Origin of the sequence: Exiguobacterium sp. s149 (assembly GCF_018618395.1) — a bacterium.
GTDB lineage: Bacteria > Bacillota > Bacilli > Exiguobacteriales > Exiguobacteriaceae > Exiguobacterium > Exiguobacterium chiriqhucha.
Genome location: NZ_JACSLZ010000004.1, coordinates 1 through 57,671, shown reverse-complemented (window position 1 = coordinate 57,671; position 57,671 = coordinate 1). Strand labels below are relative to the sequence as shown.

The following is a 57,671-nucleotide window of genomic DNA, read 5'->3' as shown; positions in this document are numbered from 1 at the left end:
GTCTCATCGGTCGGCACGGCCATCAAGCTCATCTTGAGCCTGGTCGTCGTCATCGGTGGGTTCCTCGTCCTCGTGCGATGGTTGAACGCACGGACACAAGGCGTGAAGTCGGCTCAGCATTTGACCCATCTCGGTGGTGTCCCGCTCGGCAAAGACCGTTCGGTGCAACTCGTCAAGCTCGGTGAACAAGTGTACGTGCTCGGTGTCGGCGACTCAATTCAATTGCTTGACCGGATTGATGCCGAAGCGATGGACGAGGCGGCGCTCGATGCCCCGACCTTGAACCAGTCGAACTCGTCGGCTTTCCTCGACACGTTTAAACAACAGTTGGCCCAGATTGAAGAAGTGAGGAAGAAACGATGACGACGATTGAACAATTAATCAACTTGGAGACGCCAGACAGTACATCGACCTCGATCAAATTGTTGGTCGTGCTCACCTTGCTCACGCTCGCGCCATCGTTTTTAATCTTGATGACTTGTTTCACACGGGTCGTCGTCGTGCTTTCGTTCATCCGCCCGGCACTCGGGACGCAGCAGACGCCACCGAACCAGCTGATTATCGGGCTCGCCCTGTTCATCACGTTGTTCGTCATGTCGCCTGTGCTATCGGAGTTGAATGATCAGGCGTTGTCGCCATATATGGGCGACGAAATCAGCCAAGACGAGGCGTTCGAAGAGGCGGGGAATACGATGAAGCGGTTCATGGCCCAATATACGCGCCAAGAGGATTTGCAATTATTTATTAAATATGGGAACTATGAGCAACCTGAGTCGGTCGAAGATGTCCCGCTGCTCGCGATGGTCCCGGCCTATGCGATTAGCGAGTTAAAAACGGCGTTCCAAATCGGATTCATGATCTTCTTACCATTTTTGATTATCGATATGGTCGTGGCGAGTGTCCTCATGTCAATGGGGATGATGATGCTTCCGCCGGTCATGATCGCATTGCCGTTCAAATTGTTACTGTTTGTATTGGTGGATGGATGGCACTTGATTGTGGAGTCCTTGCTTAGAAGTATGTAGGAGGAACGAATATGACGCAGGAAATGGTCATTTATTTGGCGACGGAGAGTGTGTGGACGTTATTGAAAATCTCGATGCCGCTCTTATTGATCTCGCTCGTCGTCGGTCTCGTCATTTCGATTTTACAGGCGACGACACAAATTCAAGAGCAGACGCTATCGTTCGTCCCAAAGATCGTCTCGGTCTTTATCGGGCTCGTCGTCTTTGGGCCTTGGATGCTGCAACAGATTGAAGGGTTCACCCGTTTGATTTTTGAACTGATGGTCGAGGTCGCCTCGAAATGAACGCGGTCGATTTCATCAGTCTCTATGGATTGACGTTTGCCCGTCTTTCCGGCTTCTTCGTGAGCGTCCCGTTATTTTCATCCCGGCAACTGCCGGTCATGCACCGCGTCGCGTTCAGTGCCTTTTTAGCGTACTATGCGATGTTCACAGTGACAGAGCCGCTCGATCTCGGTCAAGCCTATATTTTACAGGTGTTGTACGAGGTGTTGATCGGGTTAGTGCTCGGTATTTTGATTAACATTTTATTCTTTGCGCCTCAGATTGCGGGTGGCGTCATCGATTTACAGCTCGGACTCGCGATGGCATCGGCCTATGACCCGATGTTCGGAGGCCAGTCGCCGCTGATCGGTCGATTCTATTATATTTTTACGTTGTTTATCATGCTGTCGAGCAACTTACATCTGTTGCTGATTGATGGCATCTATTATAGCTTTCAAATTTATCCGCCAGGTCAGCCGATTATCGACTTTAGCGAAGCGTCACTCATGATGGCCGTCAAGGTCGTCACGATGACGATGATGGTCGCCTTGCAGCTTGCCTTTCCGCTCATGGCGTCGCTCTTGCTCGTCGACATGGCGCTCGGGTTCTTGGCGAAATCGGCGCCGCAGTTCAATATTTTTGCAATCGGATTTTCATTCAAGCTGATTGCGGGATTTTCGGTCATGGTCGTCATGATGGGCTTGACCTTGAACGGCATCAGCCAATTCATCCCGATTCTACAAGAAGTGTTACGTGATTTTATGACTGTGCTAGGAGACGCCTCATGAAGCCTCTATATACCTTATCGGTCGATCTTCAATTTTTTGCAGGAGAAAAAACCGAAAAAGCAACACCACGTAAACGAGAGGATTCGCGCAAGAAAGGCCAAGTGGCCAAGTCAGCCGATTTGACCGGTGCCTTCGCCTTGTTCGCGATGTTTCTCATGTTATCGTTCTTAGGACCGTATCTCGGCAAACAGTTGTTCAGTGTGACGAAAGAGTTGCTCGGTCCGAACTACTTGCTGTTCGATCTGTCCAACGGATTGTCCGGCATGCTCACCGACTTGTTGCTTCGGGTCGGACTGATTGTAGGCCCGTTCTTCGCGGTCGCCGTCGTGTTCGGGATTTTAATCAACTACCTTCAAATCGGGACGTTGTTCTCGGCGGAAGCGATTCAACCGAAACTCGAACGAATCGATCCGATTAAAGGGGTCAAACGGATTATCAGTATGAAAGCGGTCGTCGAATTTTTAAAGTCCTTATTCAAATTATTGATTATCCTGACGATTGCCGTCGCCGTGCTTTGGCAGAATCAAAAAGAGCTGTCCCGCATGGCGGTCGAACATATCCGTGAATCGGTCATCGCGCTCGCCCATATCACGATCGAACTCGGACTATGGGTGAGTGTGGCCTTGCTCGCACTCGCGTTGCTCGACTTCTTCTATCAACGATTCGACTTTGAGAAATCGATTCGTATGTCGAAGCAAGATATTAAAGACGAGTATAAGAACAGTGAGGGTGATCCGCTCATCAAATCGAAAATCAAACAACAACAGCGGGAGATGGCGATGCGCCGCATGATGCAAGAAATTCCGAACGCGGATGTCGTCATCACCAACCCGACCCATTATGCCGTCGTCATCCGGTACGACGACACGAAAGACTTCGCGCCGCTCGTCGTCGCCAAAGGGGTCGATCGCGTCGCCTTCAATATCCGTGACGTGGCCAAAGAACATGACATCCCGATTGTCGAAAACAAACCGTTGGCCCGTGCGCTGTACGCCCAAATGGATATCGGGGAAGTCGTTGACGAGTCGTTTTATCAGGCGATCGCCGAAGTGCTCGCATTCGTCTATCAATTGAAACAACCGTCTTGAGGAGGAGTATGTATTGGCTGTAAAAGCTAAAGATTTTGCGGTATTGATCGGCGTTCTGTTAATCGTCGTCATGCTCGTCATCCCGTTACCGGGGTTCATGTTAGATTTCTTAATCATTGTCAATATACTGGTTGCGTTGCTGATTTTACTCGTCGCGATGAATGCACGTGAAGCACTCGACTTCTCGGTCTTTCCTTCGCTCTTGCTGATCGTGACGTTGTTCCGGCTCGGATTGAACGTGTCGACGACACGTTCGATTTTATCGACCGGATACGGTGGAGAAGTCATCGAGACATTCGGTAACTTCGTCGTCGGCGGGAACGTGCTCGTCGGGTTCGTCGTCTTCCTCATCCTCGTCATCATCCAATTCGTCGTCATCACGAAAGGGGCCGAACGTGTATCCGAAGTGTCGGCGCGTTTCACCCTCGATGCGATGCCAGGGAAACAGATGGCCATCGATGCCGATTTGAATTCGGGCTTGATTGATGACAAAGACGCGCAAATCCGTCGGAAAAAGATTCAAAGTGAAGCCGACTTCTATGGGTCGATGGATGGGGCCTCGAAGTTCGTCAAAGGGGACGCCATCGCTGGGATTATCATCGTCGCCATCAACTTGATTTTCGGAATCATCATCGGTACCGTCCAAATGGGTCTTCCGGTCGGTGAGGCGTTCCAGACGTTCTCGCTCATGACGATCGGGGACGGACTCGTCGGTCAAATCCCGGCGCTCCTCATCTCGACGGCAACCGGGATTATCGTCACGCGTGCCGTCTCGGACGGGAATCTCGGAGAGGACGTCGTCGATCAGCTCGGTCAAAACCCGACGCTGCTCTATATCGCCGGCTCCATCGTCATCATGCTCGGCTTTATTTCGCCGAGTCTGCTCCCCGTGACGCTCATCATTGCCGGCGCCACGTTCTATGGCGCCTATACGATGCGTCGCAATTTGAAACGGGTCATCGATACGCCGTTACCGGAAGAAGAACCGTCGGCACCGACCGAGACTGTCGTTTCGCTTTTACAGATTGATGCTATCGAGTTCGAGTTCGGTTACGGACTCATTCCGCTCGCCGATGAATCGCAAGGCGGCGACTTGCTCGACCGAGTCGTTATGATCCGTCGTCAGCTCGCGCTCGAACTCGGGTTCATCTTGCCGACGGTACGGATTCGTGATCATCTGCAACTGTCACCGAACGCATATCGCATCAAAGTGAAAGGCAACGTCGTCGCTGAAGGCGAACTCTTGCTCGATCATTACTTGGCGATGAGTCCTGGGATTGAAGATCCAGAAGTATATGGGATTGAAACGACGGAGCCGGCGTTCGGTCTCCCGGCGCTATGGATTGATGAAGAGACGCGCACCCGCGCCGAAATGAGCGGGTATACCGTCGTCGATCCGCCGTCCGTCGTGGCGACACATTTGACGGAGACGCTCAAGAAACACGCTGCCGACCTGCTCGGCCGTGAAGAGACGAAACAGCTCGTCGAGCATTTGAAAGAGACACATCCGGTGCTCGTCGAAGACGTGACACCATCCGTCTTGTCGATTGGAGACATTCAAAAAGTGCTCCGTCATCTGTTGAAAGAACACGTCTCGATTCGCAATTTACCGCTCTTGTTCGAGACGATGGCCGACTATGGCAAAGTGACGAAAGACGCGGACATCCTCGGCGAATACTGCCGGCAAGGTCTGTCACGTCAATTGACGGATCAAGTCAGTCCGCCCGACGGACCACTCTACGTGGTCACCCTAGGCGGTCAGACCGAACAGCTGATTCAAGACGCCGTTCAAAAGACGGAGTTCGGCAACTATTTGGCGCTCGACCCGGAACAAGCGCGCGAGATTATCGAACGCTCGGGCGAGCAGCTGTCGATGTTCGAACGCTACGGGGCATCGGCCGTCATTCTTTGTTCGCCGACGATCCGCCTGTTCGTGAGACAATTGCTCGAACGGTATTATCCGGATGTGCCTGTCCTCGCCTACAACGAACTGCTCAGCTCGATTGAAGTGAAAAGTATTGGGGTGATTTAAGTGCAAATCAAAAAATATACAGGCAAGACGATGGCGGAAGCGATGGCGAAAGTCAAACAAGAGTTTGGCGACGACGCCGTCATCTTGAATTCGCGCCAAGTGAAGAAAGGATGGCTCGGCTTGTTCGCCTCACAACACGTCGAGGTCATCGCCGCGCTCGAGAAGGCGCCGCTCGCCGTCAAACCACGTACGGTTGCGAAGCCGGTCGCGGCAACGAAACCTGAGGCGACGCAAAAACGTCAACCGCAACCACGTAACGTCGCGTATGCTGCGCCTGAAATCTCGGGAGCGAGACGTTTGCCGGCACCATTGGCACACGTCGAAGCGCTGCTCGCGTCCGAATCGTTTCAAGGTGAAGCGTGGGACGAAGCGATTCAGGAACTGTATTACACGACAAAATCGGTCGACGCCGTCGAACGTTACGTCCGCGATCAAATCCAAAATTCTTTCTTGCCTGTACCGGAACCGAAACGGTACATGATGCTCGTCGGTCCGACCGGTGTCGGCAAGACGACGACGCTCGCGAAACTAGCCGCCCACTATAAGCTCGAGCATGGACTCTCGGTCGGCCTCATCACGACGGATACGTATCGAATCGCTGCCATCGAGCAGTTGAAGACGTACGCCGAGATTCTAGACATCCCGGTCGAGGTCGCCTACGATTTTGATGATTTCAAACGGGCGAAGCAGCTGTTCGCTCGAAAAGACATCATTTTGATTGATACGGCTGGCCGCAACTTCCGCGACGAGGCGTATGTTGAGCAGTTCGAGCGGCATCATGACTTTTCGGAGACGAGTCTCTCGCTCGTCCTCAGCTTGACGTCAAAGATGCGGGACATGGAAATGATATATCGCCAGTTCGAGCCGTTGCCGCTCGGGTCGCTGATCTTCACGAAAGCGGACGAGACGAGCGACATCCATGCGATGTATCGGATGGTTCGCGAAAGTGGGCTGCCGGTCGCTTGGCTGACGGATGGACAAGAAGTGCCGGACGACCTCGTCAACGGGGACCCTTCCCGGCTGACGAATCGGTTGCTTGAGAAAGAAGGGTGGACCCAATGGACCAAGCAAGACGTCTAAGGGCGAAAACAGAGACCCCACCGACGACGATCGCTTTCGCGAGCGGGAAAGGCGGGGTCGGCAAGACGAACGTCTGTGTCAATACGGCCATCGGCCTCGTCGAGCTTGGGAAGCGCGTGTTAATCGTCGATCTCGACATCGGGATGGCGAACGTGCATATCTTGTTGAACGCCTCGAGATCACGGACGATGATGGATTCGGTCAAAGCCCGAATTCCGCTGGCCGCCTCGGTTCAGAAAGGTGTGCATGGTGTCGATATATTACATGGGGGGAGTGGACTTGATGAACTAGTCCAATTCTCACATGCCGATATGCAATTTTTTATGCGTGAACTCGAAGTGCTCACTGAATACGATTATGTCCTGTTCGACATGGGGGCCGGGGCGACCGACACATCACTTCAATTCATTGAAGGATGCGATGAGATGTTTCTCATCTTGACTCCTGAACCGACCTCGCTCATGGATGGGTACGCCTATACGAAGCTGGTGAATCGACAAAGCCCAGATTTACCGCTCGGCATCATCGTCAATCGGGCCCAATCGGGTGAGGAAGCGCTGCAATGTTTTGAACGAATGGAAGTTGCGTGTGAGCAGTTTTTAAAGAAATCGATTCGATTCCTCGGGTATTTACCAGATGACGCCACGGTCAGACGAGCGGTCATCGCCCAAGTCCCGTTTTACCATTTGGACCGAAAAAGTGATATCAGTTGGCGGTTAGAGCGGATTTTAACGACATTGACCGGGACACCGCCGAAACCGCGTCATTTTATGGATCGCTTGATGGGGAACTTGAAACGTCAGTGGAACCGAGTCTAACGACAGGGAGGCATTATAGATGGACGTGAACGAATACTTAGGATTGTTTTTAGATGAGTCGCAAGAACATATTCAATCGGTGAACACCCAACTGTTAAAACTTGAACAGACGGGTAGCCAAGAAGCGATTCAAGAGATTTTCCGCTCCGCGCATACGCTCAAAGGAATGTCGGCGACGATGGGTTATGAGAGTGTGGCCAACTTGACACATGAGATGGAGAGCGCGCTCGACTTGGTTCGGGCCGGTAAGAAAGAGAGCAACCAGCTGTTGCTTGATACGATGTTCTCAGCGATGGAACAAATCGAAGAGATGATCGCCAATATCGAGACCGGCGGCCGAGGTGCGAACGTCGATGTCGCTGCGACGGTGTCTGCGTTCCAGTCGTTCATCGGCAGCACGCCAAAGGCGGCTCCGACGGTCGAAGCCAACGTCTTCACGGCCGACCTTTATACGGATTCAGTCATCACCCAAGCGAAGGAGACGGGCTTCGAGGCGTTCCAATTGCACGTGAAACTATCCGATGCCGTCGTATTGAAAGCGGCGCGTGCCTATATGGTATTCGATCGCCTGCAAGAACTCGGCGAGGTCGTCCGGACATTACCGGAAACCGAGGCCATCGAACAAGAGCAGTTCGACCTCTCGTTTGACGTCTTGTTCGTGTCACAAGAGACGGCAGATGTGATTGAACACGCCGTGTCCCAAGTGTCAGAAGTCGAGCACGTCCTCGTGACGGTGTATACGAGTGCATCGAGTGAACCGGAAGTCGCCGTCAGTGCCGAGACCGTCGTCGTCGCTGAAGCGAAACCGAAAGTCGAGGCGGAAGAGCCGAAAGAACAGGCTGTCGCCCAGGCGAAGACGATTCGCGTCAACTTGGAACGGATTGATCGTTTAATGAACTTATTCGAAGAGTTCATTATCGACCGCGGTCGTCTCGAGCGGCTCGCCGACGAAGTCGGACAGCCTGAATTGAACGAGACGGTCGAGAAAATCAAACGCGGGACGAACGAACTCCAATCACTCGTCCTGACGCTCCGGATGATGCCGATCGAGCAAGTGTTCAACCGCTTCCCACGCATGGTACGTTCGGTCGCGAAAGACATTCATAAAAAAGTCCAGCTTGAGATCACAGGCGCGGAAACGGAACTCGATCGGACGGTCATCGATGAGATTGGCGACCCGCTTGTTCACTTGATTCGCAATGCCATCGATCACGGCATCGAACTACCAGAAGTCCGTGTCGCCGCCGGGAAACCGGAGCAAGGGAGTCTTGCACTCCGGGCTTACCATGGCGGCAACCGTGTCTTCATTGAAATCGAGGACGACGGGGCAGGGATCCATGTCGATAAAGTCCGGTCGAAAGCGCTCGAGCGCGGCGTCATCACGCCGGAAGAAGCGACAGCGATGACCGATAACGAAGTCGCTATGCTCATCTTCGCCCCAGGCTTCTCGACGGCAGATGTCGTCACTGATTTGTCTGGTCGCGGTGTCGGTCTTGACGTCGTGAAAAACAAAATCGAATCACTCGGTGGGGTCGTCACGCTCGAGACGGTCGTCGGACAAGGGACAAAATTCCAAGTCAGCCTTCCGCTCACGCTGTCCATCATCTCGGCGATGCTCGTTCAAGCCGGTGAGGAGACGTACGCCATCCCGTTGTCATCGATTCTTGAGACGACACTTCTTGACGAGGCCGACATTTTGACGGCCCATCGCGAACGTGTCTTCGATTTCCGAGGTCAGCTCGTCCCGCTCGTCTATTTAAAAGAAATGTTTGCGATTGAGACGGAAACGAAGACGCAATTCCCGGTCGTCGTCGTCCGTAAAGGAAATAAACTCGTCGGCGTGGTCGTCAACGATTTGATTGGCCAACAAGAGATTGTCATGAAGCCGCTCGGTACGTATCTCGAGGGCATTCCGGCCATCTCTGGTGCGACGATACTCGGAGACGGGCGTGTCGCCTTGATTGTCGACAGCAACGATCTGTTCTAAGGAGGAAGAAGGATGGAACAAAAATGGGTAGTCTTTTCACTGGGAACGAACACATACGGGATCGATGTCCAGTCGGTCCGCTCGATTGAACGAGTACAACCGGTCACACGCGTCCCGAATGCACCGGCTCACGTCAAGGGCGTCATCAATTTGCGCGGTGTCGTCACGCCGGTCATCGACCTTCGTCTCCGCCTCGGGTATGAGGCAATTGAACCGACCGACGAGACACGGATTTTAATCGCCTCGCTCAATCAAGGCGATGCCGGTTTTATCGTCGATCGCGCCAACGAGGTCGTGGAAAGCGAGGACGTTCGTCTCGAGCCGATTCCTGAATCGAGTCGAGACATGTTGTCGGCTCATTTGACGGCGATTGCGAAAGGGGAGGACAAACTGTTCTCGCTTCTCGACGCCAACGCGTTGTTCGAGGAACAACATGCTGAGTGAGTTCGAGCAAGATTTATTGAAAGAACTTGGCAATATCGGATCAGGCCACGCAGCGACGGCATTGTCGACGCTCTTGGCCAAGCCGGTCAACATTACCGTCTCCTCGGCCGAGATGGAACCGATCACGTATCTTCCGGAACGGGTCGGCGGTCCTGAGCGTCACGTGGCATCCGTGCTATTAGAGCTCGGAGGCGACATCAGCGGCATGATCCTCATCTTATTCCCGGTCGACGACGCCGAGATGATGGTCTCATCACTTATCGGGAGCGGGTTCACGTTCCAAGCGGCCGATGAACTCGGTCAGTCGGCATGGGAAGAGATTGGGAATATCATGAGCGGGGCCTATGCCCGGGCGCTCGGCGATTGGTTGAATACACCGATCCCGATTCACGTCCCGGCGACAGCGGTCGACATGGCCGGTTCGATCGTCGAATTCGTCGTCACATCGGTCCAGCCCGAAGAAGATGCGGCGCTCTATATCGATACGACGTTCCGCATCGACGGAAAAGTAAGTGCCGGACATGTGTTGTTCCTACCGACGCATGGCTCGCTCGAACGGATTAAGCAGCGGTTGATGGGCCATGGCTGAAGTACTCAAAATTGGGATTGCAGAATGGAAGCAGACGACGGCGCCGAACAAGTTGCGGACGGCCGGGCTCGGTTCGTGTGTCGGGGTTATCCTGTACGACGTCCGGCTCCAAGTCGCGGCGATGGCCCACGTCATGTTGCCGGATTCGGCGATCGCCCGCAAACATCAAACGATTGAAGTAGGGAAATATGCGGATACGGCCATCGATGCTCTCGTCGCTTCATTGAAACGGGCTGGGGCCGGTCGGTTGCAAGCAAAGATGGCCGGCGGCGCCCAAATGTTTCAATTCAAATATGAGAATGAGGCGATGCGCATCGGGGAACGAAATGCCGAGGCCGTCCGCAATGCGTTAAAGGCGCACCGGATTCCGCTCATCGCCGAGGACTGTGGCGGACATAATGGGCGGACGATTGAATTTGATGTGGCGACTTGCGTCCTCTCGATTCGAACGGTCAGCGTAGGAACAAAGGAAATTTAGGGGGGATCGACATGACGACTCAACTTACCGAGTTGTGGGATCGTTGGAATACTGACCGCGATATGGATACGGCGAATGAACTATTGACGCACTATGAGTTCCTGATCCATTATCACGTGCAACGAATGATCGTGACGCTCCCGAAGAGCGTCGAACGCGACGAATTGAAAAGTTTGGGTTACATGGGATTGTACGATGCCCTCATGAAATATGATCCAGAACACAACAACAAGTTTGACACGTACGCGGCGTTTCGGATTCGGGGCGCCATCATCGATGGACTACGGAAAATCGATTGGTTGCCGCGATCGGTGCGTGAACGGGTGAAGAAGATTGACCACGTCGCCGAACAGCTTGAACAGAAGCTGCACCGGGCTCCGACGAAAGAAGAGCTGGCGCACGCGTGCGAACTGCCGGTCTCAGAAATCGAGAAAGCGATGGCGGAAGGATACTTTGCGAACATGTTGTCAATCGATGAGGCGGTGACGCTTCAAGAGGAAGGCAAGGTCATGTCCGTCACGTATTTCGACCCCGATTCCGAAAAACCGGAAGATACGCTTCTGCAGCGCGAGCTGCTCGATGTGTTGACGAACGAGATTGAGCATTTATCTGAGAAAGAACGGCTCGTCGTGTCGTTATTTTATTTCGACGAGTTGACGTTGACGGAGATCGGTGAAGTGTTGGAACTCTCGACGTCCCGCATCTCACAAATTCATTCCAAGGCGCTGAAGACGTTGAAGCTTGCGCTCGGACGTTCCTATTTAGAAGAAAAGACATCGTGAAGGAGGGACGGAGATGACCGTCGTCTATATCGGAATCGCCTGTATCGTCGCGTACGGACTGTTGATTTTGTTTCGTCAAGTCCAGGCGCTGACGGCTCGTGTCACGCTGCTCGAACAGGAGAAGCGTGAGACCGAGGCCCTCCTGTTGTCGTTCATGGAATCGATGAACGATGTCGTGAAACACCCTGCGCCATCGAGCGAGGAATCGGCTGTGGAACCTGCACTTGAGGATTCGCCGATGGAGGCACCGTCGTCCCGTGAGCGCCAACAGGCACCGCACGTCGAGGACGTTTTACTGAACCATTCGGTCCGAGAGACGGCCCGACTGCTCGGAAAAGGTGAGGGAGAAGTCGCCCTTTATGCCAAACTTCGCAAAAAGTGAGAGTTGCCGGATTGCCTGACATATGCTATAGTAATTTTCGGTGTTAAACACATCACACACGTCTCGGGATGGTATTCCTCGGTGCCGAAAGGTCGGAATACAACGATGAACGAGGCGGAGGACTTTTTTAAACCACAAGGAGGAAATTTATCATGGCAGTAATCTCAATGAAGCAATTGCTCGAAGCTGGTGTACATTTCGGTCACCAGACACGCCGTTGGAACCCAAAAATGGCGAAATACATCTTCACGGAGCGTAACGGAATCTACATCATCGACCTTCAAAAAACGGTCAAAAAAGTAGACGAAGCTTACAACTTCGTTCGTGAACTCGCGGCAGAAGGCGGAAACGTCCTCTTCGTAGGTACGAAAAAACAAGCTCAAGACACGATCAAAGAAGAAGCACTCCGTTCAGGTATGTACTTCATCAACGAGCGTTGGTTGGGTGGAACACTCACAAACTTCTCAACAATCAAAAAGCGTATCAACCGCTTGAAGCAGCTTGAGAAAATGGAAGCTGACGGTACGTTCGAAGTACTTCCTAAGAAAGAAGTCATCATCTTGAAAAAAGAAATGACACGTCTTGAGAAGTTCCTCGGCGGAATCAAGGACATGCCAGGTGTTCCTGATGCCCTCTTCATCGTTGACCCACGTAAAGAGCGTATTGCGATTGCAGAAGCTCACAAATTGAACATCCCAATCGTTGCGATTGTCGACACAAACTGTGACCCAGACGAAATCGACTACGTCATCCCAGCGAACGACGACGCGATTCGTGCGGTTAAATTGCTCACTTCTAAGATGGCAGACGCGATCATCGAAGCGAAGCAAGGCGAAGAAGAAGTAGCTGAAGAAGCAGTAGCTCCAGAAGCTGAAGCGACAGAAGCTGAGTAATCGGTCAGACAACAGGTGATAAAGGGAAAGCCTTTTATCACCTTTTTTTAGGACACGTATATGAAGCCTTAGTGCTTTTTCTTAAAAATTCGTAAGTTTTACAAGGAGGAATTTCCGATGGCAGTTACAGCAGCAATGGTAAAAGAACTTCGTGAAAAAACAGGCGCAGGTATGCTCGATTGCAAAAAAGCACTCACTGAAACAAATGGTGACATGCAAGCGGCAATCGACTTCCTTCGTGAAAAAGGGATCGCTAAAGCAGCAGCTAAAGGCGACCGCATCGCAGCAGAAGGTTTGACGGCAGTAGCGGTTGACGGCAACAAAGCTGCGCTCGTCGAAGTTAACTCAGAAACAGACTTCGTTGCGAAAAACGAGAAGTTCCAAACACTCGTTTCAGACGTGGCGAATGCAGTTCTCACTTCAGGCGCGACAACGGTTGAAGCAGCACTTGCTTCTGAGTTCGTAGCAGGTAAAACACTTGAAACGCACATCCAAGAAGAAGCTTCGACAATCGGAGAGAAAATCTCACTCCGTCGTATCGCAGTTCTTGAAAAAGCTGACGATGCAGTCTTCGGCACGTACCTTCACATGGGTGGACGTATCGGTTCGATCGTCATCATCGACGGTACAACAGACGAGACAGTTGCGAAAGACGTTGCGATGCACGTCGCAGCAGCACGCCCACTTTACGCGACACGCGACGAAGTATCGGCTGAAGAAGCAGACCGTGAGAAGAAAGTCTTGACTGAGCAAGCCCTCAACGAAGGCAAGCCTGCTAACATCGTCGAGAAGATGATCGCGGGACGTATGAACAAGTACTTCGAGGAAATCTGCCTCGTCGACCAAACATTCGTTAAAGACGCTGACTTCAAAGTTGGGAAATACGTAGAGTCTAAAGGCGGCCGTGTCAACTCATTCGTACGTTTCGAAGTTGGAGAAGGTATGGAAAAACGCGAAGAAAACTTTGCTGAAGAAGTAATGAACCAACTTAAAAAATAATCTGCATCACCCGTGATGCAATCAAAATTGGGAACACGTCTGTATAACCTTGAGTTAGTTCGTTAAGGGAGCGTGTTCCCTTTTTTCAAGCAAGAGGAGGCAAAGTATGGAACCGAAATATAAGCGAATTGTGTTAAAATTGAGTGGAGAAGCGCTCGCAGGAGATCAAGGGTACGGGATTGACCCGGCCATCGTCAACTCGATCTCTGGACAAATCAAAGAGTTGGTCGCCTTGGGCGTTGAAGTAGCCGTCGTCGTCGGAGCCGGAAACATCTGGCGCGGGAAGACGGGCAGCGAACTCGGCATGGACCGGGCGAATGCCGATTATATGGGCATGCTTGCCACGGTGTTGAACTCGCTCGCACTTCAAGATAGCCTTGAATCGAACGGTGTCCAGACGCGCGTCCAAACCTCAATCGAAATGCGCCAAGTGGCTGAACCGTACATCCGTCGTCGGGCGATGCGTCACCTTGAAAAAGGTCGAGTCGTCATCTTCGCGGCAGGGACGGGGAACCCGTACTTCTCAACAGATACGACAGCAGCACTCCGCGCAGCGGAAATTGAAGCTGATGTCATCCTGATGGGTAAAAACAACGTCGATGGTGTCTATTCGGCGGATCCGAAACTCGTTCCGGATGCGGTCAAATACGACACGCTCACGTACTTGGACGTCTTAAAAGACGGACTCCAAGTGATGGATTCGACAGCCACATCACTATGTATGGACAACCATATCCCACTGATTGTATTCTCATTGCTTGAAGAAGGAAACATCAAACGTGTCGTACTCGGGGAACATATCGGGACGGTAGTAGGAGGAATCAATTCATGAGTGTTAATGACGTATTGAAAACTGCTGAAGAAAAGATGGAGAAAGCCCATTCTGCCTTGAAACGTGATTTCGGGACACTTCGTACGGGACGCGCGAGCGCGTCAATCTTGGACCCGGTCCAAGTCGACTACTACGGCGTACCGACTCCGCTCAACCAAGTGGCGAACATCAACACTCCGGAAGCGCGTCTACTCTTGATTCAACCATGGGACAAATCGATGGTGTCAGATGTCGAGAAAGCGATTCAAAAAGCCGACCTCGGCCTCTCGCCGTCTTCTGATGGGACGGTCATTCGTCTCGCGATCCCAGCTTTGACAGAAGAGCGCCGCAAAGAGCTCGTGAAGGTGACGAAAAAATATGCGGAAGAAGCGAAAGTAGCTGTCCGTAACGTTCGTCGTGACGCGAATGAAAACTTGAAGAAGCTTGAAAAAGATGGGGACTTGACTGAGGACGACCTTCGCGGTTACGCGGATGACGTTCAATCGTTAACGGATTCGTACATCAAAAAAATTGATGAATCTGCAGCGACGAAAGAAAAAGAAATCATGGAAGTGTAATCACGGAAGTGGTATACCAAAAAGCTGTGTGGGGACCCTTTTACTGAGAGGGTCCCTCTTTCATACAATCAGGAGGATAGAGTATGTTTAAATGGGTGAATCCTAAAACAAAAACCGAGGCGGAACTGAGCATTCCCGAACACGTCGCCATCATCATGGACGGCAACGGCCGTTGGGCGAAGAAGCGTGGGCTCCCTCGCATCATGGGTCACCGGGAAGGGATGAAGTCGGTCCGGGAAGCGGTGCGCACCGCCCAAGAACTCGGCATCCGTTCATTGACGCTGTATGCGTTCTCGACGGAGAACTGGACGCGTCCTGAAGAAGAAGTCAACTTCTTGATGAAATTGCCGAAGCAATTTTTAGAGACGGATTTAAAAGAATTGGATGAACAGAACGTTCGCGTGCTCGTCGCAGGCGATGTGACAAAACTGCCACGCGGGACGCGAGAAGCGGTCGATGAGGCACGGACACGGACGGCGACGAATACGGGGCTCGATCTCGTCTTTGCGCTCAACTATGGCGGACGTGATGAACTCGTTCAAGCGATGAAACAAATCGCGAGTGATGTAGCGCACGGTACGATTCAACCGGACGAGATCGATGACGTCATGATTGGTGAGCGTCTCATGACGAACATGCAAGACGTTGATTTGATTATCCGCACGAGTGGGGAACAGCGCCTCTCGAACTTCTTGCTCTGGCAAGGGGCTTACGCTGAACTACATTTCACGGACGTGTTATGGCCTGAGTTTAAACGGGACCATTTCGTCGAGGCGATTGAAGCGTATAACGCGCGGACTCGCCGGTTTGGCGGGGTGTGACATGAAAACACGAATCATTACCGGTCTCTGGGCCGGCGCCATCTTTGTCACGTTGATTGCCCTAGGCGGTAGCCCGTTCGTCATCTTGATGGGCGTGCTCGCCTTAATCGGATTGAGCGAGTTCACGTTGATGCGCAACCATAAATTGATGGCGTTCCCGTTTCTCGTGACGTCACTTCTCGTGGCATTCCCATTCATCTTGTTGTTGCTCGAACGCCGACTCGTCCTCGAGGAACTGCCGATGTCGACGACGCAATGGATGGTGCTCGGATTGATGCTCCTCTTGTTTTGGACGGTTGTCACGAAAAACCGTTTTACGTATGAGGATGCGAGTTTTTATTTCGTCTCGGCCGTCTATCTCGTCGTCGGGTTCTCGAGTTTCGCACTCGTCCGTTTGTCAGAAGACGGGCTCGTCAAAGTGTTGCTCGTCTTGTTCATGATTTGGGCGACCGATTCCGGTGCCTATTTCACAGGGAAAGCGATTGGAAAGACGAAACTGTGGCCGTCCATCAGCCCGAATAAGACGATTGAAGGTGCCATCGGCGGCATCATATCGGCGATCGTCCTCGGTATCATCTACGTGCTCATCGAGCCGGTGTTGCCGATTCTCGAGGTGTTGGTGCTCGCGGTCGTCGTATCAGTCGTCGGTCAACTCGGGGATTTGGTACAATCAGCATACAAGCGTCAATATAATGTGAAAGATTCCGGTCATCTGTTACCGGGACACGGTGGGATTTTAGACCGGTTTGATAGTATGATCGCGGTATTCACCGTCATTTGGGTATTTAATTTGTTATAAAAGAGGAGTGTCAAGATGAAGCGAATCAGCTTAATCGGGGCGACTGGATCGATTGGCGTACAAACATGCGACGTCATCGAACAGCACCCCGACTTGTTTGAACTTGAGGCATATGCGTTCGGATCGAACGTAGACGTGGCGGAAGAATGGATCAATCGCCTGCGGCCGAAATACGTATCCGCTAAAAATATCGAGGTACTCGAACAGCTCAAGCCACGCCTTACATATGAACCACTCTTTTTCATCGGACTGGAAGGGTTGATTGCATGTGCGACCGCTGAAAGGACCGATGTCGTCGTGACGGCAGTCGTCGGCGCCGTCGGGCTTGAACCGACCCTTGCCGCCATCGAAGCGGGGAAAGACATCGCGCTTGCGAACAAAGAGACGCTCGTCACGGCAGGACACCTTGTCACCGAGGCAGTCAAAAAACACGGTGTTAGCCTGCTCCCGGTCGACAGCGAACATTCGGCCATCTATCAATGCTTGAACGGCGAACGCCGCGAGGACGTCTCGAAAATCATCTTGACGGCTTCAGGCGGAAGTTTCCGTGACAAGTCGCGGGAAGAGCTTGAAGGGGTGACCGTCGCGGAGGCGCTGGCGCACCCGAACTGGTCGATGGGGGCCAAAATCACAATCGATTCGGCTACGATGTTCAATAAAGGACTCGAAGTCATCGAAGCGCACTGGTTGTTCGATATCGATTATAATGATATTGAAGTGGTTCTCCATCGCGAGTCGATCATCCACTCGATGGTCGAATTCAAAGATGCCGCTGTCATGGCGCAGCTCGGCAATCCCGATATGCGAGGCCCGATTCTCTATGCGCTATCAGCCCCGAAACGTCTTGAAATCGAAGGGAACAAGCGGTTAAACTTGAGAGAAATCGGAACGCTGCACTTCGCGGAAGCCGATTTGACACGTTATCCGGCGTTACGCCTCGCTTATGAGGCCGGGCGCGCCGGCGGTTCGATGCCGACCGTGCTCAATGCCGCCAACGAGGCAGCCGTCGAGCTGTTCTTGAACGGAGAGATCGCGTTCCTCGATATCGAACGCATCGTTGAGCAAGCGATGGAGACACATACGGTAATTGCAGAACCGACGCTCGAGGAGATTCTTCAAATCGACCGAGCGGTTCGAGAACAAATTCAGCAAGGAAAGTGAAGGTGGGGAATAGACAATGACGACTTTTATCGCCATCGTTTTGATGTTTGGGGTACTCATTTCGGTTCATGAATGGGGACACCTCGTCATGGCGAAACGGGCAGGGATTCTCTGTCATGAATTTGCAATCGGGTTTGGACCGAAAATCCTCTCATTCCGAAAAAATGAGACGCTGTATACGATTCGACTATTGCCAATCGGCGGTTATGTCAAAATGGCCGGGGAAGATTTTGAGCCGATCGAAGTGAAGGCTGGGCAACACGTCGGATTGCGTCTGACGAGTGCTGGGACGGTCGATCGCGTCTATTTCCAACCGGACCAGGCCCAAGACGTTCATATCGTCGGGACGGTCGACAAGTTTGACTCGGTCCGCGAATTGAAAGTACAACTGCTCGTCGATGATGAGGTCCGTGTCTATTCGCTCGAGCGGGACACACTTCTCGTCGACCAAGGCATGGAGATTCAAATCGCGCCTTACGACCGCACGTTCGGAGCCCAGTCTGTCTGGAAACGGGTGCTTGCGATTGCAGCCGGTCCGGCGATGAACTTCGTCCTTGCCTTCCTCCTCCTCGTCATCGTCGGTCTCGTCCAAGGGACACCGACGGACGATGGTCAAATCGGTACGGTCCAACCGGACTCGGCCGCTGATCAAGCTGGACTCGTCGCAGGCGACGAGATCGTCTCAATCGAAGGTCAACCGATTGACAACTGGCTCGATTTGCGAACGGTATTGGCGGATCGTGCCGACACGCCGACCGAAGTGACGTATATTCGTGACGACGTCGAGCAAACGGTGACGATTACGCCGCAAGCGGTCGAACAAAATGGGGAGACGGTCGGGATTTTAGGCGTGACGAACGCGCTCGAACGTTCACCGGCCAAAGCTTTTACAACCGGGGCCGAGACGACGTGGACGATGTCGACGCTCATCTTCTCCGCGGTCGGTGATTTGGTGACGGGTCAGGTCGGTGTCGATCAGTTGGCCGGTCCGGTCGGAATCGTCCGTATGACCGACGAAGTGGCAGCGAGCGGATTCATCATGCTCCTTAACTGGACGGCACTTCTATCCGTCAACTTGGCCATCTTCAACCTATTGCCGCTCCCGGCGCTCGATGGAGGACGACTCATCTTCCTCTTGTTCGAAGCGGTACGCGGACGGCCGATTGATCCGAAAAAGGAGGGCTTCGTCCACTTTATCGGGTTCGCCTTGCTCATGCTGCTCATGTTGATTGTCACCTGGAATGATATCCAATCATTCTTTAAATAATTAGATCCAATCGAGTTACAGAAGGGAAACGTTGATACCTATGAAACAATCGAGACTGTTCATGCCTACATTAAGAGAAGTGCCGGCCGATGCGGAAGCCATTAGCCATCAGCTACTCGTCCGTGGGGGTTTCATGCGCCAAAACGCCGCTGGGATTTATTCATATCTCCCACTCGGCCATCGCGTATTACACAATATCCAAACGATTATCCGCGAAGAGATGAACCGGGCCGGAGCGCAAGAGTTGCTCATGCCTGCGATTCAACCGGCTGAACTATGGGAAGAAACGGGACGCTGGGGCATTTATGGTCCAGAATTGATGCGATTGACGGACCGTCATGACCGTCGTTTCGCACTCGGTGCGACCCATGAGGAACTCATTACGTCAATCGTGCGCGATGAACTCAATTCGTATAAAAAGCTACCGGTCAACTTGTACCAGATTCAAACGAAGTATCGCGACGAACGTCGTCCGCGTTTCGGATTGCTCCGGGGCCGTGAGTTCTTGATGAAAGACTCTTACTCGTTCCACGCGACGCAAGACGACTTGGACGAAGAGTACAAAAATATGTATCAAGCCTACTCGAACATCTTTGACCGCATCGGCTTGAAATATCGTCCAGTCGTGGCCGATTCTGGTGCCATTGGTGGGAAAGATACACACGAGTTCCAAGCGCTCGCCGAAATCGGTGAAGATACGATTGTTTATACGGATTCATCGACGTATGCGGCGAACATCGAGATGGCGGAAACGCTCGACCGCTATGACATGCAAGTGGCCGACGTGCTCGCCCTCGACAAGGTCGACACGAAAGACAATAAGACGATTGAAGATGTGGCGCGTTTCTTGAACGTCGATCCGAAGACGACGATCAAGTCGGTTCTCTTCAACGTCGATGGCGAGACGGTCATGGCCATCGTTCGAGGTGATCACGAGGCGAACGACGTCAAAGTGAAGAACGCCCTCGGTGGACTCGACATCCAAATGGAAGAAGAAGCGACGATTATCGACTTGTTCGGCTGTGAGCCGGGCACGCTCGGACCGATTCATTCACCGGTCAAAGTCGTGGCTGATTACGCCGTCAAATATTTGGTCGACGCGGTATGTGGCGCCAACGAGGCGAACACCCATTATACGCACGTCAACGCCGAACGCGACTTGTCGCATTTGACGTATCACGACCTCCGTTTCGTCGTCGAAGGCGACATGGCACCTGACGAGTCGGGTCCGGTCCGCTTCGCCCGCGGGATTGAAGTCGGACAAGTGTTCAAGCTCGGCACGCGCTATTCAGAAGCGATGGGCGCGACGTTCTTGAACGAAGAAGGTCGGGCCGAACCGCTCATCATGGGCTGTTACGGCATCGGCGTCTCGCGGACGTTGTCGGCCGTCATCGAGCAACATCATGACGATCGCGGAATCGTCTGGCCGAAGAGCGTCGCTCCGTTCGATGTGCATTTGATTGCCATCAACACGAAAGACGAGGCGCAAGTCGAACTCGCGAACCGTTTATACGATGAGCTGTCATCGACGTACGATGTGTTGTATGATGACCGTAAAGAACGGGCTGGCGTCAAGTTTGCCGATGCTGATTTGATCGGTCTTCCGATTCGTATCAACGTCGGGAAAAAAGCGAGCGAAGGAATCGTCGAAGTGAAAGTACGTGCCACTGGCGAAGTCCTCGAGACGACAGTCGATGAGTTGCCACGTGTCATCACGACGCAACTGAACGAAGCCAAATGATCGATGAAGGTGACGGTTTCTTGCCGTCACCTTCATTTTTCGACATTGAATGATAAAAGGGGGGACTTCTTACCCGTGGAAGCTAATCAAAAAATGCAATTGCTCTTGGGTGACCTCGGCATCACGACCGAAACGGATCAGTTCGACGGAGCAGAGTTATCACGACTCGTCGTCAACAAGCAACGTCGGACGTGGACGTTTTATTTCCAATTACAACACGTGTTGCCGTATGAGGTGTACCAACTGTTCATGAGCCGGCTCGAGAGTCGTTATGCGACGTTCGCGGACGAGGTATATGCGCGGTTCACGACGACGTCAGGTGGGGGCGAACAGGACTATATCGACTATTGGCCCCGGATCGTCAGTGAGCTGAGTCAAGTGTCAGGCGCGATGCGCAGTTATTTCGCATCGGTCGCACCGCGCTTCGAGCAGAACAAATTGCTCATCCCGGTGCGCTCGGCCCCTGAGGCGAACTATGTCGATAAAGAGCTATGCCAAGAAGTCCAAGCGCTCTACAGCGCCTACGGCTTTATGAAAAAACCATGCCAAGCGCTGTTCTCAGAAAATGAAGAAGCGAACCAAGCGTTGCGCGAACAAGTCGTCCAAGAAGATTTGGAACAGGCGAAGCTCGCACTAGCGGCGCAGTTCGCCAAGTCGACCGAGACGAACGATGAGCCGGTCACTGAAGTGCGGATGGGTGCCTTGATTAAAGACGAGATTGTCCCAATCAAGACGATTATCGAAGAAGAACGACGCGTCGCCATCCGTGGCCTCGTCTTCTCGGCCGAACGGAAAGAACTGAAGAGCGGGAAGAAACTGTTCACGTTCAAGATGACGGACTATACCGATTCACTCATCGTCAAAGTGTTCGCGCGCGATGATGACGATGACCGTATGCTAAGTGCCGTCAAAAAAGGCATGTGGATTCAAGCGGCCGGTCGGGTCGAGGATGACAGTTTCATGCGCGAACTGTGCATGATGGCGTCACAACTGCAAGAAGTGAAAGTCGAACCGGTCCGGGACGAATGGGCCGGTGAGAAACGTGTCGAACTGCACGCGCACACGCAGATGAGCCAGATGGACGCGGTCACGAACGTGTCGGCACTGGTCGCACGAGCAGCGAAATGGGGCCACCGTGCCATCGCCATCACGGACCATGCCGGTGTCCAGTCGTTCCCAGAAGCCTATTACGCCGGGAAAAAGAATGACATTAAAGTACTGTTCGGGGTCGAGGCGAACGTCGTCAATGACGGCGTACCGGTCGCTTATCATCCGACCGACGTCCCGCTCGACGATGCGACGTACGTCGTCTTCGACGTCGAGACGACGGGACTTTCGGCCGTCTACAATAAAATCATCGAGCTCGCGGGCGTCAAAATCAAGGACGGAGAGATTATCGACCGCTTCGAGGCGTTCGCCGATCCGAAGCATCCGCTCTCGGCCACGACGATCGAACTGACGGGTATCACCGATGACATGGTCCATGGCCAACCCGATCCGGAAGTCATCGCCAAGCAGTTCGTCGATTGGTGCGGGGACGGCATTCTCGTCGCCCATAACGCATCGTTTGACATGGGCTTCCTTGAGGCGACACTCCGGAGCGGTGGGCACGAGCCGGATGACTATCCGGTCATCGACACGCTCGAGCTCGCCCGGACGATTTTACCGACACTCAAGAACCACCGTCTCAACACGCTCGCGAAGCGATTCGATATCGAGTTGACGCAACATCACCGCGCCATCTATGATGCCGAGGCGACGGCGTATTTGCTCATGAAGCTACTCGAGCTCGCCAAACAGATGTTTGAGATGGAAACGCATCGCTCGCTGAACGCGAAAGTCGGGAGCGACGTCTCGAAGATTCGTCCGTTCCATGCGACAATTTATGCGAAAACGAAAAAACCGGGACTCCGGAACTTATACGAACTGATTTCTTTGTCGCACATTGACTACTTGTTCCGGATGGCACGCATGCCGCGCTCGGAGATTATCAAGCGCCGTGAGGGCCTCTTGATCGGTTCGGCGTGCGACAACGGCGAGATTTTCGATGCCGCCCTGAACAAGTCTGACGAAGAACTTGAGAAGATGATGGCGTTTTACGATTTCATCGAGATTCACCCGCCGGCGCTCTATATGCACCTCATCGATAAAGAGATCGTCGCCAACGAACTCGAGTTGCGTGAAATCATCAAACGGATCATTCGTGTCGCTGATCAGGCCGGACTGCCTGTCTGTGCGACCGGCAACGTCCACTATCTCGACCGGACGGACCGCTCGTATCGGGAGATTTTGATTCGGACGCAAGGTGGCGCCAACTTCATCAACACGCGGAAAGAACTGCCGCACGCCCATTTCCGGACGACGAAAGAGATGATGGAGGACTTCAAATTCCTCGGGGACGAGCTCGCCCGTGAAATCGTCATCACGAACCCGAACGCAATCGCCGATCAAATCGAGTCGATTCAAATCATCCCGGACGACTTGTATACGCCGAAGATTGAAGGGGCCGACGATGAAGTCCGGAATATGAGTTATGATATGGCCCGTTCGATTTATGGAGAACAACTGCCGGAAATCGTCGAGGCTCGGCTCGAGAAAGAGTTGAAGTCGATTATCGGTCACGGGTTTGCGGTCATTTATTTAATCTCGCATAAACTCGTGAAGAAATCGCTCGATGACGGCTATCTCGTTGGGTCACGTGGTTCGGTTGGATCGAGTTTCGTTGCGACGATGACCGAAATCACCGAGGTCAATCCGCTGCCACCGCATTACGTCTGTCCGAAGTGTCAACATTCCCACTTCTTCGACGACGGATCGGTCGGGTCCGGGTATGACCTTCCCGACAAGCAATGTCCGGAGTGTGGGACTTGGTATACGAAGGACGGGCACGATATCCCGTTCGAGACGTTCCTTGGTTTCAAAGGGGACAAAGTGCCGGATATCGATTTGAACTTCTCGGGTGAATATCAACCGCACGCCCACGCCTACACGAAAGTGTTGTTCGGTGAAGAGTATGTGTATCGTGCCGGTACAATCGGGACGATTGCCGATAAGACGGCGTACGGGTACGTGAAAGGCTATGCGACCGAGAACGATAAGATTTATCGGAATGCCGAGGTCGACCGGCTCGTCTCGGGTGTCACCGGCGTCAAACGGACGTCCGGGCAACACCCGGGGGGGATTATCGTCGTCCCGGACTATATGGACATCGCCGAAATCTCGCCAATCCAATATCCGGCCGATGATAAGTCGTCCGAATGGAAGACGACCCACTTCGACTTCCACTCGATTCATGACAACTTGCTCAAACTCGATATTCTCGGTCACGATGATCCGACCGCCATCCGGATGCTCCAAGATTTGTCCGGTATCGATCCGAAGACGATTCCGACGGACGACCCGACGGTCATGAAAATCTTTTCGTCGCCGGAAGTACTCGGTGTCACGCCGGAACAAATCGAATCGAAGACGGGTACGCTAGGGATTCCAGAGTTCGGAACGAAGTTCGTCCGGCAGATGCTCGAAGAGACGAAACCGTCGACGTTCTCCGAACTCGTTCAAATTTCGGGACTGTCTCACGGGACAGATGTCTGGATTGGGAACGCGAACGAACTCATCTATAACGGGACGTGTGAATTGAAAGACGTCATCGGTTGTCGTGATGACATCATGGTCTACTTGATTTATGCGGGCCTCGAACCGTCATTCGCTTTCAAAATCATGGAGTCGGTACGGAAAGGGAAAGGTTTGTCGGAAGACATGGAGACGGAGATGCGGGCCAATGATGTCCCGGAATGGTACATCTCGTCTTGTAAGAAAATCAAGTATATGTTCCCGAAAGCGCACGCCACAGCGTACGTGCTCATGGCCGTCCGGATTGCCTACTTCAAAGTGCATCATCCGATTCTATATTACGCGACGTACTTCACGGTCCGGGCCGGCGACTTCGATTTGTCGGCGATGATTAAAGGGTCACAGGCCGTGCGTAAAGCGATGTCGGATATCCGTGAAAAAGGATTTGAAGCCACGGCGAAAGACAAAGGTCTCCACACCGTGCTCGAGCTCGCACTCGAGATGTTAGAGCGCGGCATGAAGTTCCAGAACATCGATTTGTACCGTTCGAGCGCGACCGAGTTCTTGATTGAAGGAAACACGCTCATCCCGCCGTTCAATGCGGTCGATGGTCTCGGTACGAATGCGGCGAAAGCGATTGTCGATGCACGTGCCGAAGGACAGTTTTTATCGAAAGAAGACTTGCGCAAACGGGCCAAGTTGTCGAAGACGATCGTCGAGACGCTCGATACGATGAAATGTCTCGAAGGCCTCCCGGATGAGAACCAACTCTCGTTCTTTGATTTTGGGGTGTAAGTTGCGAAAAACCGGGAAAATATGATATATTGGTATCGAACAATGTTGGATACTACGACGGAAAGGAGTAGGGAACCCTACTCCTTTCTTGTATGTAAAAGCCAGAAGGAGGGATGAGAGTGTCCAAAATAACAGAAGTCGTCGAAGCGATCGCGTTGCCGATCGTGGAGCGTGAGAACATGGAATTGGTCGATGTCGAATTCGTGAAAGAAGGGCCAGACTGGTTCTTGCGCGTCTATATCGACAAGCCGGGGGGCGTCGATTTAGATGATTGCGTCAACATCAACGAACAACTCTCGGAAAAACTAAACGATAGCGATCCGATCGAACAAGCCTATTATCTTGACGTCTCGAGTCCCGGTGCCGAACGACCGCTGAAGAAGCCGACCGACTTTGAACGCGCGATTGGAAAAAACGTCTATATCAAGACGTTTGCCCCGATTGAAGGTGCCAAAGAGTTCGAAGGGATTTTGACGGAATATGACGGCGAGACCGCCATCGTCGAGACACGCATCAAGACAAGAAAAAAAGCGATATCGCTACCGGTAGACAAAATTGCACAAGCCCGCCTAGCGGTCACATTTAGTTAAGGAGAGGTAAAGATGGGGCCACAATTACTCACAACAATCGAACAGATTGCTAACGAAAAAGGAATCGAGAAGGAGATTATCATCGATGCACTTGAGCAGGCGCTCATTTCGGCATACCGCCGAAACGTCGCCAACCCGAATGAAAACGTAAAAGTTGAATTCGACCAAGTGACCGGTGATATTCGCGTCTTCGCACTTCTCGAAGTCGTTGAACGTCTCTCGCATCCCGAGCAACAATTGTCGCTCGAAGAAGCGCATGAGATTGACCCGAACTATGAGTTAGGGGATTTCCATAAAGAAGAAGTCACACCGAGCGACTTCGGTCGCGTCGCGGCGATGACAGCCAAACAAGTCGTCACGCAAAAGATGCGGGAAGCCGAGCGCGAGCGCATCTATAACCATTTCGTCGATAAAGAAGACGAGATCATGACGGGGATTGTGGAACGGTTCGACCCACGCAACTTGTATATCGGTCTTGAAAACAATATCGAAGCGGTGCTCACACCGAACGAGCAGATGCCGAATGAATCGTACCAGATTCATGACCGCATCAAGGTGTATGTCACAAAAGTCGATTCGACGACGAAAGGGTCTGGAGCAGCCATTCAAGTTTCGCGGACGCATCCAGGTCTGTTGCGTCGCCTGTTCGAGCTCGAAGTGCCAGAAATCGCGAGCGGAACGGTCGACGTCATGTCGGTCTCACGCGAAGCGGGTGATCGCTCGAAGATTGCTGTTCATTCAGACATCGTCGATCCAGTCGGTGCTTGTGTCGGTCCGAAAGGGCAACGGGTCCAAACAATCGTCGATGAGCTCAACGGTGAGAAAATCGATATCGTTCGTTGGTCGAACGACCCAAAAGAGTTCGTGAAAAACGCACTCAGCCCGGCTCAAGTCGTTGACGTGTACGTCAATGAACCGAATAAATCGACGACGGTCGTCGTGCCAGACTATCAATTGTCACTCGCCATCGGGAAACGTGGTCAAAACGCCCGTCTTGCCGCTAAGTTGACGGGATGGAAAATTGATATCAAGAGCGAGACCGATGCAGAAGGCATGGACTTGTATGATACGTACGCCGAAAAAGTTGAACCGGAGCCAGAAATTGTTCACAATGAAGTGGAACAGACTGACTCGGTTGACGTCGCCCTCGAGCCGACAACGGTGAAAGAAGAGGAATGACCATGAAGCAAAAGAAACTTCCTTTGCGCAAATGTGTGGTCACGCAAGAAATGTTACCGAAACAAGCGTTGATTCGTGTCGTTCGGACGCCGGAAGGTGACGTCGTCATCGATACGTCCGGTAAATTGAACGGACGTGGTGCGTATTTGTCGAAAGATGCGGATGTGATTCGTTTAGCAGAGAAAAAACGGGCACTCGATCATCATTTAAAAGTCAAGACGAGTGACGCGCTTTATGAGCAGCTGCTTCAAGCTGTCACAGGAGCCGAATCATGAGTCAGTGGGAATCATTGTTAGGCCTTGCCGCACGTGCGAGGAAAGTAACGATGGGAGAAGAGTTTGTGTTGAAGGATGTGCGAGCTGGCCGAGCCAAGCTTGTCATCCTTGCCGGAGATGCAGGAGCGTCTACGAGAAAACGGGTTACCGACAAGTGTACATCGTATGGTGTTCCATTGATTGAAGTGAGCGACCGATATACGATCGGGGCTGCTTTAGGTAAAGACATGCGAGTCGTCGTGTCTGTGACAGAATCCGGATTTGCGAACAAGCTTAAGCAACTTCTCTCTTAACTATTAACGGAGGTGGATGCTTTGGGAAAACGCGTCTATGAATTTGCAAAAGAACAGAATGTAACAAGTAAACAAGTCATTACTCAGCTCGAGAAAATGAACAAGCCAGTGAAAAACCACATGGCTGTCTTAGATGAGGAGTCGGTCAAGCAACTCGACCGTGTCTTCAATCCTGAGAAATACCGTTCGGCTGACAAGCAAGAAAAGCCAGCTGCAACGAAACCAGCTGAAACGAAGTCTGCCGAGTCAAAACCCGCTGACACGAAGCCTGCTGCCAAGCAAGAAGCACCGAAAGCACGCCCACAAGCGTCTAGCGGTCAAAGCAACCAAGCTGGCAACCGTGGTGGCAACCGTTTCGGCAACAACCGCAACGACAACCGCAACAAAAAGCGCGGTGGTAAATTCAAAGGCAAGCCTGCGAAAGCAGCTGTGCCGTTAGAAGCGGATCCAAATTCGAAAACGAGTCAGCGTAAAGCAGCTCGTTTAGCGCAAGAGTCTGAAATGGGCAACGTCATCAAGTACGATGATGTCCTCAGCGTATCGGACCTCGCTGCGAAGATGGATAAAAAGCCAAACGAGATCATCATGAAGTTGATGGGTCTTGGTGTCATGGCGACAATCAACCAAACACTTGATGACGAGACGATTGAGTTGCTTGCAACTGAATTCGGTTATGAAGTTGAGAAAGAAGTACTCATCGATGAGACGGACTTTGAAGAAGTAGAAATCGACTTCTCTGAGTATGAGCTTGTTGAGCGTCCAGCTGTCGTCACAATCATGGGTCACGTCGACCACGGTAAGACAACACTTCTTGACTCGATCCGCAACACGAAAGTCGTTGCTGGTGAAGCCGGAGGAATCACGCAGCACATCGGTGCTTATCAAGTTGAAGTCAACGATAAAAAGATCACGTTCCTCGACACACCAGGTCACGCCGCCTTTACGACGATGCGTGCTCGTGGAGCCGAAGTGACGGATATCGCGATTATCGTTGTCGCAGCGGATGACGGCGTCATGCCACAGACAGAAGAAGCCATCTCACATGCGAAAGCGGCTAACGTGCCGATTATCGTCGCTGTGAACAAAATGGATAAAGAAGGCGCAAACCCTGACCGCGTCAAACAAGAATTGACAGAGTTCGGTCTTGTACCGGAAGAGTGGGGCGGCGAAACGATTTTCGTACCGATTTCAGCTTTGAAAGACGAAGGAATCGATGAGTTGCTCGAGATGATCTTGCTCGTTTCTGAAGTCGAAGAGTACAAGTCGACGCCTAAAATGCCAGCTCGCGGTTCGGTCATCGAAGCGAAGCTCGACAAAGGTCGCGGTCCTGTCGCCACGCTTCTCGTTCAACACGGGACACTCCGAATTGGTGACTCAATTGTCGTCGGTAGCACGTTTGGACGCGTCCGGGCCATGGTCAACGATATCGGTCGTCGTGTGAAAGAAGTTGGTCCATCGACACCAATCGAAATTACAGGATTGAACGATGTCCCACAAGCGGGTGACCAGTTCATCGTGTTTGAAGATGAGAAGAAAGCACGTGCAATCGGAGAAAAACGTTACCAACGTTACCTCGAATCACAGCGTCGCGAATCGGCTAAAGTTAGTCTTGATGACTTGTTCAGTCGCATTCAAGAAGGCGAAGTCAAAGATTTGAACGTCATCATCAAAGCAGACGTTCAAGGTTCGGCTGAAGCACTCGCTGGTTCACTCCGTAAAATCGACGTCGCAGGCGTTAAAATCAACATCGTCCACCAAGGTGTCGGTGCCATCACAGAAGGTGACGTCATTCTCGCTTCGGCGGCAAATGCGATCATCATCGGATTCAACGTTCGCCCAGATGGTAACGCCCGGTCGATGGCCGAGCAAGAGCATGTTGAAATGCGTCTGCACCGCATCATCTATAACGCAATCGATGAAATCGAGAGCGCGATGAAAGGGATGCTCGACCCTGAGTTCGTTGAAGAAATCACAGGACAAGTTGAAGTCCGTGACGTCTTTAAAGTCTCGAAAGTCGGTACGATTGCCGGCTGTTACGTCACAGAAGGTAAAATCTCACGCGACGCCGGCGTCCGAATCATCCGTAACGGGATTGTTGTGTACGAAGGAAAACTCGATACGCTTCGCCGCTTCAAAGACGACGTTAAAGAAGTCGCGGCAGGCTACGAGTGTGGGATTAAAGTAGAGAAGTTCGACGATATTAAAGTGGAGGACGTCATCGAGGCGTTCATCATGAAAGAAGTCGAACGTAAATAAAGCGAGGAGGGAACACGTATGAACATTCGTGCCCAACGCGTCGCAGAGCAGATGCGTAAAGAGATTACAGATATCTTGCTCCGTGAAGTCAACGACCCACGTACGAAGAACGCTACAATCACGAGCGTTGATGTGACGGGAGATTTGCAGCAAGCGACAGCCTACTACACGGTGCTCGGAGACGACGCCACGGTGAAGGCTGAAACGCAAGCTGGTCTTGATAAGGCGAGCGCATTTATTCGCCGCGAGATCGGAAGCCGCATCCGTCTTCGGAAAACGCCAGAATTGTCGTTCGAATACGATTCATCGGTCGCATATGGTAGCCATATCGATTCATTGATTCGTGACTTAAATCGGAACGACCAATAAATTGAAGGGGGGACTCGCGTCTCCCCTTTTTTGATGGGAGGAATTCAGATGGAACCAACTGGCGTATTGATTTTAGATAAAGACAGCGGCATGACGAGCCACGACTGTGTGTTCAAGCTCCGTAAATTGTTCCAAACGAAAAAAGTCGGACATACCGGCACGCTTGACCCGGAAGTGACCGGTGTCCTACCGATTTGCCTCGGACGGGCGACAAAGCTGTCTCGTTTTCTGACCGATGAAGGCAAACGGTACGCCGCCGAGATTACAATCGGAACAGCGACGATGACGGAGGACGCACATGGCGAGGTCGTCGAGACGCGCGAGGTCGGTCCCGAGGCGTTCACCGCTGCGGAGATCGATCGTGTCCTTGAGAAGCTGACAGGAAAAATCGAGCAAATCCCGCCTTACTTCTCTGCTGTCAAAGTGAACGGTAAGAAATTGTATGAATACGCCCGAAAAGGTCAGACGGTGGACCGACCGCGCCGCATCGTCGAGATTCACCGCCTCGTCCGGACGAATGAGCCGGTCATCGAAGACGGTGTCTGCCGTTTCCGTGTCGACGTCGAGTGTGGCAAAGGGACGTTCATCCGGACGCTCGCCGTTCAAATCGGGGAGCTGCTCGGCTATCCGGCCCATATGAGCGACTTGCGGCGGACCCGGTCTGGTTCGTTTGAGGAAACGGCCGCCGTCACGTTACAGCAACTGGCCGACTTCGAGACGGTCGAGGAACGAATGAACCACCTCATCCCGCTCGAAGAGGTCATCAAACGTTGGCCGGCCATGACGATTCCAGTCAATCGAGAACGGTATATTCGAAACGGAGGTCGTTTGAACGACGTCTCGCTCGAATTTGAACTGTTTACTGTCTATAATGAAGAAGGAATTCCACTTGCCCTCTATCGACGGCTTGACGGAACAACAGACGCAACTGTCGAGGTCATGTTGACTATCGACTAAAGGGGAGATTGAAGTATGGAAACGATCCATCTGACGTATCCTGAGACACCAGACCTGGTCCCTTCGGTCATGGTGCTCGGATTTTTTGACGGCGTCCACACCGGACATCAGGCCGTGATTCGGCATGCGCAGAGGCAAGCAAAACAGCTTGACGTGCCCGTGACCGTCATCACGTTCGACCCGCACCCGAAACAAGTGTTATCGAACAAACCGGATGCGGTCCGTTATATCACACCGCTCCAGCGGAAATTGAACCGGATTGCCGCACTCGGTGTCGAACGATGCATCGTCATCACGTTCACGAAAGAGTTGGCGAGCCTGTCGCCACAACAGTTCGTGGATGACTATTTGATTGGTGCCGGTGCGGTCCATGTGACGGCAGGTTTTGACTACTCGTACGGTAAATTCGGCGAGGGGACGATGGAAACGCTGCCGTATCATGCGCGCGGTCGCTTCACGACCTCGGTCGTCGCCGAACAGACGAGCGGCGGCGAAAAAGTGTCGTCGACACGGATTCGTCAGTTGCTCGGTGCCGGTGATGTCGAAGTGGCGAGTGAATTGCTCGGTACGCCGTACGTTATCTGCGGGGAAGTCATCCACGGTGACGCCCGAGGCCGGACGATCGGCTACCCGACGGCGAACGTCGTCATGGACGCATCGTATGTTATGCCTCGTCTAGGCGTCTACGCGACGCGTGTACGGCTTCAGGACGGTCGGACGTTCGACGCGATGACGAACGTCGGTCGGCGGCCGACGTTCTATGCGACCGGTGACGTCTCAATCGAGAGCCACTTGTTCGACTTCTCGGAAGATTTATACGGACAATTGATTGAAATCGAATGGATGCACTATTTACGGGACGAGCGGGCGTTCGACGGACTCGACTCGCTCATCGCCCAACTCAAGCAAGATGAGACGGCCGCTCGGGCAATCCTGTCTTGACTTTGGATGGGTGGTACGGTATCCTATTTTGGTACGCAAAGTACACCGCTTCGCTTGGCTGATCGATTCACCAACGTCGGCTCGGCAACGCGGCAATTTTCTATTAAATGGAGGTGGAGAGGCAATGGCACTCTCAAAAGAACGTAAGAACGAAATCATCGCGGAATACGCGACAAAACAAGGTGACACTGGTTCACCGGAAGTTCAAGTTGCAGTATTGACTGAACAAATCAACACTTTAAACGATCATCTTCGTACACACAAGAAAGACCACCACTCACGTCGCGGTCTTTTGAAAATGGTTGGACGTCGCCGTAACTTGCTTACGTACCTTCGTAACAAGGACGTTACACGTTACCGTGAATTGATTCAACGCCTTGGTCTCCGTCGTTAATCCGAACGGACCATGTGACGGGCTGGGACACTTGTTCCTAGTCCGTTTCTTCTTTTTTAGGAGGAAAATCATTAGACATTCATATGAATGAGTTACATAATAAACTAGATAAGGTTTGAGAGGAGAATGTTCATGTTAGGTACGAAACAAGTATTTTCTACAGAATGGGGCGGGCGTCCGCTGTCTGTAGAAGTCGGGCAACTTGCGAAACAAGCAAACGGCTCGGCACTCGTCCGTTATGGGGACACGGTCGTGCTCGCCACGGTCACAGCATCGAAAGCGCCGAAGGATTTAGATTTCTTCCCGCTCACGGTCAACTATGAAGAAAAATTATACTCGGTCGGTAAAATTCCAGGAGGTTTCCTCCGTCGGGAAGGTCGTCCTGGGGAGAACGCGATTTTGACATCGCGCCTCATCGACCGTCCGATCCGTCCGCTTTTCCCGGATGGCTTCCGTCATGATATCCAAGTGATGATTTACGTCATGTCGAACGACCCGGACTGCCCAGCTGAGATGGCCGGCATGCTCGGAACGTCAATCGCACTCTCGATTTCAGACATCCCGTTCGATGGCCCAATCGCCGGTGCGACAGTCGGACGCGTCAACGGTGAGTTCGTCGTCAACCCGACGACGGCTCAGCTCGAACAGACAGACCTCGAACTCCAAGTCGCCGGAACGGCAACTGCAATCAACATGGTTGAAGCAGGCGCCAACGAAGTACCGGAAGACGTCATGCTCGAGTCAATCTTGTTCGGTCATGAAGAAATCAAGAAATTGGTCGCTTTCCAAACGGAAATCGTCGAAGCTGTCGGGAAACCGAAGTTCGAATACACGGTATCGAAGTTTGATGACGCCTTGACGGCTGAGCTTGAAGCAGCTCGTCCAGAAATCAACGCTGCGGTTCAAGTCGAAGAGAAGCATGCGCGTGACGCAGCAATCAACGAAGTGATTGCCAAGTACGTCGCCATCTACGAAGAGCGCCTCGTCGACGAGCCGGCCAAGTTGAAAGAAGTGTCTGGCATCTTGAACAAATTTGTCAAAGATGAAGTTCGCCGTCTCATCACGGTCGATAAAGTTCGTCCGGACGGTCGTCGCCCTGAAGTCATCCGTCCACTTGCGTCGGAAACGGGCTTATTGCCACGCGCCCATGGCGTTGGGTTGTTCACACGTGGACAAACACAAGTCATGTCGGTGGCGACACTCGGCGTCATCGGAGATGCTCAAATCATCGACGGCATCGGTCTCGAAGAGAACAAGCGCTTCATGCACCATTACAACTTCCCGCCGTTCTCGGTCGGAGAAGCTCGTCCGGTGCGTGCGCCAGGTCGTCGTGAAATCGGTCACGGTGCCCTCGGAGAACGTGCGTTGCTCCCGGTCATCCCGAAAGAAGCCGACTTCCCGTACACGATTCGTCTCGTCTCGGAAGTACTCGAGTCGAACGGTTCAAGTTCACAGGCGTCAATCTGTGGCTCGACACTCGCTCTCATGGATGCAGGGGTTCCAATTAAGGCACCGGTTGCCGGGATTGCGATGGGTCTCATCATGGAAGGCGAACATTACACGGTTCTCACGGACATCCAAGGACTCGAAGATCACCTCGGTGACATGGACTTCAAAGTCGCTGGAACGAAAGACGGGATCACGGCGCTCCAAATGGATATCAAAATCGCCGGAATCACGCGTGAGATTTTGGAAGAGGCACTCGAACAAGCACGTTCAGGCCGTCTCCACATCTTGAACCATATGCTTGAGACGCTCGACGCACCGCGTCCGCAGTTGTCGAAGTATGCACCGAAAATCGTGACGATGACGATCAATCCGGATAAGATCCGCGATGTGATTGGACCGGGCGGGAAGATGATTAACAGCATCATCGACCAAACGGGCGTCAAAATCGATATCGAGCAAGACGGAACGGTCTTCATCGCGTCGACCGATCAAGATGGCATCGATATGGCGATGGCCCTTATCGGCGACATCGTCCGTGAAGTCGTCGTCGGCGAAGAGTTCGATGCAACGGTCCGCCGCATCGAGAAGTTCGGTGCGTTCGTCGAATTGTTCAAAGGGAAAGACGCGCTCGTCCACGTCTCTGAGTTCAGCTTAGAGCGTGTCGCGAACGTCGAAGACGTCGTTAAACTCGGCGATACAATCAAAGTCCGTGTGACAGAGATTGACGACAAAGGCCGAGTCAATGCCTCACACAAAGTGCTCATCCTTGAAGGATTGTCACCGGAAGAACGTGAAGCATACGAAGCAAAACGTAAAGCGCAGCGCGAAAGCCGTCCACCACGTGACAGCCGTCCGCCGCGTCGTGACGGAGACCGTCGTCCGCCACGCTCGACAAACTAATCATGATGGCCATCGTCTGGTGCGATGGCCTTTTTCATAGGAGTGATAACATGGAATGGATCACATTAGACAACGGCGTCCGCATCGTGATTGAACCGATGACAGATGTCCGCAGCACGTCGACCGGTGTCTTTATCAAAGCCGGAACTCGCACCGAAGACATGACCGAGATTGGCATCAGCCACTTGATTGAACATATGTTATTTAAAGGAACGAAGACGAGAACGGCAAAAGAGATTGCGTCGTTCTTCGATGAGCTCGGGGGCAGCGTCAACGCGTTCACGTCGAAAGATCACACGTGCTATTACGTGAAGACGCTTGACGAGCACGCGGTCATCGCGTTCGATGCGCTCGCCGACATGCTATTCGATTCGTTATTTGACGAGACGGAGCTCGAGAAAGAGAAGCGGGTCGTCTTAGAAGAGATTAAAATGTATGAGGACACACCGGAAGACCTCGTCCACGAGCTGCTCGCGAAAGCCGTCTATAAGGACGACATCCTCGCCGAACCGATTCTCGGGACGGAAGCGAGCGTCCTCAGCCTATCGCGAGACCAACTGCTCCGTTACGTCACTTCGACGTACACGGGCAATCGTGTTGTCGTTTCAATTGCCGGGCATGTGACCGATGAATTGATTGAGGCGGTCAAGACAAGGTTTGCCGACCTCCCATCAGGGGAATCTCCGAAAGAATCGACGACTCCGATTTTATACAGTGACGTGATGAAAAAACAGAAAGAGACAGAGCAAGCACACCTCTGTTGGAACTTTGAGGCGATTGCCGCCAAAGATGATCGTCTGCCGCATTTGGCCTTAATGAACAATGCCATCGGGGCCACGATGTCATCGCGTCTTTTCCAGTCGATTCGAGAAGAAGAGGGGCTGGCATACTCGATTTACTCGTACTACACGACGTTCGATGACCATGGGACGTTCACAATTTATATCGGGACATCTCCGGATACGCTCGCCCAAGTCGAGACGATTATGACGCGCGAACTTGAGACGTTGATTGCGGACGGATTGTCCGACGAGGAAGTCGAGAAAGGCAAGCGCCAATTGAAAGGGTCGCTCGTCCTCGGGAATGAGAGTACGAGTGCCCGCATGAACCGAAACGGTCGAAACCTCGTCCTGCTCGACGACGTCGAGGACTTGAACGAGGTGCTCGATAAAATCGATCGCATCGATGTGCATGGTGTCAACGCCTTAATCAGAGAGGTGCTCAGCCACGCCCCTGCCAAATCTTATGTCCTTCCGTCCGAAGACTGACTTGAAACCGAATTGTAAGTTCTCTACACTGATTAAGAGGTATTCTTTACTTTGGACAGGAACAGGTGAAAGAAGGGAAAGACTTGAACTTAACGGATTTAGCTAAACACATTCAATTGATTAATCAACCAAACTTACAAGCCATCCCAGTGACCCATGTGACGACCGACTCGAGAGAAGTCGTCCCTGGGACGCTGTTCGTCGCCATCAAAGGCTATACGGTCGACGGTCATGACTATGCCGAATTGGCGGTCAGCAAAGGGGCCGTAGCCGTCGTCAGCGAGCGTCCGCTCTCGTTAAGCGTACCGAACTTGATCGTGCGCGACAGCACACGATCGGTCGGCCTCTTAGCGTCGGCGTTCTATCAGTATCCGTCTGAACAGATGCGTCTGTTCGGGATCACTGGGACGAACGGCAAGACGACGACAACGACGATTCTGCGCGACGTCCTCACCGAGCTCGGTCATAGCACCGGATTGATTGGCACGGTCGAGGTCCGCATCAACGATACGGTCGTTCCAAGTAAAAATACGACACCGCAAAGCTCAGAGCTACAACAATTGCTCGCCCGGATGCACGCAGAAGGCGTGACCGATGTGATGATGGAAGTGTCATCGCACGGACTCGAACTCGGCCGTGTCATCGGGACGGACTTTGATATCGTCGGATTCACGAACTTGACGCACGACCATCTCGATTTCCACGGCACATTCGAGAACTATGCGCGAGCGAAAGGGCTACTGTTCGCACAGCTCGGACAGATGGCGTCACGTCACAAGGTCGCCGTACTGAACGCAGACGACCCATACAGCAAGCTGTATGAGACGATGACAGGGGCGCGAGTAATTACTTATGCGATTGACGCGATGGCAGACGTGACGGCATCAGATATCGTTCAGACGCTGTCAGAGACGAGCTTTTGCCTCAACTATCAAGGCGAACGCCATCCGTTGACGGTTCAATTCATCGGCCGCTTCAACGTGTATAACATTTTGCTCGCGACAGGTTGCCTACTCGCGGCAGGCTATCGCTTGCCCGAAATCGTCCAGGCGCTCGAAGCGATCCATCCGGCCAAAGGGCGGATGCAACGCCTCGATGTGCCGGGCTATAACGTCTATGCGGATTACGCCCACACGCCCGACGGCATCGAGCAATGCTTGAAGTCGCTCGTCGGCGTGCCGAAAGAGAAGATTGTTTTCTTAATCGGGACAGGCGGAAATCGTGACGTTACGAAGCGGCCGACGATGGGAGAGATGGCCTCGAAGTATGCAGGAACGGTCGTCATCACGACGGACGATCCACGCTATGAAGCCTACGACTCAATCACGAGCGGCATCGCTGCCGGGATGACCCACGACAATTTCGTTGAGATCGGGGACCGCGAAGAGGCGGTCCGCTACGCGGCCAAATTGGCCGAGTCCGATAACATCGTCGTCCTGGCCGGCAAAGGACATGAGAAATATCAAATCATTGGCAATGAGAAAATTCCGCTAGATGAAGAAGCGATCGTCCGAGCGACAATTTTGAAGACGGAGGAATCATGATTTATGGCAGTACAACCGATCACCTTGACAGAAAAAGAGCATGACGAGTTCGTCAAAACACATGACCGTGGGGATTTGCTTCAACTCTCAAGTTGGGCCAACGTCAAACGACAAAACGGCTGGTTCGCCGAGCGGATCGCCGTCGCGACCAATGGTGTGACGAGCGGGGTCGCGTTACTCTTGTTCAAACGCGTACCTAAACTTCCGTTCACGCTTTGCTACGCGCCGCGCGGTTTCGTCGTCGACTATGACGATGTGGCTTCGTTGACCGCGTTGACCGAAGAAGCGAAACGGGTCGCCAAAGCGAATAAAGCGATTACCGTGAAAATCGATCCGAATATCGACCGAGACGAAGTGCCAGGCCTGTTGACGGAAATGGCTAGCCTCGGTTTTAACCATAAAGGATACGGCGGCGGGTTCGATTACGCCCAGCCTCGGTTCACGATGGAGACGGACTTGCGTCCGAGCGAGAAAGAGATTTTTGGCAAGTTCCATCATAAGTTCCGCTATAACGTGCGTTTGGCAGAACGAAAAGGAATCGTCTGCACGGAAGTCGGTCGCGATGGTCTCCAGACGTTCGCGGAGTTGATGAAAGTGACGGGCGAGCGGGACGGCTTTGCCATCCGCGGCCTTGATTACTTTGAGAACTTATACGATTGCCTGCAGCCAGGGGACGCGCGTCTGTTCTTGACGAAACTCGAACCGAAGCTCGCGCTGGACCAACAGATGGCCACGCTCGAAAAAGCCGAACGTGACCTCGGCAAGATTGAACGTTCCCTCGAGACGGAGACGGTCGAGAAGAAACGGACAAGTCTGTTGAACCGTCAAAAGCAGACGGGCGAACAGATTGAAAAGATTAAAGCTGCGTTGCCGGAACTGAACGAGTTGCACGACAAGTACCCGAACGGGCTCGTCTTATCGGGCGGTCTGTTGACGTTAGCCGGCCGACGTTCGTATTACTTGTACGGTGCGTCTTCGAACGAGTTCCGTGACTTCATGCCGAACCACCTCATGCAATGGACGATGATGCAAGCGGCCAAGGCGAGCGGGGCCGAACGCTATGATTTCGGTGGCGTATCGGGCAGCACCGACGCCGATGATGAGTATGCGGGTCTGTATGCGTTCAAATCAGGTTGGGGTAGCGATATGATCGAGAAGGTTGGCGAGTTCGATCTCGTCTTGAATCGTCCGCTCTATTTCGCCCTTGAAACAGGATTACCGCTCGTCAAAGGACTCCGTAAACGGTTGCGCCGATGAAATGGACCGGCGTCTTGACGTTCGCGATGACGGCTTTTTTAGTCGGAATCTTTTTAGCGTATACGTTGTCACGTCCGGGGCCGATGCCATGGGTCGATGAACCGACGTTCGAGGCGGGGATGTGTGAGCGCAACTCGCGCTCGGAAGCGGTCATCGTCGAGCGTAGCGAGAAGGCGTTCGCCAAACTGCATCCGCACGTACGGGAGCGGAGTGAATCGTTCGTGCGGCTAGCCTATTCGTGCCTCGGTCTCGAGGTTCGCCTGACGTCAGGATACCGTTCAGCCGATGAGCAGAACGCCCTGTACGCCCAAGGTCGCTCGAAACCAGGTCAAGTCGTGACGAACGCCAAAGCAGGTGAGAGCTACCATAACTATGGCCTTGCCGTCGACTTCGTCATTATTCACAACAACCGCGCCGACTATGATTTGGAGTCGGACCATAATCGGTCGGATGAACCGGATTGGCAAGAACTAGGGGAGCTCGGTAAGGCGCTCGGCTTCGAATGGGGCGGGGATTGGAGAAGTTTTCCTGATTACCCACACTTACAAATGCACTTCGGTTTGTCGATTCGTCAGCTCGCTTCCGGGAAACGTCCGGATGACAAAGCGACGATGCCGCTTGCCGATGTGATGAAACCTCTCGTCGATTGAACGGAAATGTTGGCATATCAGCAGTTTTCCGATACAATATTCAGTAGCGATAAGTGGACGAAACAGAATATGCAACATCTAGGAGGTTTTTGTTAGTGTCAAAGAAGAAGACAGAGAACGTTAGCGTCTTTGCGCTTGGAGGCGTAGGCGAAATCGGGAAGAACATGTACGTCGTGGAACTAGACGACGACATCTTCGTCATCGATGCCGGCCTTATGTTCCCAGGCGATGAGATGCTCGGGATTGATATCGTCATCCCGGACATTACGTATTTGAAAGAAAATAAAGATCGGGTACGCGCGATTTTCATCACACACGGTCACGAAGACCATATCGGTGGACTCAGCTACGTACTCCGTGATTTGAAACACGTTCCCGTATATGGGACGAAATTGACGCTCGGTTTAATCGAGCTCAAATTGAAAGAGGCTGGCTTATTGAAAGAAGTCGACCTCCGATTGATTGACGCCAAAACGAAATTGACTATCGCTGATCATTTCATCACTTTCTTCCGCGTCAACCACTCGATCCCGGATTGTGTCGGGGTCTGTATCCAAACGTCACAAGGCGCCATCGTTCACACGGGCGACTTCAAGTTTGACTACACACCGGTCGATGGGAAACAGTCAGACTTCAACAAGTTGGCGGCCATCGGCCAACGGGGCGTCCTTTGCCTCTTGTCGGATTCGACGAACGCGGAACGTCCGGGTCAAACCGGTTCGGAATCGCTCGTCGGCGCAGAGTTGAACGACGTCATCTATCAAGCCGAAGGCCGCGTCATCGTCGCGTCATTCGCCTCGAACGTGCACCGTCTGCAACAAGTGTTCGCGGCAGCCGAAGCGAACGACCGTAAAGTGGCCGTCGTCGGCCGCAGCATGGTCAATATCGTCGAAGTGGCCCAGAAGCTGAACTACTTGCGCTTCAAGCCGAAGACGCTCGTCGAGCTTTCACAAGTGAATCGCTTGCCTGACAACAAAGTCGTCATCTTGACGACTGGTTCGCAAGGTGAGCCGATGGCGGCCTTGACGCGCATGGCGCGCAACGCCCATAAACAAGTGAACATCCGCCTGAACGATACGGTCGTCATCGCGGCGACGCCGATTCCGGGGAACGAGAAGTCGGTCTCGAAGACGATTGATTTGCTCTTCCGCTCAGGCGCCAACGTCATCTATAACCAACGCAAAGTACACGTCTCTGGACACGGTTCGGCCGAAGAGCTCAAGCTCATGTTGAACCTCGTCAAACCGAAGTACTTCCTCCCGATTCACGGGGAGTACCGGATGCAGATGGCCCACTCGAAACTCGCCGAGCAAGTCGGTGTGAAGTCGAACAACATCTTCATCGTTGAAAAAGGGGATGTCGTTGAGTTCACGGGCCGCAAAGCCCGGATGAGCCGCAAAGTGCCGGCTGGAAACGTCTTAATCGATGGAATCGGTGTCGGGGACGTCGGGAACATCGTGCTCCGTGACCGTCGTCTCTTGTCGCAAGACGGTGTCGTTCTCTGTGTCGTCACGTTGAACCGGAAACAGAAGAAATTGATTTCAGGACCTGAACTCATCTCGCGTGGATTCGTCTATATGCGTGAATCGGAAGAGATGATTTCAGAAGCGAATCGCATCGTCACAAAACAGATTGAGAAGAGTCTCCAAGCTGGAAGTGATTGGACCGAGTTGAAATCAAATATCCGCGAACGGCTCAGCGTCTATTTGTACGAGCAGACGAAACGTCGTCCGATGATCTTGCCGATCATCATGGAGATTTAAGGAATTGAGATTAAGGCAAAAGTCATCAGACTTTTGCCTTGTTTTTTTAGGAGGAATCTAAGGTGGCACAAAAAACGAGAAAAACCCCGGTGAAGCGGAAACGACCGACGACGAGACGTGCGAAAAAACAGCCCATTCCACTACGTACATATGGCTGGATCGCCTTCGTCCTGTCGATTACGGCGTTCATCTTCTCCCTGTTCGATTTTGGATGGGTCGGCAATCAGACGTCGCTCCTCGCGACGACGTTGTTCGGGGGCTGGGGGGCGCTTACGTATTTGGCAATCGCATTCACGTTGCTCGTCTTTTTAAATGAGTTTCGCCCAATGCAACGGACCGGGATTCTATTGTTGTTCACGTCGTTTCTCATGTTCGGGGACTTGGTATGGGGGGCCGAACGAGGCGAGGTCAACGGGGCGCTCTATCGACTCAACCAATACTTGCTCTCCGACTTCGGGATCGTCTTTTTAGGCGCCCTCTGCATGATTGTCGGGATTTCCCTGTTGTCGCCAACGATTTGGCGGACGATGGGTTCGCGGCTGCTTGAGACGGGCACGGCCATCAAACAAGAGTGGCACGACCGGGAACGGGTCAAACCGGCTCCAGTGAAGCGTCAGAAGGCCGTCCCGGCCCCGGCGAAGGTCGAGCCGATCCCTGCCGAAGCCGAGCCTGAGGCGGACGCAGTGACGATGCATGATATCCCGATTGTCGGGTTCAGCGAGAAAGTCGTCGCCGAGAAGCGTCCGAAAGTGGAGGAGACGGCCTCTGCTGAAGAAGTGGCCGACCTGCCGACCGAGGATATGATGATGACGGCGTCACAGGATGTGTCAGACACGTATGAGCTGCCGACGTTCACGATTCTCAGTGAACCGGTCGTGACCGACTTGTCCGGTGAGAACGCCCGTTTGAAAGCGAACGCGACGAAACTCGTCCAAACGCTCAAATCGTTCGGTGTCGGTGTGAAAGTATTGAAGATTCATCTCGGTCCGACCGTGACGAAGTATGAACTGCAACCGGATATCGGGGTCAAAGTGAGCCGCATCACGTCGCTCAGTGACGACCTTGCCCTCGCGCTCGCCGCGAAAGATATCCGGATCGAGGCCCCGATTCCTGGCAAAGCGGCCATCGGGATTGAAGTGCCGAACCAGGAAGTGGCGCCGGTCTGTCTCCGTGAAGTGCTCGAGGCCGATCCGGTCAAGCGCGAACAGTCGCCGCTTCTCGTTGCCCTCGGCCGCAGCATCAGCGGCGAGACGGTGACGATCGCCTTGAACAAGATGCCGCATTTGCTCGTCGCCGGTTCGACTGGTTCAGGGAAATCGGTCTGTATCAACGGCATGATCGTGTCACTCTTGATGCGGACGCGTCCTGATGAGGTCCGGCTCATGATGATCGACCCGAAAATGGTCGAGTTGAACGTCTATAACGGTGTCCCGCACTTGTTGACGCCGGTCGTGACCGATCCGAAGAAAGCGGCCCAAGCGCTCAAACAAGTCGTCGCCGAGATGGAGCGGCGCTATGAGCTGTTCAGCCGCTATGGCGTCCGGAACATCGAAGGTTATAACGAACTCGTCGACAAGTCGGACGATGAGGATGCGAAGCGTCTGCCGTTCATCGTCGTCATCGTCGATGAACTCGCCGATTTGATGATGGTCGCCTCGAACGACGTCGAGGACGCGATTATGCGTCTCGCCCAGATGGCGCGGGCAGCAGGGATTCATATGGTGCTCGCCACCCAGCGTCCATCGGTCGATGTCATCACCGGTGTCATCAAAGCGAACATCCCGTCCCGGATTGCGTTCGCGGTCTCGTCACAAACGGATTCACGGACGATTCTTGACGGTGGCGGGGCGGAGAAGTTGCTCGGACGCGGTGATATGCTCATGCTCGCCAACGGGATGAACAAACCAATCCGTGTCCAAGGCGCCTTCGTCTCGGATCAAGAAGTCGAGACGGTCGTCAATCACGTCATCGCCCAACAACGGGCCCAATACGTCGAGGCGATGATGCCGAAAGAAGAGGAGGTCACGACGATTGACTCGGACGATTCGTTGTTCGAAGAAGTCATTCAATTCATCTTGACGCAAGAGACGGCATCGACTTCGATGATTCAACGAAGATTCCGCATCGGTTATAATCGAGCCGCCCGATTGATTGATTCGCTTGAACAGGCTGGATATGTCGGGCCGTCAGAAGGCTCAAAGCCGCGGAAAGTGCTCATTAATCAACCAGAGGTATAAATAGTAAAACGAACGATTAGGTATAAGAAATCCTAATCGTTCGTTTTTTATATAATTTCAGATAATCCGGTTCAAACGTGACGATTGGGGTCAACGTCATGTTGGGACAAACTAATATAGCACATCTGACCTATTTGATACATTAAGACATACTACTAAAATCGTTGAATCGCTTTCATTTTTTAATACCGTTTACATGTTACGATTTCTTTTCAAACGGCTCCACAACAGGTAATATAGACTAAGAGGTATACATAATCCCTTCACATTAAAATATTTCCCTGATTCCGAACAAAAAGTATTGCGTTCTAATTCTCGAATCCCTATACTTAATATTGGCAAGGACATTCATACGTCAGATGTCTGAGCACTGGTTAGAATAGGTAAAGGTGGTGAGGCCCATGTCGATCAAGCTCGATCATCGCTTGCTCTATCTTCGCGTGATTGAGAAAATCAAGCAAGATATCGACGATGGTGTCTATCGTGAAGGAGAGAAGCTTCCTTCAGAGTTCGAGTTGTCGAAGCAACTAGGAGTCAGTCGAGCGACACTCCGGGAAGCCCTTCGTATCCTCGAAGACGAGAAATTTGTCGTGCGGAAACATGGCGTCGGAACATTTATCAGTTCAAAACCCCCGTTCACTTCAGGGATTGAAGAACTGTTCAGTGTCACGGACATGATTATGCGCGCCAAGATGACACCAGGAACGAAAGTATTGGTGGCCGAAAAGGTTCTAGCGACCGAGAGAGAAGCTGAGCGTCTGAAAATTGAACCGAACTCGCCGATTTATCGGATTGTCCGGATTCGTTATGCAGACGAGACACCAGTTGTATACTGTGTCGATAAAATTCCGGCCCACCTCGTCTCGAATCCTAAAGCGTTGACGGAAGGCAAGTCGTTGTTTGATGCGCTCGAACAAGAGGTAGGACGTCGGGTCGCTTATGCGATCACGCACATCGAACCGAGTGTGAACGCGGAAATCTCGACGCAACTTCAAACGGACCAACCGTTACTGGCATTAAAGCAATTGCATTACGATGAGAGCGACTTACCGCTGCTCGATTCGGCGAACTTTTTCCGAGCGGACCGCTTCGACTTCCACGTCGTTCGCAAACGCGTCTAAGCACGTTCGTTTTATCCGGAAACGGTTATTTTTGGGGAACAGCGTGAAAGCGCTTTCTTATACCGGTGTAAAGACTACTGATGACATGACAACCTTAATTGTTATGATCCGAAAGGGGAAACACGACGATGAACAAGAAAAAAACGATTCTCTCAGCTTTAGCAGCAGGCCTCACACTCTCAACAGTACTCGCAGCATGTGGCGGGGATGACAATGAAGGTGCTTCAAACAGCGACGGCGGCGGCGAAGGCAGCGACTTCAAAGTAGCCATGGTAACCGACACTGGCGGTGTCGATGATAAATCGTTCAACCAATCAGCTTGGGAAGGTCTTACGAAGTTCGGGAAAGACAACAGCTTGACTGAAAACGAAGGCTTCAAATATCTTCAATCATCAAAACAAGCGGACTATCAGCCAAACTTGCAGCAATTGGCACGCGATAACTTCAACTTGATTTACGGAATCGGCTTCTTGATGGGCGAAGACATCAAAAAAGTTGCTGATCAATTCCCAGACAACAACTTCGCGATCGTCGACATGGTCGTCGATGCGCCGAACGTCGCATCGATCACGTTCAAAGAGCAAGAAGGTTCATTCCTCGTTGGTGTCGTCGCTGGTCTCACTACGAAAACTGACAAAGTTGGATTCGTCGGTGGTGTTGAGTCTGACTTAATCAAGAAGTTCGAGAACGGTTACAAAGCGGGCGTCATGGCTGTTAACCCTGATGCAACAATCGACGTGAAATACGCTGAAGACTTCAACTCAGCTGAAAAAGGAACTGCCATCGCTTCAGGTATGTACGGAGCAGGATCTGATATCGTGTACCACGCAGCAGGCGGTACTGGGGTAGGGGTATTCACAGAAGCGAAAAACCGTAAGAAGAACGGCGAAGATGTATGGGTCATCGGTGTTGACCGCGACCAATACGAAGAAGGTCTTCCAGAGAACGTAACACTTACGTCAATGGTCAAACGTGTTGACACGGCTACTTACGAAGTATCGAAACTTGCAATGGAAGATAAGTTCCCTGCAGGCGAAATCGTTGAGTTCTCGTTGAAAGACGACGGCGTAGGGATTGCTGAAACTTCTGATGAGAACGTTTCAGCTGACGTCCTCACAAAAGTGGAAGAGTACCGCACACAGTTGATCGACGGTGACATCACGGCTCCAGCGACTGACGCTGAGTTCGAAGAGTTCATGAAAACAGTAAAATAATTCATTGAGTTAGGGGGGACCCATGCGGTCTCCCTTTACTTAAAGTTAGGGGTGGACTTTCTTGGAATATGTAATTGAAATGCTCAATATTCGCAAAGAGTTCGGAACGTTCGTTGCCAACGACAATATCACCCTCCAATTGCGCAAAGGAGAGATTCATGCGTTGCTCGGCGAGAACGGTGCCGGGAAATCGACGCTCATGAACGTCCTGTTCGGCCTTTATCAGCCGGAAGGTGGGGAAATCCGCGTGCGCGGGGAGAAAGTGGACATTGAGAATCCGAACATCGCCAACGACCTTGGAATCGGTATGGTACACCAACACTTCATGCTCGTCGAGAAGTTCACGGTGACCGAGAACATCATCCTCGGCTCAGAGCCGAAGAGCGGATTGACGGTCGACCGGGCCACGGCGCGTAAAAAAGTTATGGAGATTTCGGAACAATACGGTCTCCGCATTGATCCGGACGCTAAAATCGAGGACATCTCGGTCGGGATGCAACAACGTGTCGAAATTTTGAAGACGCTCTATCGCGGCGCTGAAATCTTGATTTTTGACGAGCCAACCGCTGTATTGACGCCACAAGAGATTCAAGAACTCATTCAAATCATGAAGCGTTTGATCGAAGAAGGTAAATCGATCATCTTGATCACGCATAAACTGAAAGAGATCATGCAAGTGGCCGACCGCTGTACGGTTATCCGTCGCGGACGTTATATCGGCACCGTCGATATCGATGAGACGGTCAATGAAGACCGTTTGGCTGAAATGATGGTCGGGCGTGAAGTTAACTTTGATGCGGAATATTCCAAGGCAGATCCACAGCAAGTCGTCCTCGACGTGCAAAAACTCGTCGTCAAAGACAGTCGCGGGCTTGAAGCCGTCGACGGCTTGGATTTACAGATTCGTTCAGGAGAGATTCTCGGAATCGCCGGGATTGACGGAAACGGACAGACCGAGTTGATTGAAGCCATCTCAGGCTTGAAGAAACCGGAGTCTGGAAAAGTATTGTTGAATGGGAAAGACGTGACTGGGTTCACGCCACGTAAAGTGACGGAATCTGGCGTCGGTCACATCCCGCAAGACCGTCATAAACACGGACTCGTCCTCGACTATTCGATTCGGGACAACATGGTCCTCCAAACGTATTACAAAGAGCCGTTCTCGAAGCGTGGTTTGATGAACTATAAAGCTGTGGCTGAGAAAGCGAAGGCGTTGATTGAGAAGTTTGACGTCCGAACTCCATCGGTCGATGTACCGGCCCGTGCCTTATCAGGTGGTAACCAGCAGAAAGCGATTATCGCCCGTGAAGTCGACCGGTCACCTGACTTGTTGATTGCGGCCCAACCGACGCGTGGACTTGACGTCGGTGCAATCGAGTTCATTCATGAACAGCTCATCAAAGAACGTGAGAAAGGACGCGCCGTCCTCTTAATCTCGTTCGAACTCGAAGAGATTTTACACGTCGCGGACCGAGTCGCCGTCTTATATGAAGGTAAGATTGTCGGGATTCGTGATCCGAAAGAAACGACCGAGCAAGAACTCGGCTTCTTGATGGCCGGCGGTAAGAGAGGAGAAGAAACAGTATGAATAAGTTAGGATTCAATCGACTGCTCATCCCGCTCTTGTCGATTTTGATGGGACTTCTCGTTGGGGCAATCGTCATGCTGATTGGCGGCTATGACCCGATTCAAGGGTTCTCGTCATTATTCGAAGGTATGGTCGGAAGCCCATATGCAATCGGAGAAACACTTCGTGCCGCAGCGCCGCTCATCTTCTCGGGTTTAGCGGTCGCATTCGCGTTCCGGACTGGTCTCTTCAACATCGGAGTCGAAGGTCAAGTGTTAATCGGTTGGGTGGCAGCCGTTTATGTCGGAATCAACTTTGATTTACCGATGTTCATCCACCTCCCGCTCGCGCTTCTCGCGGCCATGTTCGCGGCAGCGCTCTGGGCGTTCGTCCCTGGTTTCTTGAAAGCTAAGTTCCACGTTCATGAAGTTATCACATCGATCATGATGAACTATATCGCCTTGTACACGACGAACGCGATCTTGCGTAGCGTCATCGGCGTAACGAACGAACGGACCGAGTCAATCAACGAGTCGGCGTCGCTCGCGTCGCCATGGCTTCAAGAAATGACGCAGTTCTCCCGCTTGCACTGGGGTGTCATCATCGCTGTGCTCGCGGCCATCGTCTATTACTACATCTTGCAACGGACGACGCTCGGTTATGAGCTTCGGGCCGTCGGATTCAACAAACACGCGTCACAATACGCCGGGATGAGCGTCAATCGCAACATCATCCTGTCATTCGTCATCTCAGGTATGTTCGCTGGACTCGCCGGCGCGATGGAAGGCCTTGGTACGTTCAACGGCATGACGCTCAGCGCCTCGTTCACTGGGGTCGGATTCGACGGGATTGCCGTCGCCCTTCTCGGTGCGAACACGGCCATCGGTGTCGTCTTGGCAGCCATCTTGTTCGCCGGACTCAACATCGGTGGACTCGCGATGCAGCTCGGTGCCAACATTCCGTCTGAGCTCGTCAAAGTCATCATCGCGGCCATCGTCATCTTCGTGGCGTCGGGTTATGCGTTCAACTACGTGATTGACAAATTCAAAGGAAATCGTAAGAAAGGAGTGGAGAAAAAATGAGCTTCTTAGAAGTCCTCTATATTGTCGTCCCGGTCGCGTTGGCCTATGCGACTCCACTCATCATCGCGGCGCTCGGCGGCATCTTCAGTGAACGTTCGGGTGTCGTCAACATCGCCTTGGAAGGCATCATGGTCATCGGTGCCGCCACGGGCATCATCACGACGCTCACGTTGACGAGCATGGGGCTCGGCGGTCTCAGTCCTTGGATTGCGCTCTTGGTCGCCATGGTCGTCGGCGCGCTCTTCTCGCTCTTCTTGGCAGTGCCGGCCATCCTTTGGCGCGCTGACCAGACGGTGCTCGGGGTCGCCATCAACATGCTTGCGATCGGTCTCGCCATCTTCGTCGTCCGTGTCCTCTACAACAAAGGACAAACCGATTTCATCGAGTTTCGGATTGCGAAAGAGAACGTGCCGATTTTATCGGATATCCCGGTACTTCGTATGTTCTTCATCAACGTCCAGTACACGTCGTTCATCGCCATCGCGCTCGCGTTCGTCGTCTGGTTCGTCATCTTCAAGACGCCGTTTGGCCTTCGTCTCCGCTCGGTCGGGGAACACCCGATGGCGGCTGATACGATGGGAATCAACGTCACGAAAATGCGCTTCATGGGCGTCATGCTCTCAGGTGCGTTCGGCGGTCTCGCCGGTGCGGTCTACGCCGTCACGGTCACGACGAACTTCAGTGGGACGACGATTGTCGGTCAAGGTTTCTTGGCCATCGCCGCCATGATCTTCGGGAAGTGGAACCCGCTCGGCGCGCTCGGAGCCGGCCTCTTCTTCGGTTTCGCCCAAGCGTTGTCGATCATCGGCAGTAACTTGCCGGTCATCAGCAACGTGCCGCAAGTGTTGCTCTTGATTGCACCGTATGCGCTTACGATTCTTGCCCTCGCGGGTGTCGTCGGACGTGCGGATGCACCGAAATCGGTCGGTATCCCATATATTAAAGGGAAACGCTAATCACCAAAAGGACAAATGTCCATTTCACCAAGGTTGTTTGACGCTTAAGTCAAACAACCTTTTTTGTTATACTGGTGTAGAGGTGAGACAATTGAAAAAATGGTGGCAACTGCTGATCGCTGTCGTGCTGAGCATCTCGCTCGCAGGCTGCTCAGTCGATGACTGGTTCGCTGAACAAATCGATCCGCCGGAGTCGCTCGTCGAACTCGAGGCCGACTTTCCGTCGGCGTCGGTCACGCAACAAGTCGCGCGGCCGCTCGGGAAGACCGAGACGGTCACGCTCGACCGCGTCATCGACGGGGACACGCTCAAAGTCGAGTTTGAGAACGGAGCGACCGAATCGATTCGCCTTCTGCTCGTCGATACACCGGAGACGAGCCATCCGACGCTACCGGTCCAGCCGTTCGGAGAGGATGCGAAATCATTCGTCGAACGGTGGCTGCCGGAAGGGGATACGATCACGCTCGAGTATGATGTCGGGCGCTACGATCGCTATCAACGGACGCTCGCCTACGTCTGGTACGACGATGCGATGCTGAACGAGGAATTGTTACGTCGCGGTCTGGCGCGCGTCGCCTATGTATACGCGCCGAACACGCAACACGTCGATGCGTTCCGGGACGTCGAACAGGCCGCGCGTCGGGAATTGCTCGGAATTTGGAGTCTCGAGGATTATGTGACCGGCAACGGATTCGACCACGAGGCGACCGAGCCGGCCCAGCCGAAACGAGACACGGATGGATGTGACATTAAAGGGAATATCAATCGGGACGGAGAGAAGATTTATCACGTTCCGGGCGGGGCGAGCTATGAGCGCACGATCCCGGAAGAGATGTTCTGTACAGAAGAAGAGGCGCGGGAGGCCGGTTTCCGCAAAGCGACACGTTAAAAAAAGACATGTGCGCCAAGATGGCACACATGTCTCGCTTATTCGTACTTGAGTGCGTCGCCGTCGAATGATTCGTCTGCGACTTTGATTGAGTCGGTCGGGCAGCCCTCGAAGGCGTCCATCAAGTCCTCATACAACTCATCCGGGACTTCAATCGTACCCGTGTTGTCGTCCATCAAGTTGAACGCGAGGCCTTCGTCATCATAGTCGAAGATGTCTGGGGCAGCTGCTCCGCAGGCCCCACATGCGATACATGTATCTTTATCAACAATCGTAAATTTTGCCATTTGTAACCCTCCATACGTTTCGTCTCTCTGCATAGAAATGATTTTCTACTGACTATGAGTAATTGTAGTCTACATACCCAAATATTTCAATGAGGAAACGAATAACGTTTTGGAAGCATAATTTTAACAAGGAGGTGGAACGATGGTTCATTTGGCGGACGGGGTGTTGTTGCTATCCATCCAGCGCTTGAAAGGTGAACGCAGCGAGCGTAGTTTGTTTCACGTATTGAACGGAAAACGATCGGCGACGACGCTGCAAGATGCCTTTTTTTATGATTTAGAACCGATTTTTGGCTTGTTCCCCTACACGAAGTACGACTATGAGAAATTGCTCACTTCGTTCGAAAAGCGTGGTTGGCTCAACCGCTCGAGTTTTACCTTGACCGAAGCCGGGGCAATGCTTGCTTCGCCCGAGGCCGTCAGTGACTTGTTCGACCGTCTCGGCGGTGAGTATCGAGACTATACGACGATGACATGGAAACGGCTCAGTCTGTTCGTGCAGACGTTCATGTCGCTCGAGCATGAGCGCACGTTTTATCCGGTCCAGGCCGACCGTTTAGCCGAACGTTGGGTCAAACAAATCGTGCGGACCGAACGTGAATGGCGACCGTTGATTCAAAGCTTCCACCACGAGCTCGAGACGGCGCTTGAAGACATCGGCGATCCTTATGCGACCGCTGTCGTCTACCGGTTCACAGGGGCGTTCGAGACCGGATATACGTATGAGCAAATCGCGGCCCTCCTCGACGTTGATGCACGGACAGCCCGGCTTTACTTTTTGGCCGGATGGAATGCGCTCCTATGGAAACTGCCGCGAGATGCAAAACTGTTAGGATTCGCCCACGGCTTATCGAGTGAACGGATGACTTTATCGGCGCGGGGGTCGTATGAACAGTTCTTGGCCGGCCGGTCGTTCCAGCAAGTGCAATCGCAGCGGCGATTACGCACCAGTACGATTGAAGACCACGTCGTCGAGATGGCGATGTATTTGGACGAATTTCCGCTCGATCAATTCGTACCGCTCGAGCAAATCAAGCAAGTCGAGCAGCTACGTGACGAATCGAGTTGGGCGCTCAAGCCGATTTTTGAACAAATCGACGGAATCAGTTACTATCAAATCCGATTGGTGTTCGCACGATTGAAACGAGGTGAGACATTTGTTTGAGAAGACGTTGAAGCGAGTTTTCGGTTATGACAGTTTCCGTCGGGGACAGCGCGAGGTGATCGAAGCGGTCGCCGATGGGCAGGACGTGCTTGCCATCATGCCGACTGGTGCCGGGAAGTCATTGACGTTCCAACTCCCGTCCTATATCAAAAACGATGGGTTGACGATTATCGTCTCGCCGCTCTTGTCACTGATTGAGGATCAGATGCTCCACATCCGCGAACGCGGCGAACGCGGGGTGGCGCGATTGACGTCGATGGAGACGCTCGAAGAGAAGCAAGAGATTTTAAATCATTTGAAACGGTACCGCTTCTTGTATTTATCGCCGGAGCAACTCGCTGTGCCCCATGTGACTCGGGCGCTGGCGCGGACGAAAATTCAAATGCTCGTCGTCGACGAGGCGCACTGCATCTCGCAGTGGGGCCATGAGTTCCGGCCGGAGTATGCGCGCCTAGGTGAACTGCGCAAACAGCTCGGCAGTCCGCAGTGTATGGCCGTCACGGCGACCGCGCCTGAGACGGTGAAACGAGATATTGTCGAGAAACTGGCGCTCTTCTCGCCGGCGCAGTTCGTCCACTCGGCGAACCGTCCCGAGATTCGCCTCATCGTGGAACGTCTCGGGTCAGAAGATAAGATGCGTCGTCTGAGTGAACTCGTCCACGACGTGCCGAAACCGGCCGTCATCTATACGGCGACACGGCGTGAGGCCGAAGCGCTCGCCCTCCATCTCGATGACGCCTTGTTTTATCACGGTGGCATGTCGACCGAGGACCGGCGCCTTGTGCAGTCACAATTTTTACGTGACGAAGTCGCCATCATGGTGTGTACGAGTGCGTTCGGGATGGGTGTCAATAAAGATAACGTCCGTTCCGTCATCCATTATCAAATCCCGGCCACGCTCGAGGCGTACATGCAAGAGATCGGTCGGGCTGGGCGTGACGGTGAGCCGGCTTTCGCGGTCTTGCTATACGCCGAAGGGGATGAGCGGATTCAACAGTTTTTGATTGACCAGCAATATCCGAAAGACAAAGATATCCGTCTCGCTTATTTTGAACGAGACAATGGCACGAGCCTGGCCCAGTTGCCACGCTTATTGCGCTTGAACGAGGAAGACCCGGTTTGGGGACTGTTGAATCAGATGCTTGCCGAGCGGACGCTTGCCGAGGCGGTGGATTGGGTAAAAGATAGAAAGCGGGCCCGGTATCGTCAACTCGGGCAGATGATGGACTATGCCCTCATCAAGACGTGCCGGCGCGATTATTTGTTAAATTATTTCTCGGAGCAACCGGTCAAGCAAAGCGATTGTTGCGACATCTGCGGCGAAATCGTGTTCCCGCCGTCGGAGCAACTTGTGTCTAAAAATGTGACAGATTGGAAACATCGGTTGGCTCGTATCTTTTCCTTTGATTGATATCATAGTAAAATGATAAAAAAGGTAAAGGAGGGCACACGTTGCGACATCGGAATCAAGCGGACTCACTTCGTGAACAAGTGGTGGACACGTTGCCATCTCGCGCTGAACGGCAAGAGCATGAGCGAAAAGAGAAATTGAACGACAACTGGCTGAAGCGGCCGCTCGCCATGATGCTTACACTGACGATGTTTGCCATTATTCTTGTATTTTTATATATAGGTCGTCACGACATCTTTTTCTAAACAATACGACGAGAACGTCGTATTTTTTTTATGATTTCGTGGCCGAGGTTGTGAATATGCACAATCTCACCAATTTCTCACAAGATTTGCACAATAAAACAGGTAAAGCCGTACAGATGGGTCTATACTGAAAGAGAAGAACTAGTAGGAAAGGAGGGGCTGCTGTGCCGAAGTACTCCATCAAGACGGTCGCGTCACTCACCGGAGTCAACCCGACCACGATCCGGGCGTGGGAACGACGCTATCAATTTATCGTTCCGAGCCGGACAGATTCGGGTCATCGATTGTATTCCGACCAAGACGTCGAGAAGATAAAATGGGTCGTTGAAAAACAACGGGAAGGATTGACCGTATCCCAAGCAATTCAACAGCTACATGAAGCCCCGAAGCCGAAGCCTGCCCGCCTTTATGACGAGGAGCTCATGGACGGGTTGCTCGAGGCGTTACTTTCATTTGATGAACGTAAGGCGCACGATTTGATTAATCGTGCCTTTAATACGTTCAGTTTTGAAAAGGTTACGAAAGATATCATCGGTCCGTTATTGATGGAAATCGGGACACGTTGGGAGAATGGGACGATCACGATTGCGCATGAACATTTTGCGACGGCCTTTTTGCGTGCCCGTCTATCGACGCTCTCGCTCCAAATGCCGATGAATCCCTTTTTGCCGCGCATCATTTGCGTCTGTGCCCCGGGCGAGATGCATGAAATCGGGCTCTTGTTCGTGACGCTTTACTTACGCCAATACGGTTATGACGTGATTTTCCTCGGTGCGGGATTCCCGAAAGAGGATTTGAACGAGGCGTTGCGCGATATCGATGCCAAGTGTCTGATTTTCTCATGTACGTTGACAGAACATCTCGATGGCCTGAAAGACGCGATGCAGTTCATCCAAGCCGACCACCCGAACCTCGTCATCGGGGCCGGTGGTTACGCGGTCAGCCTTCAAGCGTCCGAATTCGGATCGGCCTTCCTCGGGGACACGCCCGAGGCGTGGACCGAGTGGTTGTCAACTATTTGACAGCTCGAACAAACGGGAGTAGCTTATAAAGTAGGATTGATTATTCTTTGGAGGTTTTCGTTTGAGATTTGAAAAGCAAACAAAAGAACATTTAAGGGTATATTTGACCGCGAGCGACCTATCCACTCGAGGCATCGCCATCGATACCATCGTGGGGGAGAGCGGTCAAGACCTGTGGCGGGAATTGCTTGAGACGGCGGAAGCGGAATTTGGCTTCATGCCGCAAGGGACCGTCGACTTGAACGTGACGATGTTTCCCCGTGACGGGCTCGTCATCGACGTCCAGAAAGTCGATGCGCCCGTAGCGGAGTCGGATCAAGAGCAAGTCGAGATTCGGCTCACCATCGACGTGATTCATCATTTGATTTATCAATTTGACGATATCGAGGACGTCATCAACGCCTCGATTCGCTTGTTCCCACATATGCGAGACACCGAGCAGGGCGGAGCGTTCTATCATTACGAGGGACGATATTATCTGCACTTTGTCGAGGTGCTCAAACCAGACGTGGAAGAACGACTGGCCGCCATCTTGTCGGAGTACGGTCGAACGACGACCGTCAGTCCGTACGTCATGATGGAGTACGGCAAGACGATTCAAACTGAACAGGCCGTGAAACAGCTGTACGATACGTTCGCGTAAGTACGGCTTTTTTACTGTTCTGTTTCTATTGTTTTCCGCCGACACATGGTATGATAAAACTTGAATTTTGGAGTAGCTAGCTGAAGGAGAGATTTGATGAAAGTCGCGGTATTATATGGTGGTGTATCAGGTGAGCGGGAAGTGTCGCTCACGAGTGGTAAAGGAATGATTGAAGCGCTCGAAGAACGGGGTCACGACGTCGTGGCGATTGATTTTCACCCGGACCGAGCCAATGAGCTGTTGACGCTTCAAGCCGACGTCGTCGTCAGCGCCTTGCATGGCAAGTACGGTGAAGACGGACGCGTGCAGTCGCTCTTGGAGATGGCGGGCTTGCCGTACACGGGGTCTGGTGTGTTGGCGTCCGCGCTCGCGATGGACAAAGCCCGTGCGAAAATCATCTTCGCCGCTGCCGGCATCCGAATCGCCCGTGACGTCCTCATCGAGACAGGGGACGATATCGACGCGAAAATCGTCGAGTGGGGCGGTGAATTCCCATGTGTCGTCAAACCGGCCCAAGAAGGGTCTTCGAACGGATTGACGATCGCGATGGACGAAACGATGCTCCGTGAAGGAATCGACAAAGCGTTCGCCTGCGATACGGCCGTCTTGGTCGAACAATATATTAAAGGTCGTGAATTGACGGTACCTGTACTCGGAAACCATGGCGCCGAAGCCGCGCTCCCGGTTATCGAGATTATCCCGAAAAACGAGTTTTATGACTATGAGTCGAAGTATTCAGAAGGTGGATCGATTCACGTCTGTCCGGCCGAGTTGCCGGCTTCGTTGACCGAAGAAGTTCAGGCGGCTGCGATTCAAGCGCACCGTGCCCTCGGCTGCAGCGGATATTCCCGTTCAGACTTCCTCGTCTCAGAAGACGGGCTCGCCTATATTTTAGAGACGAACACACTGCCTGGCATGACACCGCTCAGCCTGTTCCCGGACAGCGCTCGCGCCGTCGGTATCTCGTACGGTGAACTGTTAGAGCGATTCATCGCACTCGCACTTGAAAAGTAAGAAGGGGCACTCCCTTCTTTTTTCGTTTTAGAAAACGCTTTCATTATTTTTGTAAAAGCCTTTCAAATTGGGCGCGTATCAGATATACTTTTAAACGAATACGAGGTTGATTCTTGGGGGAGAATCGACAATTTAGGGGAGGAAACCTTCATGATTACGGATCAAGAAAAAGGTCATCAAAAACGAAAAAACATCCTTGAATCGACACAAGAAGTGATACACGAGGCGCTCGATAAACTCGGGTATCCAGAAGAGATGTACGAGCTCTTGAAAGAGCCGCTTCGGATGTTGACCGTCCGCATCCCGGTTCGGATGGATGATGGATCGACAAAGATTTTCACGGGATATCGTGCGCAACATAACGATGCGGTCGGACCGACAAAAGGTGGAATCCGATTCCACCCGAGCGTGACCGAGGTCGAAGTGAAGGCGTTGTCGGTCTGGATGAGCTTGAAAGCCGGCATCGTCGACCTGCCATATGGCGGCGGTAAAGGTGGAATCGTTTGTGATCCGCGTGAGATGAGTTTCCGTGAAATTGAGCGGTTGAGCCGTGGTTACGTTCGGGCTATCAGTCAAATCGTCGGGCCGACGAAAGACATCCCGGCACCGGACGTGTTCACGAACTCGCAAATCATGGCATGGATGATGGACGAGTATAGCCGAATCGATGAATTCAACTCACCAGGTTTCATCACCGGGAAACCGCTCGTGCTCGGTGGCTCGCACGGTCGCGAGACGGCGACGGCAAAAGGTGTCGCCATCATGATTCGAGAAGCGGCGCTCCGTCGCGGCATCGAGTTAAAAGGCGCCCGCGTCGTCGTCCAAGGGTTCGGCAACGCCGGTAGCTTCCTGTCGAAGTTCATGCATGACGCCGGAGCGAAAGTCATCGCCGTCAGCGATGCGTACGGAGCCATCCATGACGAGAACGGTCTCGACATCCCGTATCTGCTCGACCGTCGTGACTCGTTCGGGACAATCTCGACCTTATTCAAGAACACGATCTCGAACAAAGAGATGCTCGAACTCGACTGCGACATTTTAGTCCCGGCCGCGATCGAGAACCAAATCACCGAGGACAACGCCGACAACATCAAAGCGTCCATCGTCGTCGAGGCCGCGAACGGGCCGACGACGAACGAAGCGACCCGCATCTTGACGGAACGTGGCATCCTGCTTGTCCCGGACGTGCTCGCTTCGAGCGGTGGGGTAACGGTTTCATACTTCGAATGGGTTCAAAACAATCAAGGGTACTATTGGACGGAAGAGGAAGTGGAAGAGAAGCTTGAGAAAGTGCTCGTCCACTCGTTCAATACGGTATACAATACCTCGTCGGCCCGTAAGGTCGACATGCGTCTCGCCGCCTATATGGTCGGTGTGCGTAAGATGGCAGAAGCGTCGCGCTTCCGCGGTTGGGTATAACAAAAGAGAGGGAAGATCTGAAATCAGGTCTGGGCTAACCTAAATTTTTGAGACAATATAAAAACACCTTCGCAGTGGTACACTTAAAAAAAGTGCTAGCATCGGAGGTGTTTTTGCGT

54 protein-coding genes (1 of these 54 running past the window's edge) are annotated in these 57,671 nt (G+C 52.6%); 53 read left to right on the top strand and 1 reads right to left on the bottom strand.

The annotated features are described in order from the left end of the window. From KNP81_RS06900 to KNP81_RS06675, 46 genes are all read left to right on the top strand, one after another. A protein-coding gene (locus KNP81_RS06900) for a flagellar biosynthetic protein FliO (RefSeq protein ID WP_021067132.1) crosses the window boundary here: on the top strand, window positions 1–363 show its 3' portion. It extends 132 nt beyond the left edge of the window; 363 of the gene's 495 nt are visible here — the last part of the coding sequence; the start codon falls outside the window, past its left edge; it ends in the stop codon at window positions 361–363. After that, complete coding sequence (fliP, locus tag KNP81_RS06895; protein ID WP_214719429.1) at window positions 360–1,025, top strand: flagellar type III secretion system pore protein FliP; 666 nt, start codon at window positions 360–362, stop codon at window positions 1,023–1,025. Before KNP81_RS06900 ends, fliP begins: the two co-directional genes overlap by 4 nt. A gap of 11 nt (window positions 1,026–1,036) precedes the next feature. Further along, window positions 1,037–1,309: a flagellar biosynthesis protein FliQ gene (gene fliQ / locus KNP81_RS06890; RefSeq protein ID WP_021067134.1), complete on the top strand. Its 273-nt coding sequence runs from the start codon at window positions 1,037–1,039 to the stop codon at window positions 1,307–1,309. Then, entirely contained in the window at window positions 1,306–2,076 is a 771-nt protein-coding gene (fliR, locus tag KNP81_RS06885) for a flagellar biosynthetic protein FliR (protein ID WP_021067135.1), read from the top strand. Before fliQ ends, fliR begins: the two co-directional genes overlap by 4 nt. After that, the gene (flhB, locus tag KNP81_RS06880) at window positions 2,073–3,164 is read left to right on the top strand and encodes a flagellar biosynthesis protein FlhB (RefSeq protein WP_214719427.1); all 1,092 of its coding nucleotides are present in this window, start codon (window positions 2,073–2,075) and stop codon (window positions 3,162–3,164) included. The genes fliR and flhB overlap by 4 nt, the downstream gene beginning before the upstream one ends. Before the next feature lie 13 nt (window positions 3,165–3,177). Then, complete coding sequence (flhA, locus tag KNP81_RS06875; protein WP_214719426.1) at window positions 3,178–5,196, top strand: flagellar biosynthesis protein FlhA; 2,019 nt, start codon at window positions 3,178–3,180, stop codon at window positions 5,194–5,196. Beyond that, on the top strand, window positions 5,197–6,276 hold the full coding sequence (locus KNP81_RS06870) for a flagellar biosynthesis protein FlhF (protein ID WP_214719425.1): 1,080 nt from the start codon (window positions 5,197–5,199) through the stop codon (window positions 6,274–6,276). Next, a complete protein-coding gene (locus KNP81_RS06865; protein ID WP_214719424.1) occupies window positions 6,255–7,094 on the top strand; it encodes a MinD/ParA family protein in 840 nt (279 codons plus the stop codon). The genes KNP81_RS06870 and KNP81_RS06865 overlap by 22 nt, the downstream gene beginning before the upstream one ends. A 19-nt stretch (window positions 7,095–7,113) precedes the next feature. Next, window positions 7,114–9,081: a chemotaxis protein CheA gene (locus KNP81_RS06860; RefSeq protein ID WP_029595692.1), complete on the top strand. Its 1,968-nt coding sequence runs from the start codon at window positions 7,114–7,116 to the stop codon at window positions 9,079–9,081. A gap of 12 nt (window positions 9,082–9,093) precedes the next feature. After that, the gene (locus KNP81_RS06855) at window positions 9,094–9,525 is read left to right on the top strand and encodes a chemotaxis protein CheW (protein ID WP_029595691.1); all 432 of its coding nucleotides are present in this window, start codon (window positions 9,094–9,096) and stop codon (window positions 9,523–9,525) included. Further along, window positions 9,515–10,114, top strand: coding sequence for a chemotaxis protein CheC (locus tag KNP81_RS06850; RefSeq protein ID WP_021067142.1), 600 nt, complete (start codon window positions 9,515–9,517; stop codon window positions 10,112–10,114). Before KNP81_RS06855 ends, KNP81_RS06850 begins: the two co-directional genes overlap by 11 nt. Further along, window positions 10,107–10,592, top strand: a complete 486-nt coding sequence (locus KNP81_RS06845; protein WP_021067143.1) for a chemotaxis protein CheD — start codon at window positions 10,107–10,109, stop codon at window positions 10,590–10,592. Before KNP81_RS06850 ends, KNP81_RS06845 begins: the two co-directional genes overlap by 8 nt. An 11-nt stretch (window positions 10,593–10,603) precedes the next feature. Beyond that, on the top strand, window positions 10,604–11,374 hold the full coding sequence (locus KNP81_RS06840; protein ID WP_021067144.1) for a FliA/WhiG family RNA polymerase sigma factor: 771 nt from the start codon (window positions 10,604–10,606) through the stop codon (window positions 11,372–11,374). Between the two features lie 13 nt (window positions 11,375–11,387). Further along, on the top strand, window positions 11,388–11,756 hold the full coding sequence (locus tag KNP81_RS06835; protein ID WP_214719423.1) for a hypothetical protein: 369 nt from the start codon (window positions 11,388–11,390) through the stop codon (window positions 11,754–11,756). Window positions 11,757–11,908: 152 nt separating this feature from the next. After that, window positions 11,909–12,649, top strand: a complete 741-nt coding sequence (rpsB, locus tag KNP81_RS06830; RefSeq protein ID WP_021067146.1) for a 30S ribosomal protein S2 — start codon at window positions 11,909–11,911, stop codon at window positions 12,647–12,649. Between the two features lie 117 nt (window positions 12,650–12,766). Continuing rightward, complete coding sequence (gene tsf / locus KNP81_RS06825) at window positions 12,767–13,648, top strand: translation elongation factor Ts (protein ID WP_214719421.1); 882 nt, start codon at window positions 12,767–12,769, stop codon at window positions 13,646–13,648. 106 nt (window positions 13,649–13,754) lie between these two features. Next, window positions 13,755–14,480 carry a UMP kinase gene (pyrH, locus tag KNP81_RS06820; RefSeq protein WP_021067148.1) on the top strand — a complete coding sequence of 242 codons (726 nt, stop codon included), beginning with the start codon at window positions 13,755–13,757 and terminating at the stop codon, window positions 14,478–14,480. After that, window positions 14,477–15,037 (top strand): ribosome recycling factor, encoded by a 561-nt coding sequence (gene frr, locus KNP81_RS06815; protein WP_021067149.1) that lies wholly within the window; start codon window positions 14,477–14,479, stop codon window positions 15,035–15,037. The genes pyrH and frr overlap by 4 nt, the downstream gene beginning before the upstream one ends. Window positions 15,038–15,120: 83 nt before the next feature. Next, window positions 15,121–15,858 (top strand): undecaprenyl pyrophosphate synthase, encoded by a 738-nt coding sequence (locus KNP81_RS06810; protein WP_021067150.1) that lies wholly within the window; start codon window positions 15,121–15,123, stop codon window positions 15,856–15,858. Between the two features lies 1 nt (window position 15,859). Next, the gene (locus KNP81_RS06805) at window positions 15,860–16,657 is read left to right on the top strand and encodes a phosphatidate cytidylyltransferase (RefSeq protein ID WP_214719419.1); all 798 of its coding nucleotides are present in this window, start codon (window positions 15,860–15,862) and stop codon (window positions 16,655–16,657) included. A gap of 15 nt (window positions 16,658–16,672) precedes the next feature. Next, complete coding sequence (gene dxr / locus KNP81_RS06800) at window positions 16,673–17,818, top strand: 1-deoxy-D-xylulose-5-phosphate reductoisomerase (RefSeq protein ID WP_214719418.1); 1,146 nt, start codon at window positions 16,673–16,675, stop codon at window positions 17,816–17,818. 16 nt (window positions 17,819–17,834) lie between these two features. Continuing rightward, window positions 17,835–19,085, top strand: coding sequence for an RIP metalloprotease RseP (rseP, locus tag KNP81_RS06795; protein ID WP_214719417.1), 1,251 nt, complete (start codon window positions 17,835–17,837; stop codon window positions 19,083–19,085). A gap of 40 nt (window positions 19,086–19,125) precedes the next feature. Then, the gene (locus KNP81_RS06790) at window positions 19,126–20,826 is read left to right on the top strand and encodes a proline--tRNA ligase (protein ID WP_214719416.1); all 1,701 of its coding nucleotides are present in this window, start codon (window positions 19,126–19,128) and stop codon (window positions 20,824–20,826) included. 75 nt (window positions 20,827–20,901) lie between these two features. Continuing rightward, complete coding sequence (locus KNP81_RS06785) at window positions 20,902–25,194, top strand: PolC-type DNA polymerase III (RefSeq protein WP_214719415.1); 4,293 nt, start codon at window positions 20,902–20,904, stop codon at window positions 25,192–25,194. A gap of 119 nt (window positions 25,195–25,313) precedes the next feature. Then, a complete protein-coding gene (gene rimP, locus KNP81_RS06780; protein ID WP_021067156.1) occupies window positions 25,314–25,784 on the top strand; it encodes a ribosome maturation factor RimP in 471 nt (156 codons plus the stop codon). A 12-nt stretch (window positions 25,785–25,796) separates the two neighbouring features. Beyond that, window positions 25,797–26,963, top strand: a complete 1,167-nt coding sequence (gene nusA / locus KNP81_RS06775; protein WP_114165576.1) for a transcription termination factor NusA — start codon at window positions 25,797–25,799, stop codon at window positions 26,961–26,963. A gap of 2 nt (window positions 26,964–26,965) precedes the next feature. Then, window positions 26,966–27,238 (top strand): RNase P modulator RnpM, encoded by a 273-nt coding sequence (rnpM, locus tag KNP81_RS06770; protein WP_483297929.1) that lies wholly within the window; start codon window positions 26,966–26,968, stop codon window positions 27,236–27,238. Continuing rightward, entirely contained in the window at window positions 27,235–27,531 is a 297-nt protein-coding gene (locus KNP81_RS06765) for a YlxQ family RNA-binding protein (protein ID WP_021067159.1), read from the top strand. The genes rnpM and KNP81_RS06765 overlap by 4 nt, the downstream gene beginning before the upstream one ends. A 21-nt stretch (window positions 27,532–27,552) precedes the next feature. Next, window positions 27,553–29,787, top strand: coding sequence for a translation initiation factor IF-2 (infB, locus tag KNP81_RS06760; protein ID WP_214719412.1), 2,235 nt, complete (start codon window positions 27,553–27,555; stop codon window positions 29,785–29,787). Window positions 29,788–29,805: 18 nt separating this feature from the next. Then, window positions 29,806–30,156 (top strand): 30S ribosome-binding factor RbfA, encoded by a 351-nt coding sequence (rbfA, locus tag KNP81_RS06755; RefSeq protein ID WP_021067161.1) that lies wholly within the window; start codon window positions 29,806–29,808, stop codon window positions 30,154–30,156. A gap of 48 nt (window positions 30,157–30,204) precedes the next feature. Then, complete coding sequence (truB, locus tag KNP81_RS06750) at window positions 30,205–31,113, top strand: tRNA pseudouridine(55) synthase TruB (RefSeq protein ID WP_214719411.1); 909 nt, start codon at window positions 30,205–30,207, stop codon at window positions 31,111–31,113. A 15-nt stretch (window positions 31,114–31,128) separates the two neighbouring features. Next, complete coding sequence (locus tag KNP81_RS06745) at window positions 31,129–32,055, top strand: bifunctional riboflavin kinase/FAD synthetase (RefSeq protein WP_214719410.1); 927 nt, start codon at window positions 31,129–31,131, stop codon at window positions 32,053–32,055. A gap of 124 nt (window positions 32,056–32,179) precedes the next feature. After that, on the top strand, window positions 32,180–32,449 hold the full coding sequence (gene rpsO, locus KNP81_RS06740; RefSeq protein ID WP_015881433.1) for a 30S ribosomal protein S15: 270 nt from the start codon (window positions 32,180–32,182) through the stop codon (window positions 32,447–32,449). A 132-nt stretch (window positions 32,450–32,581) separates the two neighbouring features. Further along, on the top strand, window positions 32,582–34,798 hold the full coding sequence (gene pnp, locus KNP81_RS06735; protein WP_021067164.1) for a polyribonucleotide nucleotidyltransferase: 2,217 nt from the start codon (window positions 32,582–32,584) through the stop codon (window positions 34,796–34,798). A gap of 50 nt (window positions 34,799–34,848) precedes the next feature. Then, complete coding sequence (locus KNP81_RS06730; RefSeq protein WP_214719409.1) at window positions 34,849–36,066, top strand: M16 family metallopeptidase; 1,218 nt, start codon at window positions 34,849–34,851, stop codon at window positions 36,064–36,066. 83 nt (window positions 36,067–36,149) lie between these two features. Next, on the top strand, window positions 36,150–37,610 hold the full coding sequence (locus tag KNP81_RS06725; protein WP_251130300.1) for a UDP-N-acetylmuramoyl-L-alanyl-D-glutamate--2,6-diaminopimelate ligase: 1,461 nt from the start codon (window positions 36,150–36,152) through the stop codon (window positions 37,608–37,610). Between the two features lie 3 nt (window positions 37,611–37,613). Next, the gene (locus KNP81_RS06720; RefSeq protein WP_214719407.1) at window positions 37,614–38,867 is read left to right on the top strand and encodes a lipid II:glycine glycyltransferase FemX; all 1,254 of its coding nucleotides are present in this window, start codon (window positions 37,614–37,616) and stop codon (window positions 38,865–38,867) included. Next, window positions 38,864–39,517 carry a M15 family metallopeptidase gene (locus KNP81_RS06715; RefSeq protein ID WP_214719406.1) on the top strand — a complete coding sequence of 218 codons (654 nt, stop codon included), beginning with the start codon at window positions 38,864–38,866 and terminating at the stop codon, window positions 39,515–39,517. The genes KNP81_RS06720 and KNP81_RS06715 overlap by 4 nt, the downstream gene beginning before the upstream one ends. Window positions 39,518–39,612: 95 nt before the next feature. Next, on the top strand, window positions 39,613–41,280 hold the full coding sequence (locus KNP81_RS06710; RefSeq protein ID WP_021067169.1) for a ribonuclease J: 1,668 nt from the start codon (window positions 39,613–39,615) through the stop codon (window positions 41,278–41,280). A 62-nt stretch (window positions 41,281–41,342) separates the two neighbouring features. Beyond that, complete coding sequence (locus KNP81_RS06705) at window positions 41,343–43,517, top strand: DNA translocase FtsK (RefSeq protein ID WP_214719404.1); 2,175 nt, start codon at window positions 41,343–41,345, stop codon at window positions 43,515–43,517. Window positions 43,518–43,918: 401 nt separating this feature from the next. Beyond that, window positions 43,919–44,638 (top strand): GntR family transcriptional regulator, encoded by a 720-nt coding sequence (locus KNP81_RS06700; RefSeq protein ID WP_021067171.1) that lies wholly within the window; start codon window positions 43,919–43,921, stop codon window positions 44,636–44,638. A 128-nt stretch (window positions 44,639–44,766) separates the two neighbouring features. Then, on the top strand, window positions 44,767–45,852 hold the full coding sequence (locus KNP81_RS06695; RefSeq protein ID WP_214719403.1) for a BMP family lipoprotein: 1,086 nt from the start codon (window positions 44,767–44,769) through the stop codon (window positions 45,850–45,852). 61 nt (window positions 45,853–45,913) lie between these two features. Further along, complete coding sequence (locus KNP81_RS06690; RefSeq protein ID WP_214719402.1) at window positions 45,914–47,440, top strand: ABC transporter ATP-binding protein; 1,527 nt, start codon at window positions 45,914–45,916, stop codon at window positions 47,438–47,440. Next, window positions 47,437–48,501: an ABC transporter permease gene (locus KNP81_RS06685; protein ID WP_214719401.1), complete on the top strand. Its 1,065-nt coding sequence runs from the start codon at window positions 47,437–47,439 to the stop codon at window positions 48,499–48,501. Before KNP81_RS06690 ends, KNP81_RS06685 begins: the two co-directional genes overlap by 4 nt. Further along, the gene (locus tag KNP81_RS06680) at window positions 48,498–49,457 is read left to right on the top strand and encodes an ABC transporter permease (protein ID WP_214719400.1); all 960 of its coding nucleotides are present in this window, start codon (window positions 48,498–48,500) and stop codon (window positions 49,455–49,457) included. Before KNP81_RS06685 ends, KNP81_RS06680 begins: the two co-directional genes overlap by 4 nt. Before the next feature lie 82 nt (window positions 49,458–49,539). Further along, a complete protein-coding gene (locus KNP81_RS06675) occupies window positions 49,540–50,346 on the top strand; it encodes a thermonuclease family protein (RefSeq protein ID WP_214719399.1) in 807 nt (268 codons plus the stop codon). A gap of 38 nt (window positions 50,347–50,384) precedes the next feature. Here the strand turns inward: KNP81_RS06675 and KNP81_RS06670 are convergent, their stop codons facing one another. Next, window positions 50,385–50,633: a ferredoxin gene (locus KNP81_RS06670; RefSeq protein WP_021067177.1), complete on the bottom strand. Its 249-nt coding sequence runs from the start codon at window positions 50,631–50,633 to the stop codon at window positions 50,385–50,387. A gap of 142 nt (window positions 50,634–50,775) precedes the next feature. Here KNP81_RS06670 and KNP81_RS06665 point away from each other — a divergent pair, with 142 nt between their 5' ends. The 7 genes from KNP81_RS06665 (at window position 50,776) to KNP81_RS06635 (ending at window position 57,552) form a co-directional block, all read left to right on the top strand. Further along, the gene (locus tag KNP81_RS06665) at window positions 50,776–51,798 is read left to right on the top strand and encodes a YpbB family protein (protein ID WP_251130299.1); all 1,023 of its coding nucleotides are present in this window, start codon (window positions 50,776–50,778) and stop codon (window positions 51,796–51,798) included. After that, window positions 51,782–53,209: a RecQ family ATP-dependent DNA helicase gene (locus KNP81_RS06660; protein WP_214719398.1), complete on the top strand. Its 1,428-nt coding sequence runs from the start codon at window positions 51,782–51,784 to the stop codon at window positions 53,207–53,209. The genes KNP81_RS06665 and KNP81_RS06660 overlap by 17 nt, the downstream gene beginning before the upstream one ends. A gap of 41 nt (window positions 53,210–53,250) precedes the next feature. Beyond that, window positions 53,251–53,454: a hypothetical protein gene (locus KNP81_RS06655; RefSeq protein ID WP_214719577.1), complete on the top strand. Its 204-nt coding sequence runs from the start codon at window positions 53,251–53,253 to the stop codon at window positions 53,452–53,454. A gap of 164 nt (window positions 53,455–53,618) precedes the next feature. Continuing rightward, a complete protein-coding gene (locus KNP81_RS06650; RefSeq protein WP_214719397.1) occupies window positions 53,619–54,476 on the top strand; it encodes a MerR family transcriptional regulator in 858 nt (285 codons plus the stop codon). Between the two features lie 61 nt (window positions 54,477–54,537). Continuing rightward, window positions 54,538–55,119, top strand: coding sequence for an adaptor protein MecA (locus KNP81_RS06645; protein WP_021067182.1), 582 nt, complete (start codon window positions 54,538–54,540; stop codon window positions 55,117–55,119). Window positions 55,120–55,215: 96 nt separating this feature from the next. Further along, on the top strand, window positions 55,216–56,133 hold the full coding sequence (locus KNP81_RS06640) for a D-alanine--D-alanine ligase (RefSeq protein ID WP_021067183.1): 918 nt from the start codon (window positions 55,216–55,218) through the stop codon (window positions 56,131–56,133). Between the two features lie 150 nt (window positions 56,134–56,283). Next, the gene (locus KNP81_RS06635; RefSeq protein WP_021067184.1) at window positions 56,284–57,552 is read left to right on the top strand and encodes a Glu/Leu/Phe/Val family dehydrogenase; all 1,269 of its coding nucleotides are present in this window, start codon (window positions 56,284–56,286) and stop codon (window positions 57,550–57,552) included. Window positions 57,553–57,671 lie beyond the last annotated feature (119 nt).

Coding starts and splice junctions, on each gene's coding strand:
- tsf (WP_214719421.1), top strand. CDS start 12,767: ATGGCAGTTACAGCAGCAATGGTAAAAGAACTTCGTGAAAAAACAGGC.
- KNP81_RS06635 (WP_021067184.1), top strand. CDS start 56,284: ATGATTACGGATCAAGAAAAAGGTCATCAAAAACGAAAAAACATCCTT.
- rpsO (WP_015881433.1), top strand. CDS start 32,180: ATGGCACTCTCAAAAGAACGTAAGAACGAAATCATCGCGGAATACGCG.
- KNP81_RS06715 (WP_214719406.1), top strand. CDS start 38,864: ATGAAATGGACCGGCGTCTTGACGTTCGCGATGACGGCTTTTTTAGTC.
- KNP81_RS06845 (WP_021067143.1), top strand. CDS start 10,107: ATGGCTGAAGTACTCAAAATTGGGATTGCAGAATGGAAGCAGACGACG.
- KNP81_RS06640 (WP_021067183.1), top strand. CDS start 55,216: ATGAAAGTCGCGGTATTATATGGTGGTGTATCAGGTGAGCGGGAAGTG.
- rbfA (WP_021067161.1), top strand. CDS start 29,806: ATGAACATTCGTGCCCAACGCGTCGCAGAGCAGATGCGTAAAGAGATT.
- KNP81_RS06720 (WP_214719407.1), top strand. CDS start 37,614: ATGGCAGTACAACCGATCACCTTGACAGAAAAAGAGCATGACGAGTTC.
- KNP81_RS06865 (WP_214719424.1), top strand. CDS start 6,255: ATGGACCAAGCAAGACGTCTAAGGGCGAAAACAGAGACCCCACCGACG.
- KNP81_RS06810 (WP_021067150.1), top strand. CDS start 15,121: ATGTTTAAATGGGTGAATCCTAAAACAAAAACCGAGGCGGAACTGAGC.
- KNP81_RS06855 (WP_029595691.1), top strand. CDS start 9,094: ATGGAACAAAAATGGGTAGTCTTTTCACTGGGAACGAACACATACGGG.
- KNP81_RS06835 (WP_214719423.1), top strand. CDS start 11,388: ATGACCGTCGTCTATATCGGAATCGCCTGTATCGTCGCGTACGGACTG.
- nusA (WP_114165576.1), top strand. CDS start 25,797: ATGGGGCCACAATTACTCACAACAATCGAACAGATTGCTAACGAAAAA.
- pyrH (WP_021067148.1), top strand. CDS start 13,755: ATGGAACCGAAATATAAGCGAATTGTGTTAAAATTGAGTGGAGAAGCG.
- KNP81_RS06670 (WP_021067177.1), bottom strand. CDS start 50,633: ATGGCAAAATTTACGATTGTTGATAAAGATACATGTATCGCATGTGGG.
- KNP81_RS06730 (WP_214719409.1), top strand. CDS start 34,849: ATGGAATGGATCACATTAGACAACGGCGTCCGCATCGTGATTGAACCG.
- truB (WP_214719411.1), top strand. CDS start 30,205: ATGGAACCAACTGGCGTATTGATTTTAGATAAAGACAGCGGCATGACG.
- fliP (WP_214719429.1), top strand. CDS start 360: ATGACGACGATTGAACAATTAATCAACTTGGAGACGCCAGACAGTACA.
- frr (WP_021067149.1), top strand. CDS start 14,477: ATGAGTGTTAATGACGTATTGAAAACTGCTGAAGAAAAGATGGAGAAA.
- KNP81_RS06805 (WP_214719419.1), top strand. CDS start 15,860: ATGAAAACACGAATCATTACCGGTCTCTGGGCCGGCGCCATCTTTGTC.
- KNP81_RS06695 (WP_214719403.1), top strand. CDS start 44,767: ATGAACAAGAAAAAAACGATTCTCTCAGCTTTAGCAGCAGGCCTCACA.
- KNP81_RS06860 (WP_029595692.1), top strand. CDS start 7,114: ATGGACGTGAACGAATACTTAGGATTGTTTTTAGATGAGTCGCAAGAA.
- pnp (WP_021067164.1), top strand. CDS start 32,582: ATGTTAGGTACGAAACAAGTATTTTCTACAGAATGGGGCGGGCGTCCG.
- KNP81_RS06700 (WP_021067171.1), top strand. CDS start 43,919: ATGTCGATCAAGCTCGATCATCGCTTGCTCTATCTTCGCGTGATTGAG.
- flhB (WP_214719427.1), top strand. CDS start 2,073: ATGAAGCCTCTATATACCTTATCGGTCGATCTTCAATTTTTTGCAGGA.
- rnpM (WP_483297929.1), top strand. CDS start 26,966: ATGAAGCAAAAGAAACTTCCTTTGCGCAAATGTGTGGTCACGCAAGAA.
- KNP81_RS06840 (WP_021067144.1), top strand. CDS start 10,604: ATGACGACTCAACTTACCGAGTTGTGGGATCGTTGGAATACTGACCGC.
- KNP81_RS06685 (WP_214719401.1), top strand. CDS start 47,437: ATGAATAAGTTAGGATTCAATCGACTGCTCATCCCGCTCTTGTCGATT.
- KNP81_RS06850 (WP_021067142.1), top strand. CDS start 9,515: ATGCTGAGTGAGTTCGAGCAAGATTTATTGAAAGAACTTGGCAATATC.
- KNP81_RS06665 (WP_251130299.1), top strand. CDS start 50,776: ATGGTTCATTTGGCGGACGGGGTGTTGTTGCTATCCATCCAGCGCTTG.
- KNP81_RS06790 (WP_214719416.1), top strand. CDS start 19,126: ATGAAACAATCGAGACTGTTCATGCCTACATTAAGAGAAGTGCCGGCC.
- dxr (WP_214719418.1), top strand. CDS start 16,673: ATGAAGCGAATCAGCTTAATCGGGGCGACTGGATCGATTGGCGTACAA.
- KNP81_RS06765 (WP_021067159.1), top strand. CDS start 27,235: ATGAGTCAGTGGGAATCATTGTTAGGCCTTGCCGCACGTGCGAGGAAA.
- KNP81_RS06680 (WP_214719400.1), top strand. CDS start 48,498: ATGAGCTTCTTAGAAGTCCTCTATATTGTCGTCCCGGTCGCGTTGGCC.
- rseP (WP_214719417.1), top strand. CDS start 17,835: ATGACGACTTTTATCGCCATCGTTTTGATGTTTGGGGTACTCATTTCG.
- fliR (WP_021067135.1), top strand. CDS start 1,306: ATGAACGCGGTCGATTTCATCAGTCTCTATGGATTGACGTTTGCCCGT.
- rpsB (WP_021067146.1), top strand. CDS start 11,909: ATGGCAGTAATCTCAATGAAGCAATTGCTCGAAGCTGGTGTACATTTC.
- fliQ (WP_021067134.1), top strand. CDS start 1,037: ATGACGCAGGAAATGGTCATTTATTTGGCGACGGAGAGTGTGTGGACG.
- KNP81_RS06745 (WP_214719410.1), top strand. CDS start 31,129: ATGGAAACGATCCATCTGACGTATCCTGAGACACCAGACCTGGTCCCT.